Origin of the sequence: Arcanobacterium hippocoleae (genome assembly GCF_040360365.1) — a bacterium.
Lineage (GTDB): Bacteria > Actinomycetota > Actinomycetes > Actinomycetales > Actinomycetaceae > Arcanobacterium_A > Arcanobacterium_A hippocoleae_A.
On sequence record NZ_CP136412.1, the window covers coordinates 2,362,650 to 2,416,616 of the forward strand.

The 53,967-nt window shown below is 47.9% G+C and carries 47 protein-coding genes, 3 tRNA genes and 12 pseudogenes (1 of these 62 cut by a window edge); 48 read left to right on the forward strand and 14 right to left on the reverse strand.

Annotated elements, in window-relative coordinates:
- Positions 1 to 58: the 5' end (the start) of a DMT family transporter gene (locus RQN30_RS12105; RefSeq protein ID WP_353060695.1), read on the reverse strand. It extends 257 nt beyond the left edge of the window; only the first 58 of its 315 coding nucleotides appear in the window; its start codon is at positions 56 to 58; its stop codon lies beyond the left edge, outside the window.
- A 558-nt stretch (positions 59 to 616) separates the two neighbouring features.
- Here RQN30_RS12105 and RQN30_RS12110 point away from each other — a divergent pair.
- From RQN30_RS12110 to RQN30_RS12125, 4 genes and pseudogenes are all read left to right on the forward strand, one after another.
- Positions 617 to 2,086 (forward strand): annotated as a pseudogene (locus RQN30_RS12110) (amino acid permease).
- Between the two features lie 969 nt (positions 2,087 to 3,055).
- Positions 3,056 to 4,630: an aspartate:alanine exchanger family transporter gene (locus RQN30_RS12115; protein ID WP_353060696.1), complete on the forward strand. Its 1,575-nt coding sequence runs from the start codon at positions 3,056 to 3,058 to the stop codon at positions 4,628 to 4,630.
- 171 nt (positions 4,631 to 4,801) lie between these two features.
- Positions 4,802 to 5,083, forward strand: coding sequence for an HU family DNA-binding protein (locus tag RQN30_RS12120; protein ID WP_353060697.1), 282 nt, complete (start codon positions 4,802 to 4,804; stop codon positions 5,081 to 5,083).
- A 125-nt stretch (positions 5,084 to 5,208) separates the two neighbouring features.
- A complete protein-coding gene (locus RQN30_RS12125; protein WP_353060698.1) occupies positions 5,209 to 5,589 on the forward strand; it encodes a DUF3039 domain-containing protein in 381 nt (126 codons plus the stop codon).
- 264 nt (positions 5,590 to 5,853) lie between these two features.
- Here the strand turns inward: RQN30_RS12125 and RQN30_RS12130 are convergent.
- Positions 5,854 to 7,220 (reverse strand): annotated as a pseudogene (locus RQN30_RS12130) (nicotinate phosphoribosyltransferase).
- Between the two features lie 122 nt (positions 7,221 to 7,342).
- Between RQN30_RS12130 and RQN30_RS12135 the strand changes: the two are divergent.
- The 6 genes and pseudogenes from RQN30_RS12135 (at position 7,343) to rdgB (ending at position 11,987) form a co-directional block, all read left to right on the forward strand.
- The gene (locus RQN30_RS12135) at positions 7,343 to 8,599 is read left to right on the forward strand and encodes an ATP-dependent Clp protease adaptor ClpS (RefSeq protein ID WP_353060699.1); all 1,257 of its coding nucleotides are present in this window, start codon (positions 7,343 to 7,345) and stop codon (positions 8,597 to 8,599) included.
- A 10-nt stretch (positions 8,600 to 8,609) separates the two neighbouring features.
- Entirely contained in the window at positions 8,610 to 9,425 is an 816-nt protein-coding gene (gene murI / locus RQN30_RS12140; RefSeq protein ID WP_353061857.1) for a glutamate racemase, read from the forward strand.
- A 336-nt stretch (positions 9,426 to 9,761) separates the two neighbouring features.
- Complete coding sequence (locus RQN30_RS12145) at positions 9,762 to 10,139, forward strand: MBL fold metallo-hydrolase (protein ID WP_353061864.1); 378 nt, start codon at positions 9,762 to 9,764, stop codon at positions 10,137 to 10,139.
- The gene (locus tag RQN30_RS12150) at positions 10,121 to 10,303 is read left to right on the forward strand and encodes an MBL fold metallo-hydrolase (RefSeq protein ID WP_353060700.1); all 183 of its coding nucleotides are present in this window, start codon (positions 10,121 to 10,123) and stop codon (positions 10,301 to 10,303) included. The genes RQN30_RS12145 and RQN30_RS12150 overlap by 19 nt, the downstream gene beginning before the upstream one ends.
- 197 nt (positions 10,304 to 10,500) lie before the next feature.
- Positions 10,501 to 11,235 carry a ribonuclease PH gene (gene rph, locus RQN30_RS12155; protein WP_353060701.1) on the forward strand — a complete coding sequence of 245 codons (735 nt, stop codon included), beginning with the start codon at positions 10,501 to 10,503 and terminating at the stop codon, positions 11,233 to 11,235.
- A gap of 120 nt (positions 11,236 to 11,355) precedes the next feature.
- A pseudogene (gene rdgB, locus RQN30_RS12160) lies at positions 11,356 to 11,987 on the forward strand (RdgB/HAM1 family non-canonical purine NTP pyrophosphatase).
- Between the two features lie 47 nt (positions 11,988 to 12,034).
- Here the strand turns inward: rdgB and RQN30_RS12165 are convergent.
- Positions 12,035 to 12,586, reverse strand: a complete 552-nt coding sequence (locus tag RQN30_RS12165; RefSeq protein WP_353060702.1) for a DUF4916 domain-containing protein — start codon at positions 12,584 to 12,586, stop codon at positions 12,035 to 12,037.
- 328 nt (positions 12,587 to 12,914) lie between these two features.
- Between RQN30_RS12165 and RQN30_RS12170 the strand changes: the two genes are divergently transcribed.
- The 4 genes and pseudogenes from RQN30_RS12170 (at position 12,915) to RQN30_RS12185 (ending at position 16,011) form a co-directional block, all read left to right on the forward strand.
- Positions 12,915 to 13,247, forward strand: a complete 333-nt coding sequence (locus tag RQN30_RS12170; protein WP_353060703.1) for a hypothetical protein — start codon at positions 12,915 to 12,917, stop codon at positions 13,245 to 13,247.
- An 80-nt stretch (positions 13,248 to 13,327) separates the two neighbouring features.
- A complete protein-coding gene (bcp, locus tag RQN30_RS12175) occupies positions 13,328 to 13,807 on the forward strand; it encodes a thioredoxin-dependent thiol peroxidase (RefSeq protein ID WP_353060704.1) in 480 nt (159 codons plus the stop codon).
- A gap of 135 nt (positions 13,808 to 13,942) precedes the next feature.
- Positions 13,943 to 15,666: pseudogene (locus RQN30_RS12180) on the forward strand (thiamine pyrophosphate-binding protein); the annotation flags it as partial.
- A 262-nt stretch (positions 15,667 to 15,928) separates the two neighbouring features.
- Positions 15,929 to 16,011: transfer RNA gene (locus RQN30_RS12185), tRNA-Leu, on the forward strand.
- A gap of 676 nt (positions 16,012 to 16,687) precedes the next feature.
- Here RQN30_RS12185 and RQN30_RS12190 read toward each other — a convergent pair.
- From RQN30_RS12190 to RQN30_RS12655, 3 genes and pseudogenes are all read right to left on the reverse strand, one after another.
- Positions 16,688 to 17,857: a phosphoglycerate dehydrogenase gene (locus RQN30_RS12190; protein WP_353060705.1), complete on the reverse strand. Its 1,170-nt coding sequence runs from the start codon at positions 17,855 to 17,857 to the stop codon at positions 16,688 to 16,690.
- Between the two features lie 41 nt (positions 17,858 to 17,898).
- A complete protein-coding gene (gene serC, locus RQN30_RS12195) occupies positions 17,899 to 18,678 on the reverse strand; it encodes a 3-phosphoserine/phosphohydroxythreonine transaminase (RefSeq protein ID WP_491608676.1) in 780 nt (259 codons plus the stop codon).
- Positions 18,679 to 18,746: 68 nt separating this feature from the next.
- Positions 18,747 to 18,998, reverse strand: a pseudogene (locus RQN30_RS12655) (aminotransferase class V-fold PLP-dependent enzyme); the annotation flags it as partial.
- Positions 18,999 to 19,362: 364 nt separating this feature from the next.
- Here RQN30_RS12655 and RQN30_RS12200 point away from each other — a divergent pair.
- The 7 genes and pseudogenes from RQN30_RS12200 to RQN30_RS12230 all read left to right on the forward strand — a co-directional run bounded on the left by RQN30_RS12200 (position 19,363) and on the right by RQN30_RS12230 (position 23,583).
- A pseudogene (locus tag RQN30_RS12200) lies at positions 19,363 to 20,372 on the forward strand (DUF1015 domain-containing protein).
- The gene (locus RQN30_RS12205; RefSeq protein ID WP_353060706.1) at positions 20,369 to 20,683 is read left to right on the forward strand and encodes a hypothetical protein; all 315 of its coding nucleotides are present in this window, start codon (positions 20,369 to 20,371) and stop codon (positions 20,681 to 20,683) included. The pseudogene RQN30_RS12200 and the gene RQN30_RS12205 overlap by 4 nt, the downstream one beginning before the upstream one ends.
- A 46-nt stretch (positions 20,684 to 20,729) precedes the next feature.
- The gene (locus tag RQN30_RS12210; RefSeq protein ID WP_353060707.1) at positions 20,730 to 21,311 is read left to right on the forward strand and encodes a fumarylacetoacetate hydrolase family protein; all 582 of its coding nucleotides are present in this window, start codon (positions 20,730 to 20,732) and stop codon (positions 21,309 to 21,311) included.
- 26 nt (positions 21,312 to 21,337) lie between these two features.
- A complete protein-coding gene (locus RQN30_RS12215; RefSeq protein WP_353061858.1) occupies positions 21,338 to 21,487 on the forward strand; it encodes a fumarylacetoacetate hydrolase family protein in 150 nt (49 codons plus the stop codon).
- Positions 21,488 to 21,580: 93 nt separating this feature from the next.
- Positions 21,581 to 23,009, forward strand: a pseudogene (gltX, locus tag RQN30_RS12220) (glutamate--tRNA ligase).
- 381 nt (positions 23,010 to 23,390) lie between these two features.
- Positions 23,391 to 23,462 (forward strand) — tRNA-Gln (locus RQN30_RS12225).
- 48 nt (positions 23,463 to 23,510) lie between these two features.
- Positions 23,511 to 23,583: transfer RNA gene (locus RQN30_RS12230), tRNA-Glu, on the forward strand.
- Between the two features lie 267 nt (positions 23,584 to 23,850).
- On the opposite strand, the gene RQN30_RS12235 is transcribed toward RQN30_RS12230, so the two are convergent.
- Both RQN30_RS12235 and RQN30_RS12240 read right to left on the reverse strand, forming a co-directional pair.
- The gene (locus RQN30_RS12235; protein WP_353060708.1) at positions 23,851 to 23,982 is read right to left on the reverse strand and encodes a hypothetical protein; all 132 of its coding nucleotides are present in this window, start codon (positions 23,980 to 23,982) and stop codon (positions 23,851 to 23,853) included.
- Between the two features lie 19 nt (positions 23,983 to 24,001).
- A complete protein-coding gene (locus RQN30_RS12240) occupies positions 24,002 to 25,303 on the reverse strand; it encodes an O-acetylhomoserine aminocarboxypropyltransferase/cysteine synthase family protein (protein ID WP_353060709.1) in 1,302 nt (433 codons plus the stop codon).
- A gap of 623 nt (positions 25,304 to 25,926) precedes the next feature.
- On the opposite strand from RQN30_RS12240, the gene feoB reads away from it, so the two are divergent.
- From feoB to RQN30_RS12260, 4 genes are all read left to right on the forward strand, one after another.
- Positions 25,927 to 27,129 carry a ferrous iron transport protein B gene (feoB, locus tag RQN30_RS12245; protein WP_353060710.1) on the forward strand — a complete coding sequence of 401 codons (1,203 nt, stop codon included), beginning with the start codon at positions 25,927 to 25,929 and terminating at the stop codon, positions 27,127 to 27,129.
- Complete coding sequence (locus tag RQN30_RS12250; RefSeq protein WP_353060711.1) at positions 27,126 to 27,923, forward strand: nucleoside recognition domain-containing protein; 798 nt, start codon at positions 27,126 to 27,128, stop codon at positions 27,921 to 27,923. The genes feoB and RQN30_RS12250 overlap by 4 nt, the downstream gene beginning before the upstream one ends.
- Positions 27,924 to 28,095: 172 nt before the next feature.
- Positions 28,096 to 28,518 carry a FeoB-associated Cys-rich membrane protein gene (locus tag RQN30_RS12255; RefSeq protein ID WP_353060712.1) on the forward strand — a complete coding sequence of 141 codons (423 nt, stop codon included), beginning with the start codon at positions 28,096 to 28,098 and terminating at the stop codon, positions 28,516 to 28,518.
- Positions 28,518 to 28,730, forward strand: a complete 213-nt coding sequence (locus tag RQN30_RS12260) for a FeoA family protein (protein ID WP_353060713.1) — start codon at positions 28,518 to 28,520, stop codon at positions 28,728 to 28,730. Before RQN30_RS12255 ends, RQN30_RS12260 begins: the two co-directional genes overlap by 1 nt.
- 82 nt (positions 28,731 to 28,812) lie before the next feature.
- Here the strand turns inward: RQN30_RS12260 and RQN30_RS12265 are convergent, their stop codons facing one another.
- From RQN30_RS12265 to RQN30_RS12280, 4 genes and pseudogenes are all read right to left on the reverse strand, one after another.
- Positions 28,813 to 28,971 carry a hypothetical protein gene (locus tag RQN30_RS12265; RefSeq protein WP_353060714.1) on the reverse strand — a complete coding sequence of 53 codons (159 nt, stop codon included), beginning with the start codon at positions 28,969 to 28,971 and terminating at the stop codon, positions 28,813 to 28,815.
- A 41-nt stretch (positions 28,972 to 29,012) separates the two neighbouring features.
- Positions 29,013 to 29,252 carry a hypothetical protein gene (locus RQN30_RS12270; RefSeq protein ID WP_353060715.1) on the reverse strand — a complete coding sequence of 80 codons (240 nt, stop codon included), beginning with the start codon at positions 29,250 to 29,252 and terminating at the stop codon, positions 29,013 to 29,015.
- Positions 29,253 to 29,634: 382 nt separating this feature from the next.
- Positions 29,635 to 30,197, reverse strand: a pseudogene (locus tag RQN30_RS12275) (DUF3097 family protein).
- A gap of 20 nt (positions 30,198 to 30,217) precedes the next feature.
- Positions 30,218 to 30,607 (reverse strand): DUF3097 family protein, encoded by a 390-nt coding sequence (locus RQN30_RS12280; RefSeq protein ID WP_353060716.1) that lies wholly within the window; start codon positions 30,605 to 30,607, stop codon positions 30,218 to 30,220.
- A gap of 289 nt (positions 30,608 to 30,896) precedes the next feature.
- On the opposite strand from RQN30_RS12280, the gene hrcA reads away from it, so the two are divergent.
- The 13 genes and pseudogenes from hrcA (at position 30,897) to uppS (ending at position 41,909) form a co-directional block, all read left to right on the forward strand.
- Positions 30,897 to 31,919, forward strand: a complete 1,023-nt coding sequence (gene hrcA, locus RQN30_RS12285) for a heat-inducible transcriptional repressor HrcA (protein WP_353060717.1) — start codon at positions 30,897 to 30,899, stop codon at positions 31,917 to 31,919.
- A 194-nt stretch (positions 31,920 to 32,113) separates the two neighbouring features.
- Positions 32,114 to 33,267 (forward strand): annotated as a pseudogene (gene dnaJ, locus RQN30_RS12290) (molecular chaperone DnaJ).
- Entirely contained in the window at positions 33,264 to 33,893 is a 630-nt protein-coding gene (locus RQN30_RS12295) for an RsmE family RNA methyltransferase (RefSeq protein ID WP_353060718.1), read from the forward strand. The pseudogene dnaJ and the gene RQN30_RS12295 overlap by 4 nt, the downstream one beginning before the upstream one ends.
- 5 nt (positions 33,894 to 33,898) lie before the next feature.
- Positions 33,899 to 34,060, forward strand: a complete 162-nt coding sequence (locus RQN30_RS12300) for an RsmE family RNA methyltransferase (protein WP_353060719.1) — start codon at positions 33,899 to 33,901, stop codon at positions 34,058 to 34,060.
- Between the two features lie 65 nt (positions 34,061 to 34,125).
- A pseudogene (locus tag RQN30_RS12305) lies at positions 34,126 to 35,120 on the forward strand (PhoH family protein).
- A 277-nt stretch (positions 35,121 to 35,397) separates the two neighbouring features.
- Entirely contained in the window at positions 35,398 to 35,919 is a 522-nt protein-coding gene (gene ybeY, locus RQN30_RS12310) for an rRNA maturation RNase YbeY (RefSeq protein WP_353060720.1), read from the forward strand.
- Positions 35,920 to 36,071: 152 nt separating this feature from the next.
- Positions 36,072 to 36,773 (forward strand): CNNM metal transporter family protein, encoded by a 702-nt coding sequence (locus RQN30_RS12315; protein ID WP_353060721.1) that lies wholly within the window; start codon positions 36,072 to 36,074, stop codon positions 36,771 to 36,773.
- The gene (locus RQN30_RS12320) at positions 36,764 to 36,868 is read left to right on the forward strand and encodes a hypothetical protein (RefSeq protein WP_353060722.1); all 105 of its coding nucleotides are present in this window, start codon (positions 36,764 to 36,766) and stop codon (positions 36,866 to 36,868) included. Before RQN30_RS12315 ends, RQN30_RS12320 begins: the two co-directional genes overlap by 10 nt.
- Positions 36,869 to 36,876: 8 nt before the next feature.
- Positions 36,877 to 37,338 (forward strand): transporter associated domain-containing protein, encoded by a 462-nt coding sequence (locus RQN30_RS12325; protein WP_353060723.1) that lies wholly within the window; start codon positions 36,877 to 36,879, stop codon positions 37,336 to 37,338.
- Positions 37,339 to 37,344: 6 nt separating this feature from the next.
- The gene (gene era, locus RQN30_RS12330) at positions 37,345 to 38,244 is read left to right on the forward strand and encodes a GTPase Era (RefSeq protein ID WP_353060724.1); all 900 of its coding nucleotides are present in this window, start codon (positions 37,345 to 37,347) and stop codon (positions 38,242 to 38,244) included.
- A gap of 199 nt (positions 38,245 to 38,443) precedes the next feature.
- Positions 38,444 to 40,235: pseudogene (gene leuA / locus RQN30_RS12335) on the forward strand (2-isopropylmalate synthase).
- Positions 40,236 to 40,275: 40 nt separating this feature from the next.
- Positions 40,276 to 41,022, forward strand: a complete 747-nt coding sequence (gene recO / locus RQN30_RS12340; RefSeq protein WP_353060725.1) for a DNA repair protein RecO — start codon at positions 40,276 to 40,278, stop codon at positions 41,020 to 41,022.
- A 47-nt stretch (positions 41,023 to 41,069) separates the two neighbouring features.
- Positions 41,070 to 41,909 (forward strand): polyprenyl diphosphate synthase, encoded by an 840-nt coding sequence (gene uppS / locus RQN30_RS12345; protein ID WP_353060726.1) that lies wholly within the window; start codon positions 41,070 to 41,072, stop codon positions 41,907 to 41,909.
- Between the two features lie 61 nt (positions 41,910 to 41,970).
- Here uppS and RQN30_RS12350 read toward each other — a convergent pair whose 3' ends face one another.
- A complete protein-coding gene (locus tag RQN30_RS12350; protein WP_353060727.1) occupies positions 41,971 to 42,864 on the reverse strand; it encodes a VIT1/CCC1 transporter family protein in 894 nt (297 codons plus the stop codon).
- Positions 42,865 to 43,026: 162 nt separating this feature from the next.
- Here RQN30_RS12350 and RQN30_RS12355 point away from each other — a divergent pair, with 162 nt between their 5' ends.
- Positions 43,027 to 43,569: a hypothetical protein gene (locus RQN30_RS12355; RefSeq protein WP_353060728.1), complete on the forward strand. Its 543-nt coding sequence runs from the start codon at positions 43,027 to 43,029 to the stop codon at positions 43,567 to 43,569.
- 323 nt (positions 43,570 to 43,892) lie between these two features.
- Here the strand turns inward: RQN30_RS12355 and RQN30_RS12360 are convergent, their stop codons facing one another.
- On the reverse strand, positions 43,893 to 44,039 hold the full coding sequence (locus tag RQN30_RS12360) for a hypothetical protein (protein WP_353060729.1): 147 nt from the start codon (positions 44,037 to 44,039) through the stop codon (positions 43,893 to 43,895).
- 16 nt (positions 44,040 to 44,055) lie between these two features.
- Between RQN30_RS12360 and RQN30_RS12365 the strand changes: the two genes are divergently transcribed.
- From RQN30_RS12365 to tyrS, 9 genes and pseudogenes are all read left to right on the forward strand, one after another.
- Positions 44,056 to 44,484 carry a hypothetical protein gene (locus RQN30_RS12365; protein WP_353060730.1) on the forward strand — a complete coding sequence of 143 codons (429 nt, stop codon included), beginning with the start codon at positions 44,056 to 44,058 and terminating at the stop codon, positions 44,482 to 44,484.
- A gap of 356 nt (positions 44,485 to 44,840) precedes the next feature.
- Positions 44,841 to 45,383: a translation initiation factor IF-3 gene (gene infC, locus RQN30_RS12370; protein ID WP_353060731.1), complete on the forward strand. Its 543-nt coding sequence runs from the start codon at positions 44,841 to 44,843 to the stop codon at positions 45,381 to 45,383.
- Positions 45,384 to 45,479: 96 nt separating this feature from the next.
- Positions 45,480 to 45,674: a 50S ribosomal protein L35 gene (rpmI, locus tag RQN30_RS12375; RefSeq protein ID WP_309955100.1), complete on the forward strand. Its 195-nt coding sequence runs from the start codon at positions 45,480 to 45,482 to the stop codon at positions 45,672 to 45,674.
- Positions 45,675 to 45,717: 43 nt separating this feature from the next.
- Positions 45,718 to 46,098 (forward strand): 50S ribosomal protein L20, encoded by a 381-nt coding sequence (rplT, locus tag RQN30_RS12380; protein WP_353060732.1) that lies wholly within the window; start codon positions 45,718 to 45,720, stop codon positions 46,096 to 46,098.
- Between the two features lie 224 nt (positions 46,099 to 46,322).
- Positions 46,323 to 47,135 (forward strand): TrmH family RNA methyltransferase, encoded by an 813-nt coding sequence (locus RQN30_RS12385; protein ID WP_353060733.1) that lies wholly within the window; start codon positions 46,323 to 46,325, stop codon positions 47,133 to 47,135.
- Positions 47,136 to 47,359: 224 nt separating this feature from the next.
- The gene (pheS, locus tag RQN30_RS12390; RefSeq protein WP_353060734.1) at positions 47,360 to 48,460 is read left to right on the forward strand and encodes a phenylalanine--tRNA ligase subunit alpha; all 1,101 of its coding nucleotides are present in this window, start codon (positions 47,360 to 47,362) and stop codon (positions 48,458 to 48,460) included.
- Between the two features lies 1 nt (position 48,461).
- Positions 48,462 to 51,047, forward strand: a complete 2,586-nt coding sequence (gene pheT, locus RQN30_RS12395) for a phenylalanine--tRNA ligase subunit beta (RefSeq protein WP_353060735.1) — start codon at positions 48,462 to 48,464, stop codon at positions 51,045 to 51,047.
- 130 nt (positions 51,048 to 51,177) lie between these two features.
- Positions 51,178 to 51,696, forward strand: a complete 519-nt coding sequence (gene argR / locus RQN30_RS12400) for an arginine repressor (RefSeq protein ID WP_353060736.1) — start codon at positions 51,178 to 51,180, stop codon at positions 51,694 to 51,696.
- Between the two features lie 196 nt (positions 51,697 to 51,892).
- Positions 51,893 to 53,147: pseudogene (tyrS, locus tag RQN30_RS12405) on the forward strand (tyrosine--tRNA ligase).
- Positions 53,148 to 53,967 lie beyond the last annotated feature (820 nt).

The following is a 53,967-nucleotide window of genomic DNA, read 5'->3' on the forward strand; positions in this document are numbered from 1 at the left end:
GCGCAATCGCCCATCCGGATTCGAAAAATCCCGCGATAATCAGAATCAGCCAAGCCATTTAATACTTTCCTGGCCGTCTTGTCTAATGCGGGTACGGCTCCCTCGTCCGCGAAACTGTTTTGTTCCTTTCGCCCAGCTTACCGGAATATCATTTGTTTCACGATATTTTCATTCGGAAAAGATAAGAAAAGATAATCGGCAGTGCTGATTACGGTATTATTGAACCGGCTTAGCTGTTTAAACATGTCTCGCCGAATAAATATATTCAGATGTATAAATGTACGTGTTTAGATTTTTGACACAGAAGATAGTTTGTGTAATTACTATTTATGCCGGGAAGACGCTGAAAGCAGCGGAAACATAGCTTGGCAGATTTAGAACGGATTCTGATTTGGCGCTGATGATTTGCACAGCAAATCGTTTTCGATTCTGATTCGAGAAGCGCGAGATGGTGAAAGCTGGTGCGATTGCCGTCGTTATTTTTGCAGATAGACTTAGCGTGAAAACAAAACCTGTTTCGGGTGTTTCGGGAATCTTTGATTTTGAATCTTTGATTTTAAATATCTGAGCAGGTATTGAATCGGCACTAGTGATTATGAAATTTGGAGGTGTAAAAATGACCGATTCCTTAACACAATCGACCCATAATCATACGCAAGGCGGAGGTCTGAAGCGTTCATTACGTGCGCGGCACCTCAATATGATTGCGATTGGCGGAGCAATCGGCACGGGGCTTTTGTAGCTTCCGGAGCAACGATTTCGCAGGCCGGGCCGGGCGGTGCACTGCTTTCGTACGTGCTCATTGGGACAATGGTCTATTTCTTAATGCAGTCGCTTGGTGAAATGTCGACCTATCTCCCAGTGGCTGGTTCTTTTGAAGAGTTCGGAACCAGATTTGTGAGTCCGTCGTTTGGTTTTGCGACGGGCTGGAACTACTGGTACAACTGGGCAATCACAGTGGCTGCGGAGCTTGTGGCTGCCGCTCTCGTAATGCAGTATTGGTTTCCGGATACGCCGGGTTGGATTTGGTCGCTTGGATTTTTGACGATTCTCTTTTTGATTAACGCTTTTTCAGCCCGTTCTTTCGGTGAAGGCGAATTCTGGTTTGCCGGAATTAAAGCAGCGACGGTAATCATTTTCTTAGTGGTTGGCGTGCTGATGATTTTGGGAATTCTTGGCGGGAATGCTCCGGGTTTCACAAATTGGAATACTGGGGATGCGCCGTTCGTAAATGGCGGAGTCGGTGTACTTTCGGTATTTATGATTGCGGGATTCTCGTTCCAGGGTACGGAGATGCTCGGTATTGCGGCAGGGAGACGGAAAATCCGGAAAAAGATATTCCGCGCGCTACGAAAACCGTGTTTTGGCGGATTTTGCTTTTCTATGTCGGCGCAATTGCTATTATCGGTTTCCTCCTTCCGTATACTGATCCGCAGCTGCTTAATCCAAACGAAGATATTGCACTCAGTCCGTTTACGCTTGTTTTTGAACGTGCCGGTGTAGCTATCGCTGCGGGCGTGATGAATGCTGTGATTCTTACATCGGTGCTTTCGGCAGGAAATTCAGGTTTGTATGTTTCGACTCGAATGCTTTATGCGTTAGCAGCTTCCGGTAAAGCTCCAAGAGTTTTTGCACAAACCACACGCCGCGGAATCCCAATGGCTGCACTGCTTGCAACCACTTTTATCGGCTTGTTTGGTTTTTCCTGTCTTTAATCGGAACCGGTGAAGCATACACGTGGCTGGTTAATGCCTCTGGTCTGGCTGGTTTCATTACCTGGGTTGGGATTGCGTGGACGCATTTGAAATTCCGCAAGGCTTATGTTGCTCAGGGGAATAGTCCGCAGGATTTGCCGTTCCGGGCAGCTTTCTTCCCGCTGGGACCGATTATCGCTTTGGCGATGTGTATTCTTGTGATTGTCGGTCAGAACACTGAAGCGTTATTTGGGCGTGCGGATTTTATCTCGCTGCTGTCGAGCTATATCGGATTACCGCTGTTTATTGGGCTTTGGGTTGGACATAAGCTGATTACGAGAGCGCCAAAGGTTAATCCGATGCAAGCTGATCTTTCCCGCGCACATTACTGACTGTATGCAAGCTTCGTATTTTTTAACGTAAGTGGTGTGAAATGCGCATTTTTTAACGTAACTGGTGGCAGGATCTCCGCGAGCATACGTAACAGATGGCGAAATCTGCATTTTTTAACGCAACTAGTGGCGAGATCGGCTTTGACGGCTCTGCACATTTTCGTTTGTGTTAGTGAAATGAAACTGGTGTTTGTTCGGGTGGAAAGCGGTGTTTTTGCATAGATCAAGCCTGACCGCTGTGCAAAAACACCGCTTGGAACCAGTCAAACCAGACCCAAGTAAATACACTCTGCACATTTTATTTGTGCCGCAAGTATCGTCAGCTGACGCAACTGATGGCAAAGTGCCCGTGAAATTACGTAAGTGGTGGCGAAATGCGAATTTTTTAACGTAGCTGGTGGCGAAATGCGCGGTTTTATTTCCCGACGGTAGTGCCGTCGTTATCGCGAGCCTTTGACCTGCATAAATACAAATGCTTTCGACGGTAATAATCACAGCCCGACTTTTTGCCACCACTTACGTAACGAAATTAAGTTCTTGCCACTAGTTACGTAAAGTTTTCTGCTTTTGCTGCCAGTTACGTAACGGGAAGCTGGTCTCGCTGTTGAATGTATAAGTGTGAGGGGCTGCGAGAATATGTAACGGGCTGCGAGAATATGTAACGGACTGCAAGAATACGTAACTAGCTGCAAGAATACGTAATATGAAGAGCCGATATTGCCGGCAGCGCAAACCGCTGGTACCGCATGGAGTTGCACACTATTTAACGCTGGATAAGCGTCATGATAATCTTTTCCACCCAGTCTGAGCGGTGGAGTTGCGCACTATTTAACACTGAATAAATGCCCGAAAGCGGCGTTGCGCTGCTATTTTGCGGAATCTGGATTGCTCTGATCTTGAAAAACAGAGAAAAATTAGGGTGTGTGGCCGTAACCTTGAAATAGCGAAAATTTTGAAAGGAACTCTGAAGTGGCAGATTTATTATTATCTTCTCCGTTGTTGACTATTTTTACTGTGGTAGCGCTCGGTGCTGCTTTAGGGATTATTCCTTTCGGGCCGGTAAAGCTCGGTGCTGCCGGGGCGCTTTTTGTCGGTCTTTTAATCGGAAACGTCGTGCCGCAGTTAGGTGAACAGCTAGTTGTGGTACAGTCGCTCGGATTGGCTCTTTTCGTCTATACCGTCGGGCTTGCAGCAGGGCAAACATTCTTTTCTGATTTGCGCAAACAGGCGAAGCTGATGATTGGTTCAGTATTTGTGCTTGCGGTTGGGGCGGTAATCGCGATTATTTTTGGGAAAATGCTGGGGCTGAATATGGGGTTGACTGCCGGTATTTATTCCGGCGCACTTACTACCACTCCTGCTCTTGCGGCCGCAACAGCAGCAGCGGGCGGTGATGGAGCGCCCGGGGTTGGATATTCACTCGGATATCCCGTCGGCGTGATTGTCGCAATTATTCTTGTTTCAATGATTGTTTCGCGCAAATGGACGGGAAAGAATGATACGCCGTCGCTATCGGGGCAAACGCTTTTTGCAACGACGGCTCTTGTTGCAAACCCGATGTCGGTACGTGAAGTTCCAGGTTGGAAAGAGCAGAAGTTTAAGATTTCTTATTTGCAGCGCGGAGAAATTACCCGTGTATTTGTTCCGGGTGAAGAGCTGCAAAAAGAAGACCAGGTTGTGATTGTGGGGCTTGAAGATGATGTGCGCATCGCAATTGCCGCAATTGGGGAGGAAGTTGCGAAACATTTAGCTGATTATCGTGCGCGGGTCGAATTTGAATCCTTTGTTGTTTCAAGTAAACGGATTGCCGGCCGCACTATCGCTGCACTGAATATGGCTGGGCGGTTTGGAGCGTTAGTTACCAGAATTCATCGCGGAGATCTTGAGCTGCTTGCTACAGATTCGGCACGGCTGGAGGTCGGGGATCGGGTAATGGTGGCGTATCCGCGGGCAGAACATGAAAATATCCAGCACTTTTTCGGTGATTCCGAGCGGAAGATTTCGCAAATTGATGCGATTTCGATGGGATTTGGGATGACTTTGGGAATTATGCTGGGAATGATTGAAATTTCACTGCCTGGAGGTGTGCATTTCTCGCTTGGGACAGCAGCCGGACCGCTTATCGTGGGAATGTTTTTAGGTGCTTTACAGAAAACTGGCCCATTTCTTTGGCAAATGCCGCAGGCGGCAAATCAAACTATCCGCCAGTTAGGGCTGTTACTCTTTCTTGCAGCTGTTGGGATTTCGTCCGGGAAAGCGTTTATGGGAACTGCGTTTACGACGGCAGGAGCGCTTTCTGGTTTACTGGCATTTACAATTGCGGCCGTGATTTTGTTATTGACTGTATGTGTAGGCAGATTAGTAGGAATTTCGGCACAGCGAACTGCCGGTGCGATGGCGGGAATTCTGGGGCAGCCGGCAGTACTTGCTTTCGCTTCCGCAAAAGAAAACGACGAGCGGATTGAAGCCGGTTATGCGGCAATTTTCGCTTTAGGAATTATTGTGAAGATTGTTTTGGTAACGGTGATTGTTGCAGTCGGTTAGAAGTTTTGCGCAGAAAATTGTGAAAGATGTGAAAATAGTGGTTAAAAAACGTGTCATATTTAGCAACACGCGGGCTGAATTAGCGTATTACTGCAGGTTTCCGCTATGTTTCTAGTTAGTGGTTCCAATGAACCATTCAGAAATATCCAATATCTTCATGAGAGGAATAAAATGGCCCTCAACCGTACCGATCTCATTGCAAAGATTGCTGCGAAAGCAGAACTTACGAAAGCTGATGCAGATAAGGCTCTTTCCGCACTCCAAGCAGTGCTCGTTGAGTCACTCGAAGCAGGAGAAGCTGTAAAAATTACTGGTCTGATGTCTGTAGAGCGGACCAAGCGTGCAGCTCGCAAAGGCCGTAATCCGCGTACTGGCGAAGAAATCGACATCCCAGCTGGTTATGGTGTGAAGATTTCTGCTGGCTCGAACCTGAAGAAAGCTGTGAGCGAGTAAGTAAATCTTTGCCATAATCTGGTAAATATCTTTTATGGTTTGGGAGTGCAATGGATTTTGCGCTCCCAAATTTGTAATTTCAGCAGTTGCGGAATGTACCGCAAAAATATGTTTAAGATAGATGCATGAATAATAATCAGCATGCAAGAATTATGCCTGGAATCAATCTTAGTCTTGATGACCCGCGTGCGCCGGGTAGTTCAGGCGGTCTGGGCGCACCTGGCGGTCCTGAGACCGTCGGTCAATCTTCCACTGCACTTCTTGAGCGCACGGAAGCAGAAAAAGCTCCCGGGGATAATGAACGCTTCGCTCATTACGTCCGTGAAGATAAAATCATGAAGTCAATGGTAGAAGGCGGACCAGTGGTAGCGCTCTGCGGGAAAGTTTGGATACCGGTGCGCAATCCTGATAACTATCCGCTTTGCCCAACTTGTAAAGAAATCTACAAAAACCTGAAAGGCGGCGGAAACGGAGATACCTGGCCGTTTGGTCCCAATAAACCGTAAATCTTGATGCTGTTGTCCGCAGCCGTGCAACTGCAGGAAATCTGCGATTTTTGGGAATATATCGTGAAAGAAAGTAATCCGGCAGTGCGGAGTTTCGAATCTTCCACTGCCGCTTTCCGCTGCCGAATTACTGGTTTGGTTTGCGATTTTCGTTTTGAAAATTATTCCCGGTAAGTTCCGATTCAAGGAAATCCCCTGCAGCCGGCGAATATCAGCAGCCGGCTGCAGTATTCCCCGGGATTGCCTGGGAAAATTAGTTAAAAATCATTCTTGCGGATCGTCTGCTGCGAAAATATCAATCATTTCTGTCGGAATTCCCGGCTCGCCTTCAGACAGCCGCCAAGCTGCATAAGGCAAAGCCGCCCGTGAATTTCGATGCAGCGAAGCTGCCGCTGCAAGCGCATCTGCATTAAAGTATTTCGGATTAATTACGCCGTCTTTCACCAGCTCGACTTGCAGCGGGCGGGCGCCTTGTTTTTCCAGATACGCCAATCCAGATTCGCGGGTTTGTGCAGAAACTATAATTTCTTTCAGCGCACGGCCGGTTTCGTCATGTGTGCGTCCGGCAACCTTTAATCCGCCTACAGTCGTTTTCGCAGCTGACTTTTTGCCACCTCGCGCATTTTCCCGTCGTCACCTGCACAAGCTACCAGTTTATAAACCATTTCCGCGGTTGGCCGCCCGGATCCGGTAACTACTTTTGTGCCGACTCCGTAGGAATCAACAGGTGCGGCGTTCAATGCGGCAATTGCGTATTCGTCAAGATCGTTCGTAACTGTAATCTTGGTTGATACTGCTCCAAGATCATCAAGCTGCTTGCGTACCTGAAATGCCTGCGCCACTAAATCACCTGAATCAAGCCGGATTGCGCCAAGCTCACCTCCGGCACGGCGGGCTGCCTCCACCGCATTCTTTACGCCTTGCCGGACATCATAAGTATCAACAAGAAGCGTGGTTTCGGTGCCCATCGTCGCAATCTGCGCAGCGAAAGCATCTGCTTCACTATCGTGAAGCAATGTGAACGAGTGGGCTGCTGTACCGATCGGTTTAATCCGATACCGACGGCAGGCTTCAAGATTTGATGATCCGACGAACCCGCCAATTATACAGGCACGTGCAGCTGCAATTGCGGAAACTTCATGTGTACGGCGCGAACCCATATCTAAACACGGACGGTCATGTGCGGCAATCGTCATGCGGGAAGCAGCCGTCGCGACCGCTGAATCGTAGTTAAGAATCGAAAGCAGCAGTGTTTCAAGAATTACCCCGTCGGCAAAGGATCCGATAACGGTGAGAATCGGTGATTGCGGAAAATAGCATTCCCCTTCTGCATATCCGTATATTGATCCGGAAAACTTCCAATCACGGAGAAAATCAAGCGTCTTTTCGCCCACTACTTTTGCTTCGCGTAAGTATTCAATTTCTGTTGCCCCGAAAGTAAATTTTTCCAAAGCTGCAAGTGCCCGTCCAATTCCAGCTACCACACCGTAACGGCGGTGTCCTGGAAGACGCCGTGCAAAAAGTTCAAAAACGCAGTTCCGATCTGCGCGTCCGTCTTGCAATGCTGACTCAATCATGGTCAGCTCATACATGTCAGTCAAAAGAGCAGTGCTCTGTGGAAAAGTGTCCATATAGGAAACGTTAGCTTGAAAATGTGAGACCATGCGGGAAATACGTGATATTTTTTCAAACTTCTTGGAATTTGAGTAGAGTTTCACACGTGGCAAGGAAAAATACGTTAGTAATTGAGGATATGAATATTTTCGAGATCTGTTCAAACATGCAGCATGTTAACGGCCGCGTTAGTGATAGCGGGGCTGATAAGAGTCTGTCTGCGCCGGAAAACAAAAATGCCACATCTACTCTTGAGCGGAAATCTCCAAACTGGGTTACTGTTGTGCATAATGATCCGGTTAATTTAATGTCATATGTACAGTGGATTCTCGAATCATATTTTAATATGGATGCTAATGTGGCGCGGATAAAAATGCTGCAGATACATAACGACGGCAGAGCAATCGTTGCCCGCGGAGGAAGAGAAAAATGGAACGCGACGCACAAGCAATGCATTCTTATGGTCTTTGGGCAACAATCGAACTGGAGGGAATCACGGATGATTGCTTTCCGAATCGTGCGCGGAGGATACCGTGCAATGGCGACTCCTGATGAATGCGAACTCTTATGCAGTCTTGCACGTGATGTTATTTACATTCTCGGTGCAGATATTGAGGAAGAGCTGGAGCGCGCTAATGAACGTAAAGAATTTTTAGCACAAAATGGTGTTTTTTCCAGTGAATCAGAAATTCATTCAAACGCTGATCGGGAAAGTTTATTACTGCGTGCAGCTGCCATTGAAGAGGATTTGTTTACGCAGCTTGAAGATGAATTTGCGGGAATTGAAGAGCGGCTGGAAGATGAAGTGCATAAGCATGAATTTAATTCTGATCAGGCTCCGGCGCAGCGCGATGATGCGCTGGTGCGGCTGCTTCCAGATATGAGTGAAGATCCAGGCGAAGCGACCGAACTTCGTGAGCTGACGGAAGAAAGCATTTCTCTTACCAAGGTTGAAAATTTAACACGGATATATCAGAGTTTAAAGAAAATTGTGGATGGGGAACGGAAACAAAGTGCAGGTTTTCGCAATAGCTATCCGCAAGACCTGCGTGAACACGGCGGGAACTATTCGGAGCGTGAGACGCTCGATAGCGGAAAAGAACTATTAAATTCGCATTATGATGTGTTTGTGCCGAACGAAGACGCACCGTTCTGGCTTGCAGCGATTAACGATATTCGGCTTGTGCTTGCGACCCGTCTGGAAATTGACGACGATGCAATCAACGAATCAGTTTATGAACGTTCGCAGTTATTCACCAGTCATTCGATGGTGCATGACGAGAATATTCCGGAAATCGAGTCGCCGGATGATATGATGACGGTGCTCTACACCATGCTTTCCTGGTGGCAAGAGTCACTGGTAAGCGCGGTGAGGAATAAGGCGCTTCGCCGATAATATGGAAGACATGAATAACGCGCCGATTGGGATATTTGATTCAGGGCTGGGCGGTCTAACGGTAGCACGCGCAATTATCGATCAATTACCAAATGAAGCGATTACTTATATCGGTGATACCGCTAATAGCCCGTATGGTTCGCGTAAAATTGCCCAAGTGCGCGAACTTGCACTGAAAATTATGGACTATTTGGTGGAGACAGGCGTGAAAATGCTTGTAATCGCGTGCAATACTGCCTCTGCAGCAGTACTCCGCGACGCACGTGAACGATACACCTTAGCGCATGGAATTCCGGTGGTGGAAGTAATTCAACCGGCGGTGCGCCGTGCCGTGCAATCAGTAAAAAATGGGAAAATCGGTGTGATTGCGACCCAGGCGACGATTGATTCGCGGGCGTATGCGGATTCTTTTGCCGCTGCTTTAAATCTTGAGATTACTTCCGCCGCTTGCCCGCGTTTTGTCGAGTTTGTCGAAAATGGCGTCACTTCCGGGGCGGAATTAATTGCCGTCGCAAACGAGTATCTTGCTCCGCTGAAGCGGGCAGGTGTTGATACTGTTGTGCTTGGCTGTACACATTACCCGCTGCTCACAGGTGTAATCTCCTATGTGATGGGGGAGGAAGTTACTCTCGTTTCTTCTGCGGAAGAGACTGCAAAAGATGTATTCCGTGAACTTACCAAGCGTGATTTACTGCGCACTGAGCAGTCTGGAGAGCCGGTACGAGATTTTTTCACTACAGGAGATTCTGGAAATTTTCCGGTTTTGGCGCGCCGCTTTCTCGGACCCGAAGTACGCAATGTCCGTTCAATTACTCACAAATTGTGATGAGAAGAGGTAGTTACATTGTATAAGAGTTGTATCAGAAAAAAGCTAACCCCAATTAGTATCGCAGGAAGGCTGTAATCCAATGAAACTAACCATAATTGGATGTTCGGGTTCAATGTCTGGCCGTGACGGTGCAGCTTCATCCTATTTGCTGCAAGCTGAGGGTCTCGACGGAAATGGTCTGGTACGAACATACTCAGTGATTCTTGACTTTGGACCGGGAGCAATGGGGAAGTCACTGAACTATCTTGATCCGGCGCTCCTTGATGGAATAATTCTTTCACACTTACATGCAGATCATTGTGCGGATATTGTTGGAATGCAGGTTTACCGCCGATGGCATCCGCAGGAGCTCTTTCCCGAATACCGGTGCTCAGCCCTGGAGACGGGCTGCGCCGCACCCGGCAAATTTCGGATGACAGCCCAGAAGAAACCTATGCCGGAGAATTTGAGTTTATCCAAGTGCAGCCAGGAGATACGGCAAATCTTGGACCGATGCGTTTCGAATTTTTCGCAGCGAATCATACAGTTCCAACAGTGTGTATTCGGGTAACGGCTCCATCATCGATTAATCCGGAAAATGAGGTTGTGTTTGCCTACTCCGGCGATACTGATGTTTGTGAGGGGTTGTTGATGCAGCTACCGGTGCAGACCTTTTCCTCTGCGAAGCCGCATTTGAAGAAGAACGCGATACTGTGCGCGGTGTGCATCTAACTGGTTTGCGTGCCGGAATGGTTGCGCAGAAAGCTGGTGCACGTGAAATTGTGCTCACTCACCTCCAGCCGTGGACCGACCCGGTACGTACGGAAAAGGATGCAAAACAGGAATTTGCCGGGAAAGTAAGCCTGGCTGTACCTGGTGCTGTTTACGAAATTTAAGATTAAAAAGAGCTTGGAGCGGTGCAGCATAAACTTAAGCGTATTTGCTGTAAATAACGGTCAGGATTAGCTGCAGCCGGATACGGGGCTTTTTACAGGGCTCTGCCGTCGGTGAAAGAAAAATTAATACTGAAAGTATTGCTGGTTTAACTTGTAAAACTGGTTCAACTTATACAAATCAAAGGAAGAATGAAAATATGGCACGCCAAGATGGCCGCGGATATGATGAACTGCGTCCGGTGAAGATAACCCGAAATTACCTTGATACAGGCGAAGGCAGCGTATTGGTTGAGTTTGGAAACACGAAAGTTCTTTGTGTAGCTTCATTTACTGCAGGTGTGCCGCATTGGCGGAAAGATTCCGGGCTTGGATGGGTTACCGGTGAATATGCAATGCTTCCGCGGGCAACTTCTACCCGCAATCAACGGGAATCTGTAAAAGGAAAACTGTCCGGACGTACGCAGGAGATTTCACGGCTTCTTGGGCGATCGCTGCGGACAGTGGTCGATATGTCAGCACTTGGGGAAAATACGATTGTCCTTGACTGCGATGTGCTCCAAGCCGACGGAGGTACCCGCACTGCGGCAATCACCGGAGCGTATGTTGCCCTTTACGATGCTGTGCAGTGGGGAATCAAAAAGGGATTAATTCGGGAAAACTTCGAAAAGCCGGTGCTGCGTGACAGCGTTTCGGCAATTTCTGTCGGTGTGATTGACGGGCAGGTTTGTCTGGATTTGCCGTATGCTGAAGACGTGCGTGCTGAGACTGATATGAACGTGGTGATGACAGGCGCAGGCGCATTTATTGAAGTACAAGGGACTGCGGAGCATGAACCTTTTACTCGTGATGAGCTTGCGAAACTGCTTGACTATGCGGAAAAAGGAAATCGGGAACTTGCTGCAATTCAGCGGGAAGTGCTGAAAAGAAGTTGATTCGGGATAAATTTGGGCGGAAACGGTAAAGCCGCTGCGGTAAAATCGGGTGTTGCGAGGGATTCATACAGGGCAAATCCTTTGCGGAAATATAAATAGCACAATCGGAAAGATATGCAGATGGGGAAGCTGAATACTGAACCGGAACTGATAATCGCAACCTATAACCAGCATAAGCTGAAAGAGATTCGTGAGATTCTCGGAAAATTTTTACCTAACTTAGATCCGCTCAAGATTCAAAGTGCGGCAGAGTTTCGAGTTTCTGAACCGGTGGAAGATGGCGTTAATTTCGCAGAAAATGCGTTAATTAAAGCGCGTGCGATTGCTTTTCAGGTTGGAATACCGGCGCTGGCGGATGATTCTGGAATTTGTGTAGATATTCTTGGCGGAGCTCCAGGAATTTTTCCGCGCGTTGGGCTGGGAAACATGGCGACGATACCGCAAATCTTGATTTGCTGCTTGCACAGCTTGCGGATGTGCCTGCGAAGAATCGGGGAGCGAGTTTCGTTTGCTGTGCTGCGCTAGTGCTTCCCAATGGTAAAGAGTTCACTGCGGACGGGAAAGTTGCGGGAACTTTACGCGGTGCGCGCGCGGGTACTGATGGTTTTGGATATGATCCGATTTTTCAGCCAATTGGGATGAATCAGACTCTTGCTGAAGTGAGCGCAGTGAAAAAGAACCAGATTTCGCATCGAGCCCGCGCATTTGAAAAGATTGCCCCGATTGTGGGGAAAGAAGTCTGCGGGGTTTGAGATCCGGATTGGATTCCCAAAATTATTTCCGGATCGGATTCCCGCAGTTATTTTCCGAGGTAGGCAAGTGCGCGGCGTAAAATTTCGAGCTGACTTTTACATATTTCCGCCTGTAAGCTTGGAGTGGCAATTTCGCCTGGGGTAAACCATGAAAATTCGATTGCATTGGAGCTTGGTTCGCAATCTCCAGCCATTGGAACAATATATCCAAGTGATACAGCATGTTGCCGTGAGTCATAGAGATGATCGCCTGGTGTGGAAAAATATTCGCCGACGGTAAAGGGCAGGTTTGAGACGGGCAGCTGCGGGAGAGCTATCGGCCCGAGATCCTTTTGGATATGTCTTATAAGTGCTTCGTGAATAGACTCGTGAAGCAGGACCCGTCCGCTGACGATTGAGCGTTGGAGTACATCGCCGTCGGTACAAAGCAATAATCCGACTGCTTTCAGGCAGCCTTGTGCGTCAAGTTTTATTGGGACGATATCGACGTAAAGAATCGGTATTTTATTCCGCACGAACTCAAGTTCTTCAGGAGAAAGCCAGGAAGCTGATCCGTCAGAATCTGGATTTGGGAAACTCTGTGCAGATAATTCAGACATGTTTTGATTCTGCCAGTCTTGCGTATCGAGTTGCAGTACAGTGCAGAGATTTTGGCGCGTAGTGAAATTTTTTCGGCCGTTCGGCTGTTTTTCGGATTCGTGATGTGTTTGCCGGGATTAAGGGATGTGGGAATATCAGGAATTCGGGAATATTGGGAATATCGGTGCTAAGGATGAAAACAGAGTGCAGGATCCTAACTTTTGATAATCATGCATGGATCACCGCGGCGCACGATGATAAGGGAAAAATTGCTCATAACAGAAGTCTGGGGCAGGTGCGGAAAAGATTCATAATGATATTTCGGAATCTGTGTGGCAAAGTGGAAGTGTGAAAAGGTATCTTAAACCGATGATGTGGCTGAATACGTGTTTTTCGCTTATTGTTGCCGTATTTAGTTTTTTCGCGCTTTTTAAGCTCGGAAATCAGCCGGCATTAGTTGTTTTTTCAAGTATTGCGGTAATTGCATTTATCGTGCTTATTTACGGCATGATGAAAGAAAGGCCGGCAATCGTTGCAGCGGGAGCACTTGCAATTTCACTTTTAATGCCGACGGAATTTGGAATTTTTCCAATGATTATCGGATTCATTTTCTTTGTGATACTTCTTTCGCTGCAGCTTTATCTGATTTTATTCGCGGAAAATTCCCGCGGAGAAAAATAAACTACAATTAAAACTCAATATGCGGATGTATGCATTTGCGCGGTAAGTGCTATCTCTTGAAACTGAAAAGGATGATTCAGATGTCGCAATTTGAAGTAGGGCAAGCAGCTCCGGATTTTACGCTGCCAATAGTCGGCGGCGGAACGGTGACGCTTTCTGAAGAACTAAGAAAAGCGGAAAAAGGAGTGCTCGTTTACTTCTATCCGCGTGCAATGACTCCAGGATGTACGAAAGAAGCTTGTGATTTTCGTGATTCGGAGAATTCTTTACGCAGTGCAGGGTATCGGGTGATCGGGGTTTCTCCGGATAGTTTGGAGAAGTTGGAGCAGTTTGCAGAGCGGGATAATTTGAATTTTCCACTGGCTGCTGATGCGTCTAAGGAAGTGATGACGGCGTGGGGTGCTTTTGGGGAGAAAAAGAATTACGGAAAGATTGTGCAGGGTGTAATTCGTTCCACTTTTGTGATTGATGGGGATGGAAAGTTTGCGCTTGTGAAATATAACGTGAAAGCTACTGGGCATGTTGCGCGGTTGCGGCGTGAATTAGGGATTGATGCCTAATATTTGTATTTTCGCCTTATTTCCTTATTTTACAAGACCATAAAAATAGTTTAGAATTCAACTATCTCAGGGTTGGGAAATAGTTCCAGTCCGGTTTATGAGGGGCAAACTATGGTGAAAATTAACGCTGCCGATGCGATGATGAAAGTTCTCGAAGCCTACGGTGTAGAGCGAATCTATGGGCTTCCTGGCGGATCTTTGGATTCTACTATGAACTCCATCTTTAATTTTCGAAATCGGATTCATTATGTTGGTGTGCGGCATGAGGAAGCGGGAGCGCTTGCCGCTGCAGCAGAAGCGAAACTTACCGGTAAAATTGGAGTGACTCTCGGGTCTGCTGGGCCAGGTGCGGTACATTTGCTCAATGGTTTGTATGATGCGAAAACCGATAACGTGCCGGTATTGGCAATTATCGGTCAGGTGCCAACCTCGAATATGAATAAAGATTTCTTCCAGGAAATGCCGGAAAATCCGATTTTTGCAGATGTTGCAGTTTATAACCGTACAGTTATGACGGCGCAGCAGCTTCCAATGGTGATTGATAAGGCAATCTCAAAGGCTTATGAGATGGGAGGGGTTTCCGTCGTTGTAATCCCAAAGGATCTTGGCTGGGAAGAAATTGAAGATACTTACATTCCTTCAGCAGGTGTTTTTGCAAAGCCTGAGTGGGAGCGCAAAGCACGAATCGAGGATGTGCGCAAGGCTGCTGATTTATTGATTTCGGCAAAGCGTCCGTTGATTTATTTTGGGCAAGGCGCGCAAGGTGCGGCTGATGAATTGCGTGAGTTATCTGATCTTTTACGTGTGCCATTGGCTTCCACTTATCTTGCAAAGCCGATCTTGGAGGGAATGAACCTGCATGGATGCTCTCAACTGGTAGGGTTGCTACGAAGCCAGGGGTAGAGGTTGCGCATACGGCGGATTCAGTTCTGTTTATTGGAACTAATTTTGAATTCCCGATGTTTAATAGTGAAGCGAAGTTTATTGATGTAAATTTGCGTCCGTCAGTGATTGGGGATCGTCATCCGGCTTATCTTGGTGTGCTTGCGGATGCGCGCATATTTTTGCGGCAGTTACTTACTGAGGTGCAGGATCGGAAAGCTGCTGGGGTCAATTTAACCAGCGCGCATGATCGTTGGTATGATGCTGCGGTTGAAAATCGTCGTGAGTGGGATGCATGGATTCAAAAGAATGCTGAGCGTATTTCAGAAGCTCCAGCTCGCTTTGAGTCAATTTATCAGGTGATTAATCAGATGGCGGCTGATAATGCAGTGTTTGGCGTGGACGTTGGCAATGTAAATATTGCAACGGCGCGCTTCCTTGAAATGAGTAAGGAGCGTACTTTTACGACCTCACCACTGTATGCCACGATGGGGTATGGGATTCCAGCTGGTCTTGCTGCTGCGCTTGCTTATCCAGGGCGTGAAGTGTGGACGCTTTCCGGTGATGGGGGTGCGGCAATGATGATTCAGGATTTGCGTGCACAGGCAGATGAGCATTTGCCAATTATTAATGTGGTATTCACAAATAAATCGCTTGGTTTTATTGAGGCTGAGCAGGATGATACCAAGCAGCCGCATTCGGGTATTGATTTATCTGATATTGATTTTGCGAAGGTGGCTGAAGGTTTTGGCGTGAGGGGTTGCACCGTGCATACAGGTGAAGAATTTGCACGTGTTGTTAACGAGGTGAAAGGCACTAAGGATCCGGTGCTGATTGATGTGAAGATAACGAATGATCGGTTGCTGCCGGTTGAAAAATATGCATTCTTGCCTCGGGAAGCACTTTCAGATTTTGCACGCGAATATGCGGCGACTGATTTGACACCGTTTGCGGAAATCCTTGAGAAGTATGAGGCGTAAATTCTGCTGATTTGATTTGGAATGGTGATTTCAAACTCTTATTGGGCTGGGCATTTTGGGTGATAGTTTTTTGTTCGCTGGAAATGTTCAGCCCTTATTGGTTTATTTGAATCTAATCCTGTTTGGATTGATTTTTATGTGTTCATAGGCGTTTTTATTTTCTTTGAGAATGGGTAAGTTTTTGATTTGGAAAAAACTGTTTGAATCGTTAAACTTAACGAGTTGAGCTTGCCGCTTTGATGGGTGGTATGGTTCGGTTTGCGCGAGTGGCGAAATTGGCAGACGCGCTAGATTTAGGTTCTAGTGCCTTCGGGCGTGGGGGTTCAAGTCCCCCTCGCGCACAATGAGGAGAGATTTAATCCAAGCTTGCTTGAGGTTAAATCTTGACGAAATTGTGTTCAAGAATTTGCGGAGTGAATTCTTGAAAGCACCGTTGTTGTGGTGTTTAGGCTTTCTTATTAGTGAAGGCGGCGCGGTGGTGCATGATTTTGCGGAGCAAAATTATTAGCACTTTGTGGTGATATTTAATCCAAGCTTGCTTGAGGTTAAATCTTGACGAAATTGTGTTCAAGAATTTGCGGAGTGAATTCTTGAAAGCACCGTTGTTGTGGTGTTTAGGTTTTCTTATTAGTGAAGGCGGCGCGGTGGTGCATGATTTTGCGGAGCAAAATTATTAGCACTTTGTGGTGATATTTAATCCAAGCTTGCTTGAGGTTAAATCTTGACGAAATTGTGCTCAAGAATTTGCGGAGTGAATTCTTGAAAGCACCGTTGTTGTGGTGTTTAGGTTTTCTTATTAGTGAAGGCGGCGCGGTGGTGCATGATTTTGCGGAGCAAAATTATTAGCACTTTGCGGGGTGTCTCTTGGCATAGGTTCGGATATATCGCGAGATATTTTTTATTTTGTGTGGTGGTCTCGCGCGTCATTATTCCTTTTTGGCTTGGTATTTTTGGTTTTGTTGATGGTGTGTTCAGCGATGGCGGCGCAGCTAAATCAGCTGCACGCACAAATTCGATTTCACTGCAATACCCGCACGCGCACAACTCCGTCGATTTGGGAAATCTTTTCAGTAATTGTTTCGTCTGCTGATTCGTCTACATCAAGCAGCACATATGCGATGTTTCCGCGGGAGCGGTGGCTCATATCGTTGATGTTAATATTATGGGTGCCGAGTACGCTTGTAATCGCAGCAAGCATATTCGGCACGTTCTTATGCATTACGCAAATTCGCGCCGGATCTTTCAACGGACCAAGAGAACAATTCGGAAGGTTTACTGAATTTGTGATATTGCCGTTTTCAAGGTAATCAACAAGTTCCTGTGCAGCCATTATTGCACAGTTTTCTTCTGATTCTGCTGTTGAAGCACCAAGATGCGGGATAGCAATACATCCTTTCATATTTATATTTCTGGTATTGGGTAAATCGGTGATGTACTGTGAGATGATTCCAGAATTTAAAGCTTTTTCGATTGCCTGCTCATCGATGAGTCCGTCTCGGGCAAAATTCATCACCACTGCGCCCGGTTTGGCTGCAGTAAGTACATCTGCGTCAATTAGATTCGCTGTCTCTGCTGTGAACGGCACATGCAGCGTAATGTAATCACTTTGCGCAAATATTTTCTCAATCTTTGCGGTATATTTCATTTTTGCCGGCAAGCGTTCTTCCATTTGTGCAGTGAGATAAGGATCGAATCCGATTACCTGCATTCCGAGAGCGAGAGCGGCATGAGCTACCCGCGATCCGATTGCTCCTAATCCAATGATTCCGAGCACTTTTCCGCTAAGCTCATTTCCGGCAAAAGCTTTCTTCCCTTCCTCAACATCTTTTGTCAGGGTTGGGCTGGTGCTGATTTCCTTGACCCATTGAACTCCGCCGATAATATTGCGTGCAGCAATCAGCATTGCACAGAGCACAATCTCTTTTACGGCGTTTGCATTTGCGCCCGGAGTGTTAAACACTGCAATCCCATTTTCAGTAGCACGTTCCAGCGGGATATTGTTTGTTCCTGCACCGGCGCGGGCAATTGCGCGCAAACTTTGCGGGAATTCCAGTTCATGCATATTGGCTGAACGTACTAGCACGCCGACGGCGTTTTCGATTGAATCGCTGGTGATGCAGTTTTTTCCGAGAGCGGTAATTCCGGCATCGGCAATATTGTTCAGCAGCGCAATTTTATGGCGATTCATAGTGTTCCTTTCAAAGGATGATGGGAAGTTCGGATAAGTTTTTAACAATGTTGTTTTTCGAAGTCTGTTATGAAATCGATTAATGCTTTTACGCCGTCATCAGGCATTGCGTTGTAAATTGAAGCGCGCATTCCGCCTACGGAACGGTGGCCTTTCAATCCGACGAGACCTGCTGCGGCAGCTTCTTTGATGAAAACGGCGTCAAGATCCGGATTACCGCTTACAAACGGGATATTCATTCGGGAACGGTCTATGCCTTGGACAGTTGCGGAAAATATTTCTGACTTATCAAGTGTGTGATAAAGCCAGTCAGCTTTCCGACGGTTGCGCGCGTCCATTGCTGCAAGACCGCCTTGCGCTTCAATCCACTTAAATACTTTTCCGCAGATATAGATACCATATGCGGGCGGAGTGTTATATAACGATCCGGCTGCTGCGTGTGTTTGCAAACGCAGCATTGTCGGCACGCCGTCAAGGTTATCGGGAATTAAATCTTCACGTACAATCACAATCTGTACGCCGGCAGGTCCCACATTTTTCTGTACACCGGCATGAATTAAACCGTATTTAGTCACATCGCAAGGTTGCGAAAGAAACATGGAACTTTGATCAGCGACGAGCACATGGCCTTTCGTGTTTGGCAGTTCTGCAAATGCAGTGCCGTAGATAGTGTTGTTTTCACAGATATAAAGGTAGGAGGCATCTTCCCGAATCGGCAGGTCGGAACAGTCGGGAATATATGTAAAGTTTTTGTCCGCACTCGACGCGGCAGCTTTCGCGTCGCCAAGAATACATGCTTCTTGATATGCCTTTTTGCCCAAGCGCCGGTGAGGATATAATCTGCTTTCCGGTTACGCGCAAGGTTGTAAAATACCGTCGAAAAAAGCAGACTATCTCCGCCTTGGAGAAAGATTACCTTGTAGTTTTCCGGAATCCCCATCAAACTGCGTAAGCTTTGTTCGGCTTCAGTAATAATTTCCTGAAAAATGCTGGAGCGGTGACTCATCTCCATTACAGACATTCCGCAGCCGCGGTAGTCCAGCATCTCTGCAGCTGCTTCTTGCAATACTGATTCTGGCAGTACTGCCGGGCCGGCACTGAAGTTGAAAATACGAGACATCGGATATTCCTTACTCTGCATATGATTTGTGCAGATTTTCCGGAGTAAATTAGGATGCTGCGGCTGCTGTAATTAGCAGGCAGAGATGCGAAATACTGTGGGTAATATTATGCAGGTAATACTGTGCGAGTACTTCTCAGCAATGCAATTATCGCCGTTTTTTCGCAAAAAACAGTATTTTCCACTAGTCGGACATGAGTTCGCTCACTTTTAGACATATTTCTAATTCCGCTGTATGAGACGAAAATTGCAGTACATGGCTTTGCGGAAGCCGTGTGAAAAGCTGTACGAAAATATTAACTATTTTTGGATGTCAGCTTTGCAGCGGGGATTAAATAGATACAATAAAGCTAATTTTGCGGATTAGTTTAACCTAAGGACTATTATGAGTGATATTATTTCGCGAACTATTCCTTTGTATCCGGCTGATATTTTACTTCCTGCAGCGGGTGTTGATGAAAAATGGTGTGTAATTGCAGCTGATCAATTTACTGCAGATCCGGAATACTGGCAGGCTGCTGCGGAAAAAATCGGTGACGCAAAATCTACTTTACACCTGATTTTGCCCGAAATATTTTTGCAGACAGAGTCTGCACAGCAGCTGCAAAATCGGGTGAAGCAAGTTCAGGAAACGATGCATGAATATTTTACTGGTGAAGTATTTACATCTTTTCACAATTCGGTTATCTATACAGAACGTCAAATATCTGCCGTTAAACAGCGAAAGTCACTCATCGCAGCTTTAGATTTGGAAAGCTACACATACTGCAGCGGTGAATCGGCGCAAAAGTACGATGTGCGTGCTTCAGAAGCCACGGTGCTTGAACGGATTCCTGCTCGTGAGAAAGTCCGGAGTGAAGCTTTGCTTGAATTACCGCATGTACAGCTGCTCTTTGACGACCCGCAAAACACAGTATTTGCGTCGATTGCAGCAGCGCAGCTAAATACGGGTAAACCGCTTTATCACACAGAGCTAATGCTTGGAGGCGGATCGCTGAAAGCGTGGAAAATTTCCGGAAATAGTGAACTTTGGAGCGAAATATCTGCGAAAATATCAGCTGCTGTCACAAGTTCGCACAGTTTTCGATTTATTGTCGGCGACGGGAATCACTCCTGGCGGCAGCGAAATCGCATTGGGAGCAGCTGAAAGCAGCAGGCGCGGAAGCAGACCATCCGGCACGTTTCGCGCTTGTAGAAATTATTAATATTCACGACAGCGGGCTTACGGTTGAGCCGATTCACCGTTTGCTGCGCGGAATTAAGTTTGCCGATTTTCAGCAGGCGGTGCAGCATTGGAATAATCGTCAAACCAGCAGTGCCGAGTATGAATCGTTTACTGTTATCACTGCCGGGAGACGAGAAATATTCAGTATCGCAAAAACAGTGAGCTGTTGATTGAAGCTGTACAAAGTGTGATTGATGAACTGATTGCGCAGCTGCATTGTGATCCGGCGCAGGCATGTGAGTATTTGCATGGTGCGGACGAGGTAATACGGCTCGCAAATAGTGAAGACCGGATCGGGCTGCTTTTACCGGCGATAAAACGTGCTGCGCTTTTTGATTATGTTGCCGAACATGGTGTGATGCCGCGGAAGAGTTTTTCGCTTGGTGCAGCGCAAGAAAAACGCTACTACTGCGAGTGCCGGAAAATCGTGTCCGAAGTCGTTTTCCCTGTGATAAACACCAGTGGTCTATTTCGCACTTGAGGCTGATTTTTGGTGCAAAGTTGGTGTTTCTTCTATGCTGTGAAACATGAAGATTGCACGCTTTTCGGTTGATAACGGCGCTCGGTTCGGGGTGCTGAATGAAGAAACAAACCGCTTTCATCTACTTAGCGGTGATCCGCTGTATTCCGGGTTTGAACAGAGCGGACAAGTGGTTTCACGCGATGAAATCCGATTTGTGGCCCCGATGCTGCCGCGATCAAAAGTGATTGGTTTTGTGCAAAACTTCAATTGCGGCGAAGCCGATACGATCGAGAATAAACTGCTCAGCACCTACATCAAGCCGAACACGTCAGTAATTGGTCCGGACGTGCCGATAACTTTGCCGCGTTGGGTATCAAATGGGGAAGCAGAAGTTACTCCGCAGCTTGGGTTGATTATTTCGCGTCCGTGTAAAGATGTTCCAGAAAGTATGGTAAAAGATATCATCTTTGGTTATATGCTTGTATCTGCCGTCGGTTTATCTGCGCTCGCGGGCAGCGATCCGGCAAAAGCTTACGCATTCGATACGTCTTGCCCGTCGGGTCCGATAATTGAAACAGGTCTGCCGTCGGGAAAATTTGAGTTCACGTTCGATGCGGGGAGGAAGGTTACGACGGTTCCGCCGTAATTGATACGGATGAGCTTGCCTGGCGGATTTCCAGTGCTTCGGAAATTTTTACGCTGCTGCCCGGAGATATTATTCTTACCGGCCCGCTTGGCGGGGCTTTACAAGCAAAAAGCGGCGATGAAATCGTGTTCGAACATACTGCGCTCGGCACTCTTCGCAACCCGGTCTTACAGTAGAATTGAGATGCTATGAACACTATGAATATTCCTGCGGGCAAGGATGTCCGCGTACGTTTTTGTCCTTCACCAACTGGTACTCCGCATGTGGGAATGGTGCGTACCTGCCTTTTTAACTGGGCATACGCCCGTCACACTGGCGGTACGTTCGTTTTCCGGATTGAAGATACCGATACGGCGCGAGATTCGCAAGAATCCTATGATCAGATTATTGATTCATTAAACTGGCTGGGGCTTGATTGGGATGAGGGTGCTGAGGTCGGCGGTCCGGATGGTCCATACCGTCAGTCGCAGCGTATGGATATCTATGCTGATGTTGCTGAAAAACTGCTCGCAGCAGGTTATGCATACGAATCTTTTTCTACTCCGGAAGAAGTTGAAGCACGGCACCGGGAAAAGGGTGAGGATCCGAAGCTTGGTTACGACGGTTTTGATCGGGATTTAACCGAAGAACAGAAAGCTGCATACCGCGCTGCAGGGCGGAAACCAGTATTGCGGATCCGGATGCCGGACGAAGATGTTTCTTTTACTGATTTGGTGCGCGGAGAGATTACTTTCAAGGCGGGTTCGGTGCCGGATTATGTAATTGTGCGTGCGAACGGTGATCCGCTCTACACTTTAACTAATCCGGTTGATGATGCGCTGATGCGGATTAACACTGTGCTGCGCGGTGAAGATTTGCTTTCATCCACGCCGCGCCAAGTTGTGTTATATCGGGCTTTGATTGAACTTGGAATTGCCGCGGAAATGCCGGTTTTCGGGCATTTGCCGTATGTGATGGGTGAGGGAATAAGAAACTTTCAAAGCGTGACCCCGAGTCGAACCTTTTGCTGCACCGTGATCGCGGGATGATTCCAGAAGGTTTGCTGAACTATCTTGCGCTGCTTGGCTGGTCAATTGCTCCTGACCGCGATATTTTTCCCGTGAGGAGCTTGCCGAGGCATTTGACGTCGCAGATGTTAATCCGAATCCGGCGCGTTTCGACGATAAGAAGTGTGTTGCGATAAACGCGGAGCATATTCGGATGCTTGATGTCGATGATTTGAAGAATCGGCTTGTACCGTTTTTGCAGCGTGATGGCGCTTTTGAATACGATTCTTATGAATCTGCTGATGCGGATGTGCAGCGGAAGCTGGATTTGGCAGCACCGCTTGTTCAGACTCGAATCCAGTTGCTTGGAGAAGCATCAGCTTTGATGAAGTTCCTTTTTGTCGATGCAGATGAAATCGAATACAACGAAAAGGCTGCAGCGAAGTTGAAAGAAACTACTCCTGCAGTGCTTGATAAGACGATTGAAATTTTCTCCGCAATGGATTCCGGCGATTTTACAGCTGAAGCGGTAAAAGCTGAGTTTGATGTGCATGTGGTGCAGGGGATGGAAATAAAGCCGCGTTTTGCTTATGCTCCGCTTTTTGTGGCAATGACTGGGACGAATGTTTCACTGCCGGTGATTGATTCAATCGCAATCCTCGGGAAAGAAGAAGCAATCAAGCGTCTTGCACGGTTCCGTGCAACGCTTTAGATAGCTGAATGTAAAACAGCTTTCAGGTGAAACTTGGTGAATATCTGCGCGGAAGTGAGTCTTGGCTGATTCCAGCTTCGAATCGCTTCCGCGGTTTGATTTACACATTTGGAAGATAGATATTATTTTATGATTTCGGCATGTTTGATTGTCTGGGGAGTTTAATTTTTCAGACAGCTGACGGCAAAGATTAGTTCGTCTTAGATTGGTGCATAATTTCCGGATGCTTATGCTGGGATGCGGAAATATGTTTGTGCGCAGAGGTGAAAGCAGTATAACCCGTGTGTTGGTACTCACTTAAAATTAGTTTGCTAGTTTGGGAAGTACTTGAGTAGTATATTTGATTGTTGCGAAATTGTGAAAGCAATTTGGTTATTACCATGGGGTATGGTGTAATTGGCAGCACGAGTGATTCTGGTTCATTTAGTCTAGGTTCGAGTCCTGGTACCCCAGCGAGGTAAAACATAGGCTCTGCCGGTTTTTACTTCAAATTGAATATCTGCCCCGTTCGTCTAGCGGCCTAGGACGTCGCCCTCTCACGGCGGTAACACCGGTTCAAATCCGGTACGGGGTACAAGTTAGTGTGACGTAAGATTTTTCTTACGTCACACTTTTTCGTATTCACGCAATTTAGTGTTTGTTCGGGTGGAAAGCGGTGTTTTTGTATAAATCAAGCCTGACCGCTATGTAAAAATACTGCTTGGAACCGGCTAGGGCTAAGCGTCAAAAATCGTTGCTTATGCCGGGGTGTCGGTTTACGTAAGTGGCGGCAAAGTGCTTTGTATGGTTACGTAACTGGTGGCGAAATCGGCGGTTTTCTGTAGCGACGGGATTGCCGTCGTTACAGAAAACCTGTGACCAGCATAAACGCAATCTCTTCCGACGTTGAAAAATACAGCCCAAGTTCTTGCCACCACTTACGTAACGAAAATAAGTTCCCGCCGCCAGTTACGTAACGAACCTGAGTTTTCACAGTTCGCTGCAAAACTCAATCAAGAACGCACGTGATTAAATGCCTGCTCCAAATCTGCAATCAAATCTGTTACGTCTTCCAATCCGATAGAGAGCCGCACAGTACCGCCGGAGATACCGGCAGCTGCTAATTCTTCTTCAGAGCATTGGGAGTGTGTGGTCGACGCCGGGTGTGCAACGAGTGAACGCACATCGCCGATATTGGCAAGGTTGTGGAAAATCTGAAGCGAATCGACGAATTTTTCACCAGCTTCGCGCCCGCCGGATATATCGAACGTGACGATTCCGGAAGCGCCTTTCGGGGCATACTTTTCCTGCAGCTTTTTGTATGGGCTGGAATCGAGTGCAGCATACGATACTTTCGCTACCAGTTCGTGCTGTGCAAGGAATTTTGCGACGGCAAGCGCTGAAGTGCTGTGGCGGTCGAGCCGCAGGGAAAGCGTTTCGATACCGAGCGTCGAAAGCCATGCATTTAATGGCGACGGTGCGAAACCGAAATCGCGCAAAATCTGTACACGTGCTTTCAAAATAAAGGCGGCTTCGCCAAGATCTGAATAGATTAGCCCGTGATATGAGGGGTCTGGAGCGGAGAATTGGCGGAAACGCTGCGGGTCGGCTGCCCAATCAAATTTACCGCCGTCGATAATCGCCCCCGAAAGTGAGTTGCCATGTCCGGAAAGATATTTTGTAACCGAATGGATTACAATGTCTGCACCCCATTCGATTGGGCGCACAAGGTATGGTGTGGCGACGGTATTGTCTACGATTAACGGTACGCCAACTTCATGTGCAGCTTCGGCGATTGCTTCAATATCGAGGATGTCGTTTTTCGGATTTGGAATCGTCTCGCCAAAGAAAGCGACAGTTCTTTCATCTGCAAGTGCTTTCCATGCTTCTGGGTTTCCGGGGTCGGAGACAAAGCGGGTTTCGATACCGTATCGTGGAAGCGAATTGCCGAGTAATGCAATGCTTCCGCCGTAGAGTGAGGAGCTGGAGATGATGTTGTCTCCTTCTTGGGCGATAGTGAGAATTGCGGCGGCGATGGCTCCGGCACCTGATGACGTGAGCAGCGCGCCGACGCCTCCTTCGAGGCTTGCTAAACGTTCTTCGACTACGGCGACGGTTGGGTTTGTTAGCCGTGAATATATTGGGCCGTTTTCTGCGAGTGCGAAGCGTGCTGCGCCTTGTTTGCAATCTTCGAAGACGAAAGCATTGCTTTGATAGATTGGCGGAACGGCAGCTCCGGTGGTTGGATCTGGAGTGTATCCGGCGTGGATTGCGCGGGTGTCGAATCCGAGTTGATTTTGGTTTGTGTTTGCCATGGTTTTCTCTTTCTGTGGGTGTTTATTTTTATTGCTGAATCAGTTTGCTGGTATTTTGCCAAAATCTTGGGAAGTGTAAAGAAATCTGATTTTCTTCGGCAGCTGCTGATGCTTGCAGGTTAAGCGCAATGGCGAAAATAAAATTCGGATACAAAAATGGCTGCCTTGTCAGAAATCTGATTTGTCTCAAGATTTCTTCCTGCACGGCAGCTGGTCGAATGAGTGTGCATCCGGAGCGTTTCCCGGTGGAAGTGTTAATTTCCGGCACTGAGTTCTGGTGCTGACGTACAGGTCAACTCTGCATTCGACGATTCATAGTGAATATTTCAGCATAGATTGCGGTGTTGGCAAAATCTGTCTTATATTTTGAACTAAAATTTCTGTGGGTATAACGTCCTGTTGGCGAAACTGTTATGTAATCTAGTATGATTAGGACAGCCTTACTTAGGTGTACCTAAGCGAGGTGGCGCAAGGTGTTTAGCGGAAAACTTTTCTGAGCTGAATACTGGTTATTTTGGTTATGTGCAGCATATCGCTATTACACGCACGCAGCGATTTGTACATCCAAGTTTCATACAAGTGAATAAGTATCATTTCTATTTAGTGGATGACGAGGAAACAAAATGCGAATCGCATTTGCGGGAAATCCAAATAGTGGGAAAACTACACTTTTTAATGCTTTAACTGGCGCAAAAGCAAAAGTTGGCAATTGGGGTGGAGTTACGGTTGCTGAAAAAGGTGTGCCGTTAAAGCCGGAATTTACAGAAAATATTGATGTAATTGCCGTCGATTTGCCGGGCGCATATTCGATGAGTCCGTATTCGCCGGAAGAAAGTATTACTAGCGAATATATTCGCCAGCAGCGTCCGGATGTGATTATTAATGTGGTTGACGCAACAAATCTTTCACGTTCGTTATTTTTCACCACACAGCTGCTTGAGTTAAATATTCCAATTGTAGTTGCATTGAACAAAACAGATGTAACAATAAAAGACGAAACATTAATCGACACCGCAGTTTTGGCGGAAAAATTGCATGCGCAGGTTGTGCCGATGGCGGCAATCCAAAATGGAGACAGCGGTGTGAAAGAAGCTATTTCAGCTGCGATTAATCTTGCCGGAAGTAAACAGATAGCTCCATACAGACAAGATACAGCTATCAACCTGGCGGATAAAGCAGCTGTTGCCAAAGCCGATCAGGCACGATATGAATTCGTGAATTCAATCGTTGCAAATGTGGAAACTCGCAGTAAAGAAACTTCGCGCACCGCGCTGCAAGATAAAGCAGACGCAGTTTTGACCAACCCGATTGTCGGTATTGGGATATTTGCTGCAGTGATGTGGGCAGTTTTTGCAATTTCGCAAACTTACCTTGGGCCAATCATTGCCGATTGGCTCGTCGGATATATTGAATCGTTCCAAGCGTGGGTTGCGGAAGCAATGGCAGACAGTCCGCAGCTGCTTACGACGATTATCGCCGACGGAATTATCGGCGGTGTTGGAGCTGTGGTCGGTTTCCTCCCGCTGGTGATGGTGATGTACTTTTTAATCGCATTACTTGAAGAGTCGGGTTATATGGCGCGCGTATCAGTTGTGCTGGATCCAATATTTAAGCGAGTCGGACTTTCAGGAAAATCGGTAATTCCGATTGTGATTGGTACCGGCTGTGCAATTCCCGCCATTATGTCTACCCGCACGATTCGCGATTCGCGTGAGCGCCGCTCTGCAGCAATGCTTACTTCGTGGATTCCGTGCGGGGCAAAAATTCCGGTAATCGCGCTTTTTGCCGGAGCTTTTTTGATGGTTCCGGCTGGGTCAGCTGGGTGAGCTATTTCCTTGGACTTGCGCTGATTTTCTTTGGAGCACTTTTAATTAAAACGATTACCGGATATAAATACCGGAAGAGTTTCTTCATTATTGAGCTGCCGCGTTACAAAGCGCCGAATATTTGGACGGCAGCCGTTTCAATGTTTGAGCGGGCAAAAGCATTCATTATTAAGGCAGCGACGATTATTCTCCTCTGCAACCTCGCTGTGCAGGTAATGCAAACCTTTAACTGGCGGTTCGAAACAGTACCGGAAGGAATGGAAGATACGTCGATTCTCGCTTCGATTGCTTCCCCGATAGCATTCTTACTGATTCCGCTTGGTTTCGGTACATGGCAGTTAGCAGCGGCAGCGGTTACTGGTTTTATTGCAAAAGAAAATGTGGTTGGAACTCTTGCCGTAGTTTATGGTTTGACGAATTTCATCGATACTGAAGAACTTGCAATTGTTGGCGGAGCAAACGAAATTGCTGCTGCAATGGGACTAACTTCTGTCACAGCACTTGCGTATCTTTTCTTTAATCTCTACACTCCGCCGTGTTTTGCAGCGATTGGTTCGATGAATTCGGAGATGCGTTCGCTGGGCTGGCTTTTCAGCGGAATCGGCTTGCAGGTTACTACTGGTTATACTGTCGCTTTTCTTGTAAACCAGTTTGGGAGTTTAATTCTCGACGGTCATTTCGCACCTGGTTTCGTGCCGGGATTGATTGCGATTGTTTTAGTCGGCACGGCAATGCTGCTGATTGCGCGGCGATATCAAAAGCATTTTGCACGGCAGTATGAATTGCAAGTGTGAGTAGCTGGCCTGGCAGGAATCAAGTTCATTGTTTATCCGTATGCGGACTAATTAATCTTAATTCGAGTTAACTATTTTGATTTTCGATTGTCACGGGAAGTCTCAGGTTTGCAGATTTCCCAGAGAGTTTATTGTTCGCGTGTTTAGTGCCGTTATGTTGAGAGGAAAATAAATGGCGACAGTAATTGCCGTGGCAGGGCTGATTTTGTTGGTGGGATGGGCGGTTTATTATCTCTATCAGCACCGCAAAAGCGGCAAGGCTTGTGTGGGGTGTGCTCTCGAAACTCAATGTCCGATTACTTCGCTTGGGTGCGCGAATAATCCGGAAAATAAATGCGGCAGCCGAGTGTTTTTGCAGCTGCAAGTCCGCCGCCCGAGTGAGAGTGATTTTTCGGCGCAAGATTTCGGCAATGCGGAAAAAATTGGCGGGAACATTGGAAATGGCGGCGGCAATGGGAATAATGCCAAAAAGCTGCAGTCAAGAAAAATCTTGGGAAAGCATAGGGGTGCGGCTGCAGTTGAGATTTGGCGACGGCTGACGCTTTCAGTAAAATCCAGATTGCGCAGTAAAATCAGTGAAGCAGAAGCAGAATAATGAATCTTTTAGAAGCGGAAATTGGGCGAACTTATCAGATCCGAGAGATTGAGACGCTCGATGAAGAGTTGAATGCTTTTCTCTTACGGCTTGGTGCATATCCGGGCGAGCCGATTACTGTTATTTCCAAGAAACGCAAATCTTGTATTGTGCTTTTGAAGAATTCGCGCTACGGGTTAGATTTTGCGCTTTCCCAAGCAGTTATTATCTAAGCTGCTTGGGAAAGCGCGGTGGAAGATTGCAGTTGGGATAACGGAAATCGGTGCAGAATTTCCGCAGAATCAGGCAGACAGCTTATTTGCCGTCGTTTTCAGGATGTTCGGCCATGATTCTTTTGGTCATTTCTTTGGTTTCCACCCACTTCTGCCGCACTTCTTCATCAGATAATCCCGGCTTCCAAGATTTCAGCAAATAAGCTGAAATTAGTTCAATAACAGCTGCGCATACCGTCATAATTAAAGTTGGCTGTATTGATTGAAAAATCGCAGCTGAAACTAGAAAATATCCTGCAGTATAGCTGAAAAGCGTGCGATAACCGGCAGCCATCCGCCCGGCTGGTTTTTCCTGTGAAACTTATTCCAGCGGAAGTCAAATAGTGCGGAAAGCGTTTCACCGATGAATACGCTTATGCCAACAGTGAGCACAGTTAGCAGTACTGATGTATCGGTATCTGCAAACCAGAAGCATAGTGCAGCTGCAAGAAAGACGAGTATGCTGAGAAATACGCCTGTCAAAAGGTGGCCTGCCCAGATGTGTGAAAACGGGACTGGTTTCCAGTTTTAGTTTTGCTGTTCCATATTAGTCGCATGCCTCATTCGAAAATGCTGTCTGTTATGAAGTTTGTATTCATTGCAGCAAGTTTTGCATCATCGTTGATAATTACACTGCAATAATTTCACTGTATTCGGTGGTGAATAGTTTGTACACCCTGATATTTGTTGGTATCGCACCCTGATATTTATCGAGGTTTGCAAGACAAGAGAAGCAGATTGTGTTAATGGAGAAGCAGATTTGCAAACTGGCGCATTGCAGAGCCGGATATGAAAATATTTTTATACGGGATGCCGGCGGAAATTAGATATTTCCGTGAAAATAAGCCATTATCCAGTTCTCCAATTAATCATCCGTCTCTGCGGCGGTTACGAAATCAATCAGAGCTTCAACTTTTCCAAGAAAAGCTGGTTGCAGATCAGTGTAAGTATTTACTGAATCAAGGATTCGCTTCCAGCTTAACCCGCGATCTTCTTTCGTCTCATATGCCCAGCCAAGCCGTGCCAGCGTCCCTTTCTTTATATCTTCACCCCGCGGCACCTGCGGCCATGCCTTAATCCCAACAGCTGTCGGTTTTATCGCTTGCCATAAATCGACAAACGGGTGTCCAAGCACAAGCACTCCTGGAATCTGATTCGCGGCTTCAGCAATTCGTGATTCTTTTGATCCTGCCACTAAATGATCAAGCAATACTCCAGCGCGTTTTTGGTGCGACGGGGAAAAATTTTCAGCACTTCCAGCAGATGATCCGCGCCAAAAAGTTCCTCAATCATGATTCCCGAAAAGGCAAGATCTTCGCCCCAAATTTTCGAAATCAGCTCCGCGTCATGCTTTCCCTCCACCCAGATTCGTGAAGGAAGCGCCACTCGCGGTTCGTGCTTCACATGTAATGAGCCGGAAGCGGTCACAGTTTTTCCGGCTACCGTTTTTAGTTTTTTCCGCCGGCTGGGGCATTATGCTGCGCAGCAGCGACGGGCGGCAACAGATAAACGGCTTTCCCCGCAAGCCAAAATCCGGCACCCAGCGGAAACGAGCGGCGTTTAAAATCGCCGTCTTCTAACTCCATCTGCCATTGTCCGGCGATTTTCCGTACGCTCATCACTTCACCCACGTATCCGGAGGACACATCTTCAAGCACCATTCCGCGCTGTACAGGAATCTCGCGCGGGGCGTTGCGGTAATTAGCCGGTAATTCAATTTCGTTAAGCGCATAGCGGTCATTCGGATGCGCATAGAGCGGCTGCGGAGCTCCATAGTTTCTGCGTGAATCGTGAATCGGGCGCCCGGAAGGGTGCCGGTTGGAATAATCTTTTCTCATCAAAAATAGGATAGCTCACATCGCCGTCGTTATCGGTGAGCCGGAATTTCGCGCGGGGCGTGAGGGAACAAGCGGATTCAAAGAGGAAGTTTCCAAAAATCAGCGTAGAATTGGCACTCGTGGGGTGAGAGTGCAAGATTCTCTTGGTGTACTGACTGCGTGCCTGTTGAAAAATAATAGGCTGCAAAGCAGCAGCATCTGGAAAATTGCGATGCGGATAATACTAAAACTTTGCGTACGTTTGTAGATTGAACAGAACCTGGAACTGGATAGTCGGAAGGAGTGAGACATGACTAACCCGCAACAGCGCCGCGCTGCTGTATTGAATGCAATTGTGGAAGATTATGTCACTACACGGGAACCGGTTGGTTCCCGCTCCGTCGTTGAGCGCTATCACCTTGGTGTCTCCTCCGCTACGGTGCGTAATGATATGGCACATCTGGAAGAAGCGGGGCTGATTATTCAACCGCATACTTCTGCCGGCCGAATCCCCACCGACGCTGGTTATCGTGCATTTGTCGATTCACTTGCGGAAATTAAACCGCTTTCGCGCGGTGAAAGAAACGCTTTCCAAAAAGTGCTGCATGACGGAGTAGATTTAGACGACGTAATCTCGCGTGCGGTACGTTTACTTGCGCAAATCACAAATCAGGCGGCAGTGGTGCAATATCCGTCATTGCGAAAAACTACATTGCGCCATATTGAGATTGTGCCGATGTCCAGGAAGATGCTGCTGCTCGTACTTATCTCAAACGCCGGGCGAGTTGAGCAAAGAATGCTTGAAATCAGCGGTGATTTCACTGAAAACGATTTCCAAACACTGCGAAAAATTTGTAATGAACATCTTTGCGAAAAGCAGCTTTCCCAGTTGCAGACTACTTTCCCGCTTGCTTTAAATGCACTTGCACCGCAATTGCATGAGGTTGCAAAGCATATTTTTCAGACGATTATCTCCACGCTTGCTGCAGACACAGAAGAGCGTGTAGTGGTTGCAGGCACCGGAAATCTTTCCCGGTATGATGTCGATTTTGTAAATTCAATTTCCCCGGTTCTTGACGCACTCGAAGAGCAGGTTATTTTGTTGAAGCTCTTAGCAATGCAAGTTACTGGTGTGCATGTGCAGATCGGGCATGAAAACGATGAGAGTGCATTAGCAGAAACCTCAATCGTTTCCACTGGATACGGTAATGGTTCGAATCAGCAAATTGCACGTCTTGGGGTAATCGGGCCAACTCGGATGGATTACCGGGCTGCAATTTCTTCGGTTTATGCAATTTCGCAATATCTCACCGATATTCTGAAAGGAACGTAAATTTTGGCAAAGCTGATTGGCACGGCAGCTGCCAATCGGAAACGCAGGGAAAAGAATCGGCACGGTTGAAACCGCCGCGTGAACCAACACGCAATGTCAATTAAAATGTCAAAGTAAACTCAAAGCGAATCGATTTTAGAAATTAAAATATCAAAAAACAACGCAAATACAGCAGAAGATAGGTGCGAATTTTAGTGGCTGATTACTACGAAATCCTCGGTGTTTCCCGAGATGCTTCCGAAGCTGAAATTAAGAAAGCATACCGCAAACTTGCCCGCCAGCTTCATCCAGACGTAGCCGGGCCGGATGGGGCAGAAAGATTTAAAGAAGTAACGGTTGCCTATGAGGTGCTTTCTAATAAGGAAAAACGTCAAATGTATGATCTTGGCGGCGAAGATGCACTTCGCGGCGGAGGGGCAGGATTTGGCGCAGGCGGATTTAACGGCGCTGGTTTTGGCGGTTTTGAAGATATATTTTCGAGTTTTTTCGGCGGCGGTGCAGCAAATTCCGGCCGAAGCAGAGCTTCGCGGGTGCGGCGCGGCGGCGACATCGTCGCAAGAATGCAAATTTCGTTAAAAGACGCCGTTTTCGGGGTTGAAAAGCAAATCCGTGTCGATACGGCGATGGAATGCCCGCAATGTCACGGTTCGATGATGGCTCCAAATACCGAGCCGGTTACGTGTACTGATTGTAACGGCACCGGGCAGGTGCAGCGCGTGGCTAATTCAATCTTCGGACAGATGATGACCACTACTACCTGCGCGAACTGCCAGGGATACGGGACAAAAATTGTTACGCCGTGCCCGGAATGCTCCGGTGAAGGCCGGATTCGCGGTACAAAGCAAGTGCAGGCAAGCGTTCCTGCCGGCGTGGAATCGGGAATGCGGCTGCGGATGCCGGCACAGGCAGATGCGGGAGTTGCCGGCGGCCCGGCAGGTGATTTATACATCGAAATCATGGTTGGGAAAGATCCCATTTTCAGCCGGGTTGGTGATGATCTTTTGTCAATCCTGTCAGTACCGATGACGGCAGCAATTCTCGGCACTGACATCGAGATTGATACTTTTGATGGAAAAAGAAAATTACGATTGAACCTGGGACGCAATCCGGATCTGAAATTATACTTTCCGGTCTCGGTGTAACCCGGCTGCATCGAAATCGCCGCGGAAATCTCCGGGTAACAATTAATGTAGTTACACCAACGAAACTTGATGATGAACAGAAACGATTAATCCGCGAATTTGCTCAGCTCCGGAATGAGGAAGATGCCGACGGGGCAATGGAGAAAGAAGACAGCTCAATTTTCCAGCGGTTAAAAGATAAATTTAACTCTTGGAGTGAATCGTGACATTTCCAGTTTTCGTTAACCCGCAGCTCAGTGCAAATGACGTAACCGCAGGCGGTACTGTCATGCTCGTTGGGGCAGAAGCCCGTCATGCTGCCGTAGTACGGCGGATTAAACCCGGAGAAATAATTGATGTGGTTGACGGGCATGGGCTGCGGGTAACAGCTGAAGTCACATTGGCGGCAAAGAACGAAATACAGGCCGCAGTGGTGAAAGTAGTTCAAGAGCCGGCATCAAATATCTCAATCACACTTGTGCAGGCTCTGGCAAAAGGCGGACGCGACGAACAGGCAATTGAAACAGCCACCGAATTTGGTGTAGATAATGTGATTCCCTGGGAATCACAGCGCTGTATTGTCTCATGGGAAAATAGCGTGAAAGAAGCGAAAGCCCGCGCAAAATGGGAAGCTGCGGTATTGGCCGCAGGGAAGCAGGCACGCCGTGCAGCAATTCCGGTTGTCAGCGAAAAACTTACATCCCGGCAGCTTGCGGCGTGGATAAGCGCACAGGTAGGTGCAGGCGGATGTGTTTTCGTCTGTCACGAAGAAGGTACACAGCCTCTGGTGCAGCTGCTGCAGCGGTTCAAAAACGGAAAGAAAGCGCTAATGAATCTTTATCGGAATCATTGACGTTCGTGGTCGGTCCAGAGGGCGGAATCACACCTGATGAAATTCAACTTTTCAAAGCTGCTGGTGCGCAAATTGTACTGCTTGGGGAACACGTCCTTCGCTCGGCAACTGCCGGACCGTGGGCAATTGCCGCTGCGAAAGCATTACTGCAGGAGGCGGCGGAATGAATCGGATGCGATGATTAGTGTAAAACCAACGAAAATAGCATCCAGTGTGCGATAGGATTGCATTGATGAGTGAAGAAAAGACGATAGAAACTATCCGGACGTTAAATGTTCCGGCGCGCTTGCCGATGATTAATCTTCTCGGGCATAGTGATTCTATTTTGCGGGTGCTGGAAAATGGTTTACACCCAGCGAAAATTACTGTGCACGGTAATGAGATTAAAATTTCCGGCACGGCGGCGGCAGTAGATTTTGCTGCTGAATTAATCGTGGAACTAATTGAAGTGGCAAAAGCGGGAGAGCACCTTAGCGCTGATGCAGTCAATCGTGCGATTGCAATTGCCCGCGACGGAATGGCAAAACCGACACAACTGCTGAATGCTGATATTCTCTCCAGCCGCGGAAAAACTATTCGTCCGAAAACATTAGGGCAAAAAGCATATGTAGATGCAATTGACCGCAACACAATCACTTTCGGAATTGGTCCGGCGGGTACCGGAAAGACGTATCTCGCAATGGCGAAAGCCGTCGTCGCACTTCAAAAAATGAAGTGGCGCGAATTATTTTAACCCGTCCGGCGGTAGAAGCCGGCGAATCTCTTGGATTTCTTCCTGGTACTTTGAACGACAAAATTGATCCGTATCTGCGTCCGCTTTACGATTCGCTTTATGACATGGTGGATCCGGAGACGATTCCGAAACTGATGGCGGCAGGTACAATCGAAGTGGCGCCGCTGGCGTATATGCGTGGGCGGACGCTCAATGATTCGTTTATTATTCTTGACGAAGCGCAAAATACCACCGCCGAGCAAATGAAAATGTTTCTTACCCGCCTTGGTTTCGGATCAAAAATGGTGATTACCGGCGATATTACACAGATTGATTTACCGGGAAAAACTCGCTCTGGGCTGCAGATGGTGCGGCGAATCTTGCGTAATGTAGACCATATCAATTTTACAGAGCTTGGCTCGGCAGATGTGGTACGCCATCGGATTGTTGCTGATATTATCGATGCCTATGCCCGATGGGACGGGGTGAAAGCAAGTACCGGCAAGAATCGCTGAGAATTTTGCATGGGAATTGTGAATACTGCGCACTTTTGTAATTATGTTTTGAAAAGTTTTTATAAGAGCGATTTTTAAAGTATGTTTTCAAATTTTCGGCTGCCGCTTGATACTGGTTTTGGAAAGCAGGTGAACGTGCTTGATTTCCATGCGGGGAAGAAGTTATCAGAATAAAGATATTGCATTTACAAATTAATAAAGAAGAAAAATCTTCGCACATCTGCGAAAAAACGAAATTTAAGAATTATAAAAGTGCGCAAAATACGGGGAGAATACGATGATTGAAGTAAACGACGAATCTGGTTTTACACCAGTACCAGACGCTGCAGAGATTTCGGCACTTGCAGAATGGGTATTTGTACAAATGCGTGTCCACCCGCAAACAGATCTCAGCATCGTACTTGCCGATGAACAAACAATGAGTGTACTGCATGAACAGTGGATGGATTTACCTGGGCCGACGGATGTACTGTCATTCCCGATGGATGAGCTTCGTCCGGCGCCGCCTGGAATAGAACCGCAGGAAGGACTGCTTGGCGATATTGTAATCTGCCCGTCGGTAGCAGCGATGCAAGCCCGCAAATCCGGGCATGCAGCGATGGAGGAAATCCTCTTACTTGCCACACACGGAATCTTACATTTACTTGGATTTGATCATGCCGAAGAAACTGAACGGAAAGAAATGTTTGCACTCCAGCGCCGACTGCTCCTTGGATTCTTAGCACGCAAACCGCATGACCCAAACCAGCCTGTGCGTGACATTTCCGAAATTGACGATATTGCACCGACTATTGAATAACCGACGAATTCCACATAAAACGCTGCCAAGGCAAGACCGTCTTGATTGTTTTAATATTATCTCTGTCAGGAACTTTATTCGGCAGTTTTCCAATATCCGATTTTCTGAACCGGTCACTGCTCCGATAAACAAAAAAGGATGAAATAAACCAAATGCACGAGATTACCAATATCCCGCTCGCAATTCTCGCTGCCGTCGCTGGCATTTCACTGCTCATCTCGGTATATTTTCGGCTTGTTTTAGTGGGATTGAACCGTTTGATTCGTTCGAATATTCGGGAAGCGATTGAAAATGACGAAGCACACAAACGGCTTGCAGATATCGCAGAACACCGTCCAGCAGCAAAAACAGCTGCACACGGAGTCCGCGTGATTTTTATTTCACTCTTTGCAATTTCACTGCTGCTGATTTTAATTAACTATATTCCGCAAGCCTGGCTCGCTCTCCTCGCGGCAGTCGGAGTGATTATCGGAAGTTATGCACTTTTTAACCTGATTCTGCCCTCAGAAATCGCGGTGAAAAAACCGCTGAAAATCGTAAACGGAGCATTCTTCCTGCTCTGGCCGCTCACGAAACTCATTGCACTTTTTGTGCATAAACACGAACCGCTCGACGAAGAAGAACGCGAAACACAAAACGAAGACCAAATCGCGATTATGGTTGAACGTGTAAGTGAATCTGAAGCAATTGAAGATGATGAACGCTCGCTGATTAATTCAGTTTTTGAACTCTCGCGTACAATCGTGCGTTCGGTGATGGTGCCGCGCACCGATATGATTAACATCAACAAAGACCATACTCTCGATAAAGCGCTTTCGCTTTTTCGCGCTCTGGTTTTTCACGTGTGCCAGTAATCGGCGATTCAGCTGATGAGCTTCTCGGAGTGCTCTATCTGAAAGATATTATTAAAAAGTCCACCGCCGCCCTGAAAATTACGCGCTTTCAGTAACCTCGGTAATGCGCGAACCGCACTTTGTACCTGAGACGATGGTCGCCGATGATCTGCTTCATAAAATGCAGGCAACTGCCGTACATATCGCGATTGTGGTAGACGAATATGGCGGAATTGCCGGGCTGGTTACAATTGAAGATTTGCTTGAAGAACTTGTCGGCGAGATGGTTGATGAACATGATACGGCACATCCGGAAGTTATTGATTTAGGCGGCGGATCCTACCGTGTTCCCGCAAGAATGCCGATTACTGATTTCGGTGAACTTTTCGGGAAGACTATTGAAGATGATGATGTGGATACCGTCGGCGGATTACTGTCAAAAACTCTTGGCAGGGTGCCGTTAGTGGGGTCAGCAATTGAAATTCACGGTATTCATATTGAAGCTGAGCGCTATGAAGGACGCCGGAAACGCATTGCAACGGTGATTGCCTCACCGGTAAGAGAAACAACAGCAGAGGATGAGTAAACATAAATGAATATTAACTGCAGCCAAACCGATTCCCAGATTTTTCCTTTTTCATCCGAAGAAAATTATCGCGCAGGTTTTGTCGCAATTGTGGGACGCCCGAATGCGGGAAAATCCACGCTGATTAATTCCCTCGTCGGTGAAAAAATCGCCATCACTGCAAATCAGCCGGAAACTACGCGGAAAGTAATTCGCGGCATCGTCTCGCATGAAAACGGACAGCTTGTGCTGGTCGATACGCCTGGTCTGCATCGTCCGCGCACATTGCTCGGGCAGCGGTTGAATGATCTTGTTTCCGATGCGCTCAGCGATGTGGATGCGGTTGTAATTTGTTTTCCGGCTGATGAAAAAATCGGACCAGGAGACCGGTATCTGCTTGAAAAAGTAATGCTCACACGCGCTGCGGTTTTTGCGGTAATCACGAAATCAGACAAAATCTCTCGTGAAGCACTTGCAGCGAAACTGCTTGCGGTTAGCCAACTGGCAGATTTTACGCAAATTGTGCCGGTGTGTGCCGTAACAGGCGAACAAATCGAACTGCTTTCCGGACTGCTAACTGCACAAATGCCGCTTTCGCCGCCGCTTTATCCGAAATCTGCGGTCACTGATGAGAGTGATGAAGAACGTATGGCAGAGCTGATTCGCGAAGCGGCACTCGAAGGGGTGCGTGAAGAACTTCCGCATTCAATTGCCGTCGTAATTGAAGATGTCGGAGAGCGGGTGCGGCAGCGCGGCGATAAACGTCCGCCGATTGTGGATGTTCGTGCATCTGTGTATGTTGAACGTGATTCACAAAAAGGAATTGTTATCGGCAAAGGCGGGCAGCGGATGAAAGCTGTTGGCGCACGTGCGCGCCATGGGATTGAAGAATTGCTGGGAAAAAAGTTTTTCTTGATATTCGGGTAAAAGTCGCAAAAGACTGGCAGAAAGATCCAAAATTCCTTGGCCGGCTCGGGTTTTAATGCGCGATACGTTTCGGCGGTTAATTTATAGTTCGCTTTGAAAATGATTAGCATAAATTTCAATTATCAACGAGATTCATGCCTTTTATATCAAAGAGTGGGCAAAATATTCGAAATCTGAAAAAGGCTGGTAAATAATTATTATGCGTACAAATCAACTCACGAATATGCAGCGCCCATCCGGAATGCCGTATCAGAAATATCAGCATTTCCTTGACCGCAATCCGGTTCGGCTTCCTGAGCGAACCTGGCCGAATAATCGGATTACGAAAGCTCCGCGCTGGCTTTCTACTGATCTTCGCGACGGAAATCAGGCGCTGATCGAGCCGATGAATCCGCGGCAGAAACGTGAGATTTTTGATTTGCTTGTGCGTATTGGGGTGAAAGAAATCGAAGTCGGTTTTCCGGCTGCTTCTGAAACGGATTGGGAGTTCGTGCGTTCGCTTGCCGAATCTGGTGCAGTTCCCGAAGATGTAACGCTATCAGTGCTTACGCAGTCGCGTCCGGAGATTATTCACCGAACAATTGACGCAATTCAAGGTTTGCCTCGGGCAACTGTACATCTCTATAACGCAACTTCGCCGATGTTTCGGGAAGTGGTTTTTCAGCACAGCCGGGAGCAGACTCGTGAGCTGGCTGTATCAGGTGCGCGTGAAGTGCTGGCATATATGGAGAAAACAATTGATGATTCCACGATTTGCGGTTTTGAATATTCTCCGGAAATCTTTGTAGATACTGAGCTGGATTTTGCGCTTGAAGTGTGTGAATCAGTGATGGACGTGTGGGAGCCTGGTCCGGGGCGGGAGATTATTTTGAACCTTCCGACAACCGTCGAGCGCTGCACACCGAATGTGTATGCTGATCAGATTGAATGGATTTCAACAAATCTGAGCCGTCGTGAATATGCGGTGCTTTCGGCGCATAACCACAATGACCGCGGCACCGGTGTGGCAACTACAGAACTTGCTTTGCTGGCTGGTATTGACCGTGTCGAGGGGTGCCTTTTCGGGCAAGGGGAGCGCACGGGAAATGTCGACATAATTACTGTTGCACTGAATCTCTTTTCGCAGGGAGTTGATCCGGAGCTTGACATTTCTGATATCGACGGAATCAGGCGGGTAGTTGAAGCGGCTACACAAATGGATGTTTCACCGCGCACACCCTACAGCGGTGATTTAGTGTACACATCTTTCAGCGGATCACACCAGGATGCAATCAAAAAAGGATTTATGGCACGGAAAAAGCGGTAGCCGCGGCTGGCGGTGACGAAAATGCGGTGAAATGGGATCTTCCGTATTTGCCGATTGATCCGAAAGATGTTGGCCGTTCTTATGAGGCAGTTGTACGTGTAAATTCCCAATCCGGCAAGGGCGGGATTGCATATCTGCTTTCAAGTTCGCACGGGTTGGAATTGCCGCGCCGGCTTCAAATTGAGCTTTCGGCGATTGTCCAAAAGTATGCTGACCGTTTCGGCGGAGAGATTTCCGCAGAAATTCTCTGGCAGATTTTTGCCGACGAATATTTACCGCATACTGCAGCTTCCGGGCTCAAGCCGTGGGGGCGCTATATGCTGCACGGCACCACAATTACAACAGCGGATGAGGGCGAACATTCGATGCTTACTGTTACGCTTTCCCAGCTTCTCGCCGACGGTACTCGCGAAGACCGGACAGTTGCTGCAAAGGGAATGGTCCAATCGATGCGTTTGTGAAAGCACTGGCGCAGGTTGGGATTACAGTGGCGGTGCTCGACTATGTAGAGCATGCGCTTTCTGCCGGCGGTGACGCTTTTGCGGCATCGTATGTGGAATGTAAATTCGACGATGATATTTTCTGGGGAGTGGGTATTGATTCTTCGACGATCACTTCCGCATTCAAAGCAATAATTTCGGCTGCAAACCGTGCGGAAAGATTTCGGCTCACCACGCAGAGTTGAGTTTCCGTAGCTCGCGCCAAAATGGCGGTAAACTGGTGCCGTGAATAAGACATATCGTGATCAGGCAATTGTGCTGCGCACCCAGGATTTAGGTGAAGCCGACCGGATTATCACGATGCTTACGCCGAACAAAGGCAAGATTCGTGCCGTCGCCAAAGGAGTACGAAAGACGAAATCGCGTTTTGGTGCGCGGCTTGAACCATTTTCTTATATTGATGTGCAATTGTATACAGGACGGACGTTTGATGTAATTACGCAGGTCGAATCAATTAATGCCTATCATCGCGCGATTATCACGAATTATCATGCGTTTACTTCTGCGACGGCAATGCTTGACGCGGTTAGTCATCTTATGGAGCAGGAGGGCGAAGCTGATTTTGCACAATTTGCACTTTTGCATGGAGCGATTCATGCAGTGGCGACGGGTGCACATCTTCCTGATTTAATTCTTAACTCTTATCTGCTGCGGGCGATGCGGCAAGCAGGTTGGGAATTTGCGGTTTTTGAATGTGCAGTTTGCGGTACGGAAGGCCCGCATCGTGCTTTGAGTATTACTAGCGGCGGCGCAGTTTGTGAAATCTGCAAACCTGGCGGAGCGATAAATCCGGCGATTGAAACCTGGCAGCTGCTTGCAGCGCTGCTTGCGGGGGATTGGAAAGTAGCTGATTTTTCTGATGTGTCAGCTCGCCGCGCAGTGAGCGGAATTGTTAGTGCATTTTTGCAATGGCATATTGAACAGCAGTTGAAGTCATTACGTTTTGTGCATTCGCGGCTTCTCAATACTTAGCGATGTAATCAGCGGACAGGAAAACGTTTAGGAGCTAATTTAATCTCATGAGTGAAGAATTTTCATTTGAAAAACGGAAATCGCAAAATAGCGAAATCCCATTACACCGTGAAGGGATGAATCCTCCCAGTTTTGCGCGCAGTGAAGTTCCCAAACATGTTGCGATTGTGATGGATGGCAATGGACGCTGGGCAAATGCACAGGGATTGCCGCGTACAGCCGGGCATCGTGCTGGTGAATTTTCATTAATGGATGTGATTGCCGGGGCGATTGAAACTGGAATTAAAGTACTCTCTGTGTATGCGTTTTCAACAGAAAATTGGAAGCGCTCGCCGCGTGAAGTACATTTCCTGATGGGGTATTCACGTGATGTTATTCGGGCCCGCCGTGCGCAGTTAAAAGAATGGGGAGTGAAAGTTGTATGGTCTGGGCGCAGACCGAAACTTTGGAAATCAGTGATTGCTGAAATGGAAACGACGGCAGATTTCACTGCGGATAATTCGCGGCTGATTTTGAATTTTTGCTTAAATTACGGCGGACAATATGAGATTTCTGATGCTGTGCGCGAGATTGCTGCACGGGTAGAAAATGGGACGCTGCGGGCTGACGCAATCACTCCGGCCACAATCGGCAGACATTTGTATCAGCCGGAGCTGCCGCCAGTTGATTTATTTATTCGTACCGGCGGGGAACGGCGGACTTCGAACTTTTTGATTTGGCAATCCGCATATGCGGAAATGATGTTTCCTGCAGTGCCTTGGCCGGAGTTTCATCGGCAAGAACTTTGGGGATGTCTTGAAGATTATGCCGGACGGGAGCGCCGCTTTGGTGCTGCCGTGGATCAAGTTGCTGCGGATTCTCGGCAAGATACTGCTGCGGAAAATTAAATTCCGGCTATGCGGGAAGGCATAGCCGGAAACTAGCCGCTGCAGCGGCAAAGCTGATTAGTTAGCTGATATTTCCGCCAACAAAAGTTCCAATAATGTAGGTCACAATCATTGCGATATTTCCCCAGAGAATAGTGCGGAGCACAGCGGGGAGAATCGGTGCTTTTCCAAGATATGCGGATACAGATCCGGTAATTCCCAGCGCGATGCTCACTGCAGCCATTGTGAAAACTACGGCAAGCTGTGCGGGGGAAGCGATAATGGCAATCAATGGAATTATCGCTCCCAAAGCGAAAGCAAGCATTGAAGCTCCTGCTGCGTGCCACGGATTTGTTAAATCATCTGGATCAATATTGAGTTCGTAACGGGCATGAGCGCTGGTGGCATCCTTTGCAGAAAGTTCTCGCGCTGTGGCGCGGGAAAGATAATCAGAGACCCCTTGTGCTTTAATGAAACCAGCTAGACGTTTTTCTGCACCGAGCGGATCCAGAGCGATTGCCTGCCGCTGGCGGTGCAGAGCGGCGCGCTCTGCATCACGCTGTGTGGATACTGACACGTATTCGCCGGCTGCCATTGAAAGTGCGCCAGCTGCGAGACCGGCAATACCTGAGACGAGAAGTGCAAATCCGGAAACTGATGCGCCTGAGACTCCAACCACAAGGCTTGCGGTGGAAACGATACCGTCGTTTGCTCCAAGTACACCGGCACGAAGCCAATTCAGTTTCGTGTTTAGTTTCGAGTTGATATCAGTGGCTGCTGCAGTATTCGATTTTTCGGTTCGCTCCGTATCGAGTGCTGGAATCGCTGCAGTACTATCGGTTCGGTGCTGTAAATTTAGCTGCAGTTCAGATTCAGCGGTATTAATCGGTTTTTCAGATGTTTCCAGAATGAGACAACCAGCAGTTGCACATTTGTGCTTCAGAGAATATTTTTGGTAATCAATCACTGTTGTCATTTCTACTCGCTTCGATAATTTTGAACGTTTTTTAATCTGTGTGCAATACTTGTCTTGTTATCTTCTTATCTTTAAATTAATCGGAAGTTGAAAATTAAACCAGCAAGGTGAGGCTTCCCTTGGATTGGTTTCAGCAAAACTCAACGGAACAGGTGCGGTTTTATGGCCACTTTTCAGCGTTATTTGGTGCTGACCCCATTTGCGAAAGCCAATGTTCTTGAAAAAGTACTGCGCATCCGGAAACTTGCAGCAAACGTTATGAGGACTGATTCAGGTGCAGTTGTTTATCATGATTTGCTGGTAAAAGAATATGACGATTGGGATATTGCTGAGCTTCTCGGCGCTCCTGCGGAGTCAAAGCCGAATATTGCAGAATCGGAAGAAAGTGCCGCTGCGGCGAATTCTGGTGATGCTGATGCTGCTGCGTTTGTTAATTCAGATGCGGAATTCACTGCCGAAAACAGCGAAAATCCGGAATTTATCGCGAAAGTCCTCTCGCTTCTTTCTCCTTATGGGGTAATACTTTTTACCGTTGAACTCGGAGATGATATCGGCGGAGAGTCTGGTGTGTCTGGGATTGTACACGCGCAGCGCGTCGTCAATGGCAAAATCACCGAGGAGATTGCTCCTGGTTTGCTGCTTGCTGTGATCGATCCGCAGATTGAAGATTTGTTGATTCAGCCCCAGATCAGCCGAATCATGTAAGCTAACCGCTGCCGCAAAAGCAGCGCACGTTCGCATAAAACCATGAAATTTATGCAAAGTACGTGAATTGCTCCGCGAGTGAGATTAGAAAAGCGAAATCGCCCCCTCTTAACAGTTCGCTGTATTAAATACGCAAACTTTTCCGCTGTACCCGTCAATGCACTAATGAATAGATTTTATGTCTGACTTTTCAAAACTTTTGCACGCAAATCCATTTTCTGCCGATACTGGAGAGATTCCTCCGCAGCTCGCAGCAGCCTTTTCTGCACCTCCCGAGCTGCGGACGGCAGCTGTTGTAAAAAATCTTGAACGGGTGCTTGTGGCTATTTACCCGCATTCGCAGCCGAAATTTGATGGCAGCGGAAAGGTGCAAGCACATCCTGCGTCATCAAATCCGCTGGAAGATGATGACGCACTTTTTGCGGCACATTTCTCGGCGGACGAAAAGCAATTGAAATTTTTTCGGACATTGATACGCTGCTGCAAGTGCATCCGAAAGCCCGTCCGATGCCGGTAAATATTAAAGATATTTCCCGGATTGCAATCAGCCGCGGATCAGGACTGATTGTGTTGAATCCGCAAAGCGATACCGTGCAGTACTTGGGGCGTTCAGCTGTTGCGGCGCTTGCTGCCGAAACACAGTGGATTGCACCATGGGAAGATCACCAGATAGTGACGGAAATTCTGCATGGAATCGAAGCGGCTAATTTCGGTAAGCAAAGCAGCGAAATTTTGCAGCACATTACAGTGCATTCGAGTGCAAACGGAATTTGTGTCCTGAATCTTATGATTTCTAAAAATACGAAACGAGAAGCTGCAGTGCAATTAGTACGTACCGTGTTGGTGATAATTCAAAAGACTGCGTATTTGCGGGCACGCCTTGATGCGCTCGAAATCCGTCCAGTTTTTGCATAGGATTCGCTGAGAATTACTACGTGGGCAAGCTCACCAGTAATTTTTTGAAAATACGGGTGTATCTTTGAGAAAACCGGGTGCGGCTGGTAAAGTTGGCTAACGACCGACTGGCAGATAGCCAGCACGCAAGCGGAGAAATCCCACCTGGGCGCTACTCGATTCGGCGCCGGGTTTGGAAATACGGTTAGTTTTATGATGCCGTATGCCCTCTGGGGGTCCGTGCGCGTCGCACATAAAACTAGAGGAGCAATTATCAACGAGCCAAGAATCAACGATCGAATCAACGTGCCGGAAGTGCGTCTTGTAGGTCCGGGTGGTGAGCAGGTCGGCGTAATCGCAATTAAAAAGCATTGCAGTTGGCGATTGAAGCCAATCTCGATCTTGTAGAGGTTGCTCCAAACGCTAAGCCGCCCGTGGCAAAGCTGATGGACTACGGAAAATACAAGTATGAAGCAGCACAGAAAGCACGCGAGGCCAGGCGGAATCAGGCAAGTACGCAGCTGAAAGAAATTCGGATTGGGTTAAAAATTGATCAGCATGATTATGAAACCAAGCTCAAGCGAATTTACAAGTTTCTTGATGCGGGAGATAAAGTAAAAATTCAGCTCCGTTTCCGGGGCCGTGAGCAGTCCCGTCCGGAAGAGGGCGTAAATCTGATGCAGCGGATTGCCCAGGATGCTGCCGAGAACGGTGTAGTTGAATCTGCTCCGCGTGTCGACGGGCGGGCGATGGTGATGGTACTTGCGCCAATTCGCCGTAAGTCGGAAGCCAAGTCTGATCAGCGCCGGCGGCGTGAAGCTGAGCGTGAAAGCCGTCGGATGAAAGAAGCTACCCGCGCGCAAAAGAATGCGGAGAAAATTGCTGCAAAGTCGGGCGAAGTTCACGAAATATCAGAATGAACTTTCCGGCTTGGAAAACTAGTTTTAAAGCAGACACGAACAGGTACTTCGCAAGAAGTTAGACAGCTGCATGAAGCAGCTAGAGGGAGCATGGAAATGCCAAAGATGAAGACACACTCCGGTACAAAGAAGCGTATCCGCGTTACCGGTAAGGGCAAGTTGATGCGTGAGCAGGCAAACAAGCGCCACCTTCTCGAACACAAGTCATCACGCCGTACTCGCCGTCTTTCCACTGATCAGCCAGTGGCAAAGGCAGATGTAAAGAAGATGAGCCGCCTTCTTGGCCGCTAATCGCGAGTATTAAAGCATTTTACGAAACAAGGAGAAATGAATAATGGCACGCGTAAAGAATGCCCTCAATGCCAAGAAGAAGCGCCGCACAGTTCTCGATCGCGCATCGGGTTACCGCGGGCAGCGTTCCCGTCTTTACCGGAAGGCAAAGGAACAAGTAACACACTCATTCGTATACAACTACCGTGACCGCAAGGTTCGGAAGAATGAGTTCCGCAAGCTATGGATTACCCGTATTAACGCTGGTGCCCGCGCAAACGGCATGACCTACAACCGCTTTATGCAGGGTTTGAAACTTGCTGCAGTGGAAGTCGACCGCCGGATGCTTGCGGAGCTTGCAGTAAACGATCCGGCAGCTTTCGCCGCAATCGTTGAAATTGCCCGCAAAGCACTCCCAGAAGATGTAAACGCTCCAAAGGCATGATTTCTGGCGGGATTCGCTTTTTATTTTTAGTCGGTGTTTTTAAGAATTTCTCTTAAAGGCACCGACTAATTTCACACAAACACAGCCGCAGAAACCAGCAATGAATCTGCACGGCAGGTTCGATTTCGAAGTGCAGCATTTTTCGCTGCTGCGTACAATTCTAGTAAAGATTGTTTCCCGCGCAGTATGCGCCTGACCAAAGTGAACCGATGCCGCGGAAAGAAATGCCTGTAAAAAATAGCCAGTTTAAGAAAGTCCAAGGGCTTTATCGAAGCGCAAATCGGCGCAAATACGAGCAGGCGATAGTTGAAGGCCCGCAAGCTGTACGCGAACTGATTACAGCGCAAGCCAATCTTGTACGGGATGTGTATGCGACGGAGCGGGCACTTACAGCGCATCCGGATGTTACACAATTGATTACCCGCAAAAACCTGTACTTACATCTTCTTCCTGCAGAACTATTTGCACAGCTCAGCACAGAAGCACAAGGGATTTTAGCCGTCGCCGATATCCCAGATGAACCAGATTTGAATGAAATTCTTGCCAATTCAAAGCTTTTGCTATTCGCATTGCGCGCTTCTGATCCAGGAAATCTTGGCACAATTATCCGCGCTGCAGATGCGTTTGGAGCACAGGCAGTAATAACCGGTGAAGAATCAGTGGAAGCCGCGAATCCAAAAGTGATTCGTTCATCCGTCGGTTCAGTATTTCATCTGCCGGTAATTGAATCAGAACCGCCGGCTGCGCTTATCAAACGCGCAAAAGCGGCTGGATATCAAGTATTTGCTGCCGACGGAAACGCCGATTATTATCTCGACGAATTGTTAAGCGCCGCCGAAAATACACGGTTTAATCTGGCAAAGCCGACGCTTTGGGTCGTCGGAAATGAAGCACACGGTTTTTCAGCAGCAGAACGGGAATTAGCAGATGCGGCAATCGCGATTCGAATGCAGGGGAGAGCAGAATCGCTGAATGTGGCAATGGCTGCTTCGATTTGCCTCTACACCAGCGCCCAAGCCCAGCAAACACAATCCTGAATATTACGCTGGATGTTTGTGCTGACAGTAATACCTGCGAGGTATTTGTTCTGCATTTTCCGGCAGAAGTGAATCCGTGAAGAGCGGATAAACAACGTAATTATTCACAACTGGTGATACCCGTTCGCGCACCTTCTTTTCGCCGAGTAATATGGGCTAGGGATATAATGACGCAAAATTTCTTGAAGTAAATTATGCGCCGCGTTAAGTAATAATGCGGAATAATGCGAGAGGGTATCATGGATTTAAGCCCATTAGACGAAGCGGGAATTGCGGCTGCCGTCGAAGCTGCAAAGGCGGCGTTCGCGGCGGCGGACACGCTTGAAGAAGTAAAAGCTGCACGGCTTGCACACGTAGGGGACAATGCCCCAATCACGCAGGCAAATATGCAAATTCGCAATCTTGAGAAAGCTGATAAGCCGACGGCCGGCAAACTGCTGGGGGCGGCGCGCAAAGCAGTACAGGAAGCTTTTTCGCAGGCGCAAGAGCGCGTCGAAGCTGCGGCGGAAGCACAAATGCTGCGCGAAGAGCGTGTAGATGTAACCGTGCCGACCTCCGGCAAAGCCAAAGGCGCACGTCACCCGCTGAATGTGCTTATCGACGACGTATCCGATTTCTTTGTTGCGATGGGCTGGGATATTGCAGAAGGTCCGGAATTAGAACATGAATGGTTCAACTTCGACGCATTAAACTTTGGTCCGGATCATCCGGCACGCCAAATGCAAGATACTTTTTATGTTGCGGGTTACACGCGCGTTACCGCCGATGGTGAAAATGAAATAACTGAAACTCCGGGCTTAGTACTGCGCACGCATACTTCGCCAGTACAGTCGCATGTAATGCTGCAGCGCGGTGCGCCCGTCTATATTGCATGCCCGGGTAAGGTGTACCGCACTGATGCCCTCGATGCCACCCACACCCCGGTTTTTCACCAGGTTGAAGGGCTTGCCGTCGATAAAGGCATGACGATGGAAAACCTCAAAGGCACGCTCGATCATTTTGCGCGGGCAATGTTCGGCCCAGAAGCGAAAACCCGTCTCCGCCCTTCATATTTCCCATTCACCGAACCGTCGGCAGAAATGGATTTATGGTTCCCGCAAAAGAAAGGCGGCGCCGGGTGGATTGAATGGGGCGGATGCGGCGTAGTTAATCCGGAAGTATTACGCAACGCTGGAATTGATCCTGATATTTACACCGGAATCGCATTCGGGATGGGGCTGGAACGCACATTGATGCTGCGCCACGGAATCGCGGATATGCGCGATATGGTCGAAGGTGATGTCCGCTTCTCAAACCAGTTCGGCACGACCGGAAAGGGTAACTAAAATGCCGTTAATTCCAATTGATTGGTTAAATGAACATGTGCAAGTACTTCCTGGCACTGATCCGGCACAGCTTGCAGCAGCACTCGTAAAAGTGGGACTTGAGGAAGAAGAAATCCATCAGCCGGAAGTGCAAGGTCCGATCGTCGTCGGAAAAGTTCTCACCCGCGAGGCAAAAGAACAATCCAACGGCAAAGTAATCAACTATTGCCGCGTAGATGTCGGCGCACACAACGACGCGCCAGGTACCGGCAAGGAGCCTTCCGAGCTGGCATCACGCGGAATTATTTGCGGTGCACACAATTTTGCCGCAGGCGACTATGTAGTCGTTTCACTTCCTGGTGCGGTGCTCCCCGGCGATTTCAAGATTGCCGCACGCAAAACCTATGGTCATATCTCCGACGGCATGATTTGCTCTCTGCGTGAATTAGCGCTCGGAGAAGATCACGACGGGATTATTGTGCTTGCTCGCGGAGATGAAGAAGCCCTGGCACGCGCGATTCCAGCCGTCGGTGAAGACGTGCTTGGATATCTCGGAATCCAAGGTGAAGTGCTCGAAATTAACGTCACCCCGGACCGCGGATACTGCTTTTCAATGCGCGGTGCAGCACGCGAATATGCCCATTCAACGGGTGCGAAGTTTACCGACCCGGTATTCGAAAGCAAGGCGGCAAAAGCACTGCCTGCAGTGAATAATAATGGATTCAAAGTCTCGATTGCCGACGATTCCCCAATTCACGGCGTGCCCGGATGCGGCCGTTTCATCACACGGATTGTACGCGGAGTTAATCCGAGTGCTCCGTCGCCAAAATGGCTGCAAAATCGGCTGCGTGCAGCGGGAATGCGGCCAATTTCGCTGGCTGTCGATGCAACGAATTACGTGATGCTTGATCTTGGGCAGCCATTGCATGCATACGATTTGGCGGCGCTCACTGAGCCAATTGTGGTCCGTCGGGCGCAGCCGGGAGAGAAACTCATCACGCTCGATGGTGTGGATCGTGAACTGCATACCGAAGATTTACTAATTACTGATTCGCAAGGCGGACATGGTGCGCGGGTGATTGGTCTGGCTGGCACAATGGGCGGGCAAGCAACTGAAATCTGCGAATCGACCACTGATGTATTGATTGAAGCAGCAAATTTTGATCCGGTTTCGGTCGCCCGCATGGCGCGTCGGCATCGGCTGCCATCAGAAGCTGCCAAACGTTTCGAGCGCGGCGTAGACCCGGCTGCAGCTCCTGTGGCAGCACAGGCAGTAGCAGAGCTATTGGCAGAATACGGCGGAGGCACGATTGATGAAGCAAATTTCGAATACTATTTGCCGGCGGATCCAGCGGTAATAGAGTTCAAACTCAGCGAAACTGCACGTTTAACTGGTTTGAAATTACCAGACGAAAAGCAAATCGCAATTTTGCGTGAAATCGGTTGTAAAGTTTCGGAAATTTCCAACGCCAGCGTATCAGTTACTGTGCCGTCTTGGCGTCCGGATATTGTTGGCAGCGCACATCTGGTTGAGGAAATTGCGCGGCTGGTTGGATACGATGAAATCCCGTCGGTGATTCCGGATGCTCCTGCTGGGAATGGTTTACCGGCAGAACAGCGTCAGCGCCGCGATATTTCCCGAACTCTTGCCGAGCAAGGCTGGGTACAAGTGCTCAGCTATCCATTTATTTCCGCTGCAGCTTTCGAAAAGCAAGGAATCGCAGCAGAAGATGAGCGGAGAATTGCGATCAAATTAAAAAATCCGCTGCAAGAAGAAGCACCCTATTTGCGAACTTCAATTCTTGACTCCTTATTGGAAACTGCACGTTTGAATCATGCCCGCGGAAACGAAGCAGTTGCGATTTTTGAAGTCGGACGGGTAACCCTGCCGCAAGGAATCATGCCTGCAGACACTCCCGGTGTCGGAAGCCGCCCAAGTGATGCGCAATTGCAGGCTTTACACGGCGCGGTTCCAGCTCAGCCGCACCGAATCGCCGGTGTGGCTTGCGCCGACGCGGCAGCCGGAAACTTTGGATATCCGGCGCAAACTTGGGATTGGCGCGACGCAATTCAAGCCGCCAAGATATCTCTCGAAACAGTTGGTCTTAACGCAGAACTGGAAAATGCAGAATATGCGCCATTCCATCCGGGGCGCTGCGCGCAAGTGCGCGTTGGCGGAACGGTACTTGGCTATGCTGGTGAGCTTGCACCAAAGGTCTGCAAAGCTTTCGATTTACCGAAGCGTTCAGTTGCTTTCGAACTTGATTTAGATCAGATTTTCGCCGCTCGCGGCAGTGCACCGATTCAAGTGCGTCCAGTGGCAGTTTTCCCTGTGGCAAAAGAAGATTTTGCTTTTGTAGTTGATCAGGCAGTTACTGCGAGTGAACTGGCAGCAGTCATCACAAAAGCGGCAGGTGCAGCTTTTGAAAGCGTGCGTTTGTTTGATGTTTACACTGGGGAGCAAGTCGAATCTGGCAAAAAGTCATTAGCTTTTGCACTGCGTTTACGCGGCGTTTCCGGAACGCTTTCAGCTGAAGAAGTAGCGGGAATCAGGAAGCGAATTGTGAAGCAGGCGAAGAAAGCTGTTGGAGCTGAACTTCGAAACTAGTTTCCGCGAATTTAGTTTTCTTACCGCGATAGTGTTAACCCGCTGTGCGATGAATATTTCGAATCCCAGCGGGTTGCCACTAAAATAAAATCAGTCAATATCTGATCTCTGCTAATAGAAAGACTTAACCTTGAGCCATGAAGGAATTCCTGCCACTCGTGCGGCGCGTCATGCAAAGATTCTCGAAATTATTGAGAATAACCCAATCAGCTCGCAAGGTGAATTACGCAATTTTCTTGAAGAAAACGGGATTGCAGTTACCCAAGCTACGCTTTCTCGTGATTTAGAGGAACTGCATGCGTTCAAGGAATATGCCGCTGACGGCCGTCGGATATACCGAATTCCCGATGTTGTGGAACTTTCGGAATCTGCTTATGGCGCACGGGCGCAGCTTGAGCGGTGGTCTCGGGAAATTATTATTAGTGCGCGTAATGCTTTGAATCAGGTGGTTGTCCGCACTCCGCCCGGAGCAGCGCAGTTGATTGCTTCGGCAATTGACCGTGCAGTGCTGGATGATATTCTCGGCTGCGTCGCTGGCGACGATACTGTACTGATTATTACTAGTTCTGAGAAACGTGCACGGATGCTTGTAAAAGAATTGCTTGATCTTTCTGCAGGGCGTAAGGCCGTACCGGAGAGAGAAATCTGAATGCCGAACAGATTAGGCGATTTGCAAGCTGCGGCGAACGAAAACCAGATACTGGAAAATGTGCTGCAGGTTCGCAATTAATGCCGGCAGCACGTATGTTTTATATATACATATTTTGGATATATCAGCGATGATGTATTTACTGCCAAAATAGAAAATCAAAATAATTCCAACAAAGGTAAAGGGAGATAAACAAGTGTCTGGAGTTCTCGACGAACTGCGTTGGCGGGGATTAATCGCACAACATACTGATATTGATGCGCTCGAAAAGGCGCTGAATGAAGAGACTTTGACTTTCTATTGCGGTTTTGATCCGACGGCGCCGTCGCTGCACCATGGGCATCTTGTGGCAGTAAAAGTAATGCGGCATCTGCAGCTTGCCGGTCACCATCCGCTTGTTCTTGTCGGCGGTGCTACTGGTTTGATTGGCGATCCGCGCGATAAAGGTGAGCGTGTCTTAAATGGGCGCGATACGGTGGCGCAATGGGCAGATTCTTTGCGTTCACAGTTGGAATCGCTGCTTGATTTCGAAGGTGAGAATCCAGCTCGCACGGTGAATAATCTTGACTGGACTAATGAGATTAGTGCGGTTGATTTTTGCGTGATTTAGGCAAGCATTTCCGACTTGGAACGATGATTTCGAAAGATATTGTTGCGCGCCGTCTTAATTCTGAGGAGGGGATTTCATACACGGAGTTCTCATACCAGATTCTGCAGGCAAATGATTATCTTGAACTTTTCCGTCGTTACGGATGTACGCTTGAGGTTGGCGGAAACGACCAGTGGGGGAATCTCGTCGGCGGTATGGATTTGGTTCGCAAGGTTGAGGGAGCGTCTGTACACGTACTTACGAATCCTTTGATTACTAAGGCCGACGGTACTAAGTTTGGGAAGACCGAGGGCGGAGCGGTCTGGCTGAATCCAGAAATGCTTTCCCCATATAAGTTCTACCAGTTCTGGTTAAATACCGCCGATGAAGACGTGATTCGGATGCTGAAAGTATTTACTTTCCGAACTCGGGAGGAGATTGAGGCTCTGGAAGCGGCTGTGCGGGAACGTCCGCATGCGCGTGAGGCACAGAAAGTACTTGCAGCGGATGTGACTACTTGGGTTCATGGAGCTGAGAATACTGAACGTGTGAAAGCAGCTTCACTGGTGCTTTTGGGAAAGCTGATCCGAAGATACTTGATGAGCGGACTTTGCGTGACGCAGTTGCGGAGCTGCCGAAGACTTCCGGACAGATCGGGATTGAAGTGGTGGACTTGCTGGTACAGCTTGGGCTTGAAAAAGGGAAGAGTGCGGCTCGGAAAACTATTGCTTCCGGCGGAGTTTATATCAATAACGAGAAAGTTACTGATGAAGCGCGGGTAATTGCAGAAGCTGACGTGCTTGCTGGCCGTGTGGTGCTTTTGCGTAAGGGCCGGAAGAATCTTAACCTTGTGGAGCTGTAAGCGAGGTTTTGCCCGGATACTGTTTTTGGTTCAGCAGCTCGAATATGCAGTTTTTCGGCGTTGAAAGTTGGGCTGTAATCTAATCTGTTTTGCTTTAATGGGATGACCTGTATTTTTGATTGGGTCATCCCATTTATTTTTATTTGCTGGTGTTTCGTGATGGTTTTAGCGGTTATTGCGAAATTTCCAAATTCTTCGCTCTTTCTATGCCTGATTTGGCGCTGGAAAAGTATTTGGATGCGGCAAAAGCTTTGATTGAAAACAATGTGTCGCGTAATCCGGTTAGCTGCGGATATTATTTGTTCGCAGAATTCACCAGCCGATTATCGGAACTATCGGCTGGCAGTTCCGATAACAGGGGTATTTGCAACCGGGTTTTGTTTTGAGTGAAATACTTTGAGTAAAAGACTGTGCGGGGATTTCGTAAATTTCCGAAAAATTGTGTTCATAATGCGGTAAAAAAATTTGCAGTTCATATGCAAGTATTTTTCCGAGCGGTGATCATCTATGGAATAGATACACAGTTTCCGTAGATATGACTGAACTTTTAAAGTGGCTGTGACACTTTTAAAGCAGCTGTGATTTAACCTTTAAGATGTGCGCAAATTCAGCGCAAATAAAAATCATTGCGGATGTGCAGCTGCGGGTAAGCAATTTAGTAAATCTGCAAAAAAATTTCGGTGTTTTGTACCCGAAATCAGAAAAAACAAATCATTTTCATGTGACCCCGCTCGCTTTTAATACCGAAAAAGATTAATTATTTTTCTGTTTTCCGCTATTTTTCAAGGAAAATTTCTTATATACAACTAATTCTCATTTT

Coding starts and splice junctions, on each gene's coding strand:
- RQN30_RS12120 (WP_353060697.1), top strand. CDS start 4,802: ATGGCCCTCAACCGTACCGATCTCATTGCAAAGATTGCTGCGAAAGCA.
- RQN30_RS12125 (WP_353060698.1), top strand. CDS start 5,209: ATGAATAATAATCAGCATGCAAGAATTATGCCTGGAATCAATCTTAGT.
- RQN30_RS12135 (WP_353060699.1), top strand. CDS start 7,343: ATGAATATTTTCGAGATCTGTTCAAACATGCAGCATGTTAACGGCCGC.
- murI (WP_353061857.1), top strand. CDS start 8,610: ATGAATAACGCGCCGATTGGGATATTTGATTCAGGGCTGGGCGGTCTA.
- RQN30_RS12145 (WP_353061864.1), top strand. CDS start 9,762: ATGGCATCCGCAGGAGCTCTTTCCCGAATACCGGTGCTCAGCCCTGGA.
- rph (WP_353060701.1), top strand. CDS start 10,501: ATGGCACGCCAAGATGGCCGCGGATATGATGAACTGCGTCCGGTGAAG.
- RQN30_RS12165 (WP_353060702.1), bottom strand. CDS start 12,586: ATGTCTGAATTATCTGCACAGAGTTTCCCAAATCCAGATTCTGACGGA.
- bcp (WP_353060704.1), top strand. CDS start 13,328: ATGTCGCAATTTGAAGTAGGGCAAGCAGCTCCGGATTTTACGCTGCCA.
- RQN30_RS12190 (WP_353060705.1), bottom strand. CDS start 17,857: ATGAATCGCCATAAAATTGCGCTGCTGAACAATATTGCCGATGCCGGA.
- RQN30_RS12210 (WP_353060707.1), top strand. CDS start 20,730: ATGAAGATTGCACGCTTTTCGGTTGATAACGGCGCTCGGTTCGGGGTG.
- RQN30_RS12240 (WP_353060709.1), bottom strand. CDS start 25,303: ATGGCAAACACAAACCAAAATCAACTCGGATTCGACACCCGCGCAATC.
- feoB (WP_353060710.1), top strand. CDS start 25,927: ATGCGAATCGCATTTGCGGGAAATCCAAATAGTGGGAAAACTACACTT.
- RQN30_RS12255 (WP_353060712.1), top strand. CDS start 28,096: ATGGCGACAGTAATTGCCGTGGCAGGGCTGATTTTGTTGGTGGGATGG.
- RQN30_RS12260 (WP_353060713.1), top strand. CDS start 28,518: ATGAATCTTTTAGAAGCGGAAATTGGGCGAACTTATCAGATCCGAGAG.
- RQN30_RS12265 (WP_353060714.1), bottom strand. CDS start 28,971: ATGACGGTATGCGCAGCTGTTATTGAACTAATTTCAGCTTATTTGCTG.
- RQN30_RS12280 (WP_353060716.1), bottom strand. CDS start 30,607: ATGAGAAAAGATTATTCCAACCGGCACCCTTCCGGGCGCCCGATTCAC.
- hrcA (WP_353060717.1), top strand. CDS start 30,897: ATGACTAACCCGCAACAGCGCCGCGCTGCTGTATTGAATGCAATTGTG.
- ybeY (WP_353060720.1), top strand. CDS start 35,398: ATGATTGAAGTAAACGACGAATCTGGTTTTACACCAGTACCAGACGCT.
- RQN30_RS12315 (WP_353060721.1), top strand. CDS start 36,072: ATGCACGAGATTACCAATATCCCGCTCGCAATTCTCGCTGCCGTCGCT.
- RQN30_RS12325 (WP_353060723.1), top strand. CDS start 36,877: ATGCGCGAACCGCACTTTGTACCTGAGACGATGGTCGCCGATGATCTG.
- era (WP_353060724.1), top strand. CDS start 37,345: ATGAATATTAACTGCAGCCAAACCGATTCCCAGATTTTTCCTTTTTCA.
- uppS (WP_353060726.1), top strand. CDS start 41,070: ATGAGTGAAGAATTTTCATTTGAAAAACGGAAATCGCAAAATAGCGAA.
- RQN30_RS12350 (WP_353060727.1), bottom strand. CDS start 42,864: ATGACAACAGTGATTGATTACCAAAAATATTCTCTGAAGCACAAATGT.
- RQN30_RS12355 (WP_353060728.1), top strand. CDS start 43,027: ATGGCCACTTTTCAGCGTTATTTGGTGCTGACCCCATTTGCGAAAGCC.
- RQN30_RS12360 (WP_353060729.1), bottom strand. CDS start 44,039: ATGTCCGAAAAAATTTCAATTGCTTTTCGTCCGCCGAGAAATGTGCCG.
- rpmI (WP_309955100.1), top strand. CDS start 45,480: ATGCCAAAGATGAAGACACACTCCGGTACAAAGAAGCGTATCCGCGTT.
- rplT (WP_353060732.1), top strand. CDS start 45,718: ATGGCACGCGTAAAGAATGCCCTCAATGCCAAGAAGAAGCGCCGCACA.
- RQN30_RS12385 (WP_353060733.1), top strand. CDS start 46,323: ATGCCTGTAAAAAATAGCCAGTTTAAGAAAGTCCAAGGGCTTTATCGA.
- pheS (WP_353060734.1), top strand. CDS start 47,360: ATGCGAGAGGGTATCATGGATTTAAGCCCATTAGACGAAGCGGGAATT.
- pheT (WP_353060735.1), top strand. CDS start 48,462: ATGCCGTTAATTCCAATTGATTGGTTAAATGAACATGTGCAAGTACTT.